At 46.3% G+C, this 57,671-nt stretch carries 48 protein-coding genes, 1 tRNA gene and 3 pseudogenes (2 of these 52 cut by a window edge); 35 read left to right on the top strand and 17 right to left on the bottom strand.

The window, feature by feature from the left end; genetic code table 11:
* From RH949_RS29040 to rpsT, 5 genes and pseudogenes are all read right to left on the bottom strand, one after another.
* Window positions 1-3,537 carry the 5' portion of a DNA-directed RNA polymerase subunit beta' gene (locus RH949_RS29040; protein WP_446358067.1) on the bottom strand. It extends 477 nt beyond the left edge of the window, so the window shows 3,537 of its 4,014 coding nt (coding positions 1-3,537); the start codon lies at window positions 3,535-3,537; the stop codon falls past the left edge of the window.
* Window positions 3,538-3,589: 52 nt separating this feature from the next.
* A complete protein-coding gene (locus RH949_RS29035) occupies window positions 3,590-5,473 on the bottom strand; it encodes a DNA-directed RNA polymerase subunit gamma (RefSeq protein ID WP_006099370.1) in 1,884 nt (627 codons plus the stop codon).
* 99 nt (window positions 5,474-5,572) lie between these two features.
* Window positions 5,573-8,923 (bottom strand): DNA-directed RNA polymerase subunit beta, encoded by a 3,351-nt coding sequence (gene rpoB, locus RH949_RS29030; RefSeq protein ID WP_446358065.1) that lies wholly within the window; start codon window positions 8,921-8,923, stop codon window positions 5,573-5,575.
* Between the two features lie 599 nt (window positions 8,924-9,522).
* Window positions 9,523-9,723: pseudogene (locus RH949_RS29025) on the bottom strand (TatD family hydrolase); the annotation flags it as partial.
* Entirely contained in the window at window positions 9,710-10,033 is a 324-nt protein-coding gene (gene rpsT, locus RH949_RS29020) for a 30S ribosomal protein S20 (protein WP_446358063.1), read from the bottom strand. The pseudogene RH949_RS29025 and the gene rpsT, both read right to left, overlap by 14 nt.
* Window positions 10,034-10,245: 212 nt before the next feature.
* Here rpsT and hisD point away from each other — a divergent pair, with 212 nt between their 5' ends.
* The 15 genes from hisD (at window position 10,246) to RH949_RS28945 (ending at window position 32,218) form a co-directional block, all read left to right on the top strand.
* A complete protein-coding gene (gene hisD / locus RH949_RS29015; protein ID WP_006099443.1) occupies window positions 10,246-11,556 on the top strand; it encodes a histidinol dehydrogenase in 1,311 nt (436 codons plus the stop codon).
* Window positions 11,557-11,821: 265 nt separating this feature from the next.
* Window positions 11,822-12,247, top strand: coding sequence for a universal stress protein (locus RH949_RS29010; protein WP_006099308.1), 426 nt, complete (start codon window positions 11,822-11,824; stop codon window positions 12,245-12,247).
* A gap of 327 nt (window positions 12,248-12,574) precedes the next feature.
* Complete coding sequence (locus tag RH949_RS29005; protein ID WP_446358060.1) at window positions 12,575-14,815, top strand: PAS domain-containing sensor histidine kinase; 2,241 nt, start codon at window positions 12,575-12,577, stop codon at window positions 14,813-14,815.
* Window positions 14,816-15,066: 251 nt separating this feature from the next.
* Window positions 15,067-15,148 (top strand) — tRNA-Leu (locus RH949_RS29000).
* On the top strand, window positions 15,122-15,469 hold the full coding sequence (locus RH949_RS28995) for a hypothetical protein (protein ID WP_446358058.1): 348 nt from the start codon (window positions 15,122-15,124) through the stop codon (window positions 15,467-15,469). The genes RH949_RS29000 and RH949_RS28995 overlap by 27 nt, the downstream gene beginning before the upstream one ends.
* 251 nt (window positions 15,470-15,720) lie before the next feature.
* Window positions 15,721-16,182, top strand: a complete 462-nt coding sequence (locus RH949_RS28990) for a hypothetical protein (protein WP_446358056.1) — start codon at window positions 15,721-15,723, stop codon at window positions 16,180-16,182.
* On the top strand, window positions 16,175-16,570 hold the full coding sequence (locus tag RH949_RS28985; protein ID WP_446358054.1) for a hypothetical protein: 396 nt from the start codon (window positions 16,175-16,177) through the stop codon (window positions 16,568-16,570). Before RH949_RS28990 ends, RH949_RS28985 begins: the two co-directional genes overlap by 8 nt.
* A gap of 73 nt (window positions 16,571-16,643) precedes the next feature.
* Complete coding sequence (locus RH949_RS28980; protein WP_446358052.1) at window positions 16,644-17,087, top strand: hypothetical protein; 444 nt, start codon at window positions 16,644-16,646, stop codon at window positions 17,085-17,087.
* Window positions 17,088-17,370: 283 nt separating this feature from the next.
* Window positions 17,371-23,454: a hypothetical protein gene (locus RH949_RS28975; RefSeq protein WP_446358050.1), complete on the top strand. Its 6,084-nt coding sequence runs from the start codon at window positions 17,371-17,373 to the stop codon at window positions 23,452-23,454.
* Window positions 23,455-23,487: 33 nt separating this feature from the next.
* Window positions 23,488-24,192 carry a pentapeptide repeat-containing protein gene (locus RH949_RS28970; RefSeq protein ID WP_006099171.1) on the top strand — a complete coding sequence of 235 codons (705 nt, stop codon included), beginning with the start codon at window positions 23,488-23,490 and terminating at the stop codon, window positions 24,190-24,192.
* 56 nt (window positions 24,193-24,248) lie between these two features.
* Window positions 24,249-24,509: a hypothetical protein gene (locus RH949_RS28965; RefSeq protein WP_006099518.1), complete on the top strand. Its 261-nt coding sequence runs from the start codon at window positions 24,249-24,251 to the stop codon at window positions 24,507-24,509.
* An 84-nt stretch (window positions 24,510-24,593) separates the two neighbouring features.
* Window positions 24,594-25,067, top strand: a complete 474-nt coding sequence (locus tag RH949_RS28960; RefSeq protein ID WP_006099355.1) for a YbjN domain-containing protein — start codon at window positions 24,594-24,596, stop codon at window positions 25,065-25,067.
* Between the two features lie 241 nt (window positions 25,068-25,308).
* Window positions 25,309-25,569: a DUF4926 domain-containing protein gene (locus RH949_RS28955; protein ID WP_446358047.1), complete on the top strand. Its 261-nt coding sequence runs from the start codon at window positions 25,309-25,311 to the stop codon at window positions 25,567-25,569.
* A gap of 377 nt (window positions 25,570-25,946) precedes the next feature.
* Window positions 25,947-26,207 carry a hypothetical protein gene (locus RH949_RS28950; protein ID WP_006099458.1) on the top strand — a complete coding sequence of 87 codons (261 nt, stop codon included), beginning with the start codon at window positions 25,947-25,949 and terminating at the stop codon, window positions 26,205-26,207.
* Between the two features lie 551 nt (window positions 26,208-26,758).
* Entirely contained in the window at window positions 26,759-32,218 is a 5,460-nt protein-coding gene (locus RH949_RS28945) for a CHAT domain-containing protein (protein WP_446358045.1), read from the top strand.
* A gap of 121 nt (window positions 32,219-32,339) precedes the next feature.
* On the opposite strand, the gene RH949_RS28940 is transcribed toward RH949_RS28945, so the two are convergent.
* Window positions 32,340-32,861: a hypothetical protein gene (locus RH949_RS28940; protein ID WP_446358043.1), complete on the bottom strand. Its 522-nt coding sequence runs from the start codon at window positions 32,859-32,861 to the stop codon at window positions 32,340-32,342.
* A 289-nt stretch (window positions 32,862-33,150) separates the two neighbouring features.
* Here RH949_RS28940 and RH949_RS28935 point away from each other — a divergent pair, with 289 nt between their 5' ends.
* From RH949_RS28935 to RH949_RS28910, 6 genes are all read left to right on the top strand, one after another.
* A complete protein-coding gene (locus RH949_RS28935) occupies window positions 33,151-33,615 on the top strand; it encodes a hypothetical protein (protein ID WP_446358041.1) in 465 nt (154 codons plus the stop codon).
* Between the two features lie 119 nt (window positions 33,616-33,734).
* Entirely contained in the window at window positions 33,735-34,760 is a 1,026-nt protein-coding gene (locus RH949_RS28930; protein WP_446358039.1) for a hypothetical protein, read from the top strand.
* Between the two features lie 64 nt (window positions 34,761-34,824).
* Window positions 34,825-35,055, top strand: a complete 231-nt coding sequence (locus RH949_RS28925) for a hypothetical protein (RefSeq protein ID WP_006099261.1) — start codon at window positions 34,825-34,827, stop codon at window positions 35,053-35,055.
* A gap of 187 nt (window positions 35,056-35,242) precedes the next feature.
* Window positions 35,243-36,835: a polyamine aminopropyltransferase gene (locus tag RH949_RS28920; RefSeq protein ID WP_446358036.1), complete on the top strand. Its 1,593-nt coding sequence runs from the start codon at window positions 35,243-35,245 to the stop codon at window positions 36,833-36,835.
* A gap of 225 nt (window positions 36,836-37,060) precedes the next feature.
* Complete coding sequence (locus tag RH949_RS28915) at window positions 37,061-37,651, top strand: DUF4178 domain-containing protein (protein ID WP_446358034.1); 591 nt, start codon at window positions 37,061-37,063, stop codon at window positions 37,649-37,651.
* A 148-nt stretch (window positions 37,652-37,799) separates the two neighbouring features.
* Complete coding sequence (locus RH949_RS28910; protein ID WP_006099179.1) at window positions 37,800-38,003, top strand: DUF2949 domain-containing protein; 204 nt, start codon at window positions 37,800-37,802, stop codon at window positions 38,001-38,003.
* 98 nt (window positions 38,004-38,101) lie between these two features.
* On the opposite strand, the gene RH949_RS28905 is transcribed toward RH949_RS28910, so the two are convergent.
* From RH949_RS28905 to RH949_RS28895, 3 genes and pseudogenes are all read right to left on the bottom strand, one after another.
* On the bottom strand, window positions 38,102-38,305 hold the full coding sequence (locus RH949_RS28905; protein WP_446358032.1) for a hypothetical protein: 204 nt from the start codon (window positions 38,303-38,305) through the stop codon (window positions 38,102-38,104).
* A gap of 2 nt (window positions 38,306-38,307) precedes the next feature.
* Window positions 38,308-38,707 (bottom strand): annotated as a pseudogene (locus RH949_RS28900) (Uma2 family endonuclease).
* Between the two features lie 36 nt (window positions 38,708-38,743).
* Complete coding sequence (locus RH949_RS28895; protein WP_446358030.1) at window positions 38,744-39,214, bottom strand: hypothetical protein; 471 nt, start codon at window positions 39,212-39,214, stop codon at window positions 38,744-38,746.
* Window positions 39,215-39,334: 120 nt separating this feature from the next.
* Here RH949_RS28895 and RH949_RS28890 point away from each other — a divergent pair, with 120 nt between their 5' ends.
* From RH949_RS28890 to RH949_RS28865, 6 genes and pseudogenes are all read left to right on the top strand, one after another.
* The gene (locus RH949_RS28890) at window positions 39,335-39,547 is read left to right on the top strand and encodes a helix-turn-helix domain-containing protein (protein WP_446340786.1); all 213 of its coding nucleotides are present in this window, start codon (window positions 39,335-39,337) and stop codon (window positions 39,545-39,547) included.
* A gap of 381 nt (window positions 39,548-39,928) precedes the next feature.
* Window positions 39,929-40,807, top strand: coding sequence for a serine/threonine protein kinase (locus RH949_RS28885; protein ID WP_446358028.1), 879 nt, complete (start codon window positions 39,929-39,931; stop codon window positions 40,805-40,807).
* Window positions 40,755-41,732 (top strand): serine/threonine protein kinase, encoded by a 978-nt coding sequence (locus RH949_RS28880; protein WP_446358026.1) that lies wholly within the window; start codon window positions 40,755-40,757, stop codon window positions 41,730-41,732. Before RH949_RS28885 ends, RH949_RS28880 begins: the two co-directional genes overlap by 53 nt.
* A 66-nt stretch (window positions 41,733-41,798) precedes the next feature.
* Window positions 41,799-42,023, top strand: a pseudogene (locus RH949_RS28875) (Uma2 family endonuclease); the annotation flags it as partial.
* Between the two features lie 634 nt (window positions 42,024-42,657).
* Window positions 42,658-43,107 (top strand): dual specificity protein phosphatase family protein, encoded by a 450-nt coding sequence (locus RH949_RS28870; protein WP_446358024.1) that lies wholly within the window; start codon window positions 42,658-42,660, stop codon window positions 43,105-43,107.
* Window positions 43,108-43,529: 422 nt separating this feature from the next.
* Window positions 43,530-44,624, top strand: coding sequence for a DUF362 domain-containing protein (locus RH949_RS28865; RefSeq protein WP_446358022.1), 1,095 nt, complete (start codon window positions 43,530-43,532; stop codon window positions 44,622-44,624).
* On the opposite strand, the gene tsaD is transcribed toward RH949_RS28865, so the two are convergent.
* Window positions 44,621-45,679: a tRNA (adenosine(37)-N6)-threonylcarbamoyltransferase complex transferase subunit TsaD gene (gene tsaD, locus RH949_RS28860; protein ID WP_446358108.1), complete on the bottom strand. Its 1,059-nt coding sequence runs from the start codon at window positions 45,677-45,679 to the stop codon at window positions 44,621-44,623. The two genes, RH949_RS28865 and tsaD, sit on opposite strands and share 4 nt — an antisense overlap.
* 431 nt (window positions 45,680-46,110) lie before the next feature.
* On the opposite strand from tsaD, the gene RH949_RS28855 reads away from it, so the two are divergent.
* From RH949_RS28855 to purH, 3 genes are all read left to right on the top strand, one after another.
* Complete coding sequence (locus RH949_RS28855; RefSeq protein ID WP_006099326.1) at window positions 46,111-46,605, top strand: photosystem I reaction center subunit III superfamily; 495 nt, start codon at window positions 46,111-46,113, stop codon at window positions 46,603-46,605.
* Window positions 46,606-46,659: 54 nt separating this feature from the next.
* Window positions 46,660-46,788, top strand: coding sequence for a photosystem I reaction center subunit IX (gene psaJ, locus RH949_RS28850; protein ID WP_006099310.1), 129 nt, complete (start codon window positions 46,660-46,662; stop codon window positions 46,786-46,788).
* A 322-nt stretch (window positions 46,789-47,110) separates the two neighbouring features.
* Window positions 47,111-48,664 carry a bifunctional phosphoribosylaminoimidazolecarboxamide formyltransferase/IMP cyclohydrolase gene (purH, locus tag RH949_RS28845; protein ID WP_446358020.1) on the top strand — a complete coding sequence of 518 codons (1,554 nt, stop codon included), beginning with the start codon at window positions 47,111-47,113 and terminating at the stop codon, window positions 48,662-48,664.
* Window positions 48,665-48,842: 178 nt separating this feature from the next.
* On the opposite strand, the gene RH949_RS28840 is transcribed toward purH, so the two are convergent.
* On the bottom strand, window positions 48,843-50,591 hold the full coding sequence (locus RH949_RS28840; RefSeq protein WP_446358018.1) for an AIPR family protein: 1,749 nt from the start codon (window positions 50,589-50,591) through the stop codon (window positions 48,843-48,845).
* Between the two features lie 192 nt (window positions 50,592-50,783).
* Between RH949_RS28840 and RH949_RS28835 the strand changes: the two genes are divergently transcribed.
* Together RH949_RS28835 and RH949_RS28830 are read left to right on the top strand one after the other, a co-directional pair.
* On the top strand, window positions 50,784-51,035 hold the full coding sequence (locus RH949_RS28835) for a hypothetical protein (protein WP_446358016.1): 252 nt from the start codon (window positions 50,784-50,786) through the stop codon (window positions 51,033-51,035).
* Window positions 51,036-51,043: 8 nt separating this feature from the next.
* Window positions 51,044-51,439 (top strand): type II toxin-antitoxin system VapC family toxin, encoded by a 396-nt coding sequence (locus RH949_RS28830; RefSeq protein WP_446358014.1) that lies wholly within the window; start codon window positions 51,044-51,046, stop codon window positions 51,437-51,439.
* A 219-nt stretch (window positions 51,440-51,658) separates the two neighbouring features.
* Here the strand turns inward: RH949_RS28830 and RH949_RS28825 are convergent, their stop codons facing one another.
* The 3 genes from RH949_RS28825 to psbN all read right to left on the bottom strand — a co-directional run bounded on the left by RH949_RS28825 (window position 51,659) and on the right by psbN (window position 52,926).
* A complete protein-coding gene (locus RH949_RS28825; protein ID WP_006099392.1) occupies window positions 51,659-52,291 on the bottom strand; it encodes a hypothetical protein in 633 nt (210 codons plus the stop codon).
* 130 nt (window positions 52,292-52,421) lie between these two features.
* Entirely contained in the window at window positions 52,422-52,652 is a 231-nt protein-coding gene (locus RH949_RS28820; protein ID WP_006099459.1) for a DNA-directed RNA polymerase subunit omega, read from the bottom strand.
* Window positions 52,653-52,794: 142 nt separating this feature from the next.
* Window positions 52,795-52,926 carry a photosystem II reaction center protein PsbN gene (gene psbN / locus RH949_RS28815; RefSeq protein ID WP_006099531.1) on the bottom strand — a complete coding sequence of 44 codons (132 nt, stop codon included), beginning with the start codon at window positions 52,924-52,926 and terminating at the stop codon, window positions 52,795-52,797.
* 85 nt (window positions 52,927-53,011) lie between these two features.
* On the opposite strand from psbN, the gene psbH reads away from it, so the two are divergent.
* Both psbH and RH949_RS28805 read left to right on the top strand, forming a co-directional pair.
* The gene (psbH, locus tag RH949_RS28810) at window positions 53,012-53,215 is read left to right on the top strand and encodes a photosystem II reaction center phosphoprotein PsbH (protein WP_193877901.1); all 204 of its coding nucleotides are present in this window, start codon (window positions 53,012-53,014) and stop codon (window positions 53,213-53,215) included.
* 192 nt (window positions 53,216-53,407) lie between these two features.
* Window positions 53,408-53,695, top strand: a complete 288-nt coding sequence (locus RH949_RS28805; protein WP_006099206.1) for a TatA/E family twin arginine-targeting protein translocase — start codon at window positions 53,408-53,410, stop codon at window positions 53,693-53,695.
* 319 nt (window positions 53,696-54,014) lie between these two features.
* On the opposite strand, the gene RH949_RS28800 is transcribed toward RH949_RS28805, so the two are convergent.
* Entirely contained in the window at window positions 54,015-54,743 is a 729-nt protein-coding gene (locus tag RH949_RS28800) for a response regulator transcription factor (protein WP_315897218.1), read from the bottom strand.
* Window positions 54,744-55,228: 485 nt separating this feature from the next.
* Here RH949_RS28800 and RH949_RS28795 point away from each other — a divergent pair, with 485 nt between their 5' ends.
* On the top strand, window positions 55,229-55,855 hold the full coding sequence (locus tag RH949_RS28795; RefSeq protein WP_006099494.1) for a CPP1-like family protein: 627 nt from the start codon (window positions 55,229-55,231) through the stop codon (window positions 55,853-55,855).
* Between the two features lie 210 nt (window positions 55,856-56,065).
* On the opposite strand, the gene RH949_RS28790 is transcribed toward RH949_RS28795, so the two are convergent.
* The gene (locus RH949_RS28790) at window positions 56,066-57,361 is read right to left on the bottom strand and encodes a 4-hydroxyphenylpyruvate dioxygenase family protein (protein ID WP_446358010.1); all 1,296 of its coding nucleotides are present in this window, start codon (window positions 57,359-57,361) and stop codon (window positions 56,066-56,068) included.
* 45 nt (window positions 57,362-57,406) lie between these two features.
* Window positions 57,407-57,671 carry the 3' portion of an RNA-guided endonuclease InsQ/TnpB family protein gene (locus tag RH949_RS28785; RefSeq protein WP_006099215.1) on the bottom strand. It continues 1,019 nt past the right edge of the window, so the window shows 265 of its 1,284 coding nt (coding positions 1,020-1,284); its start codon lies off the right edge, out of view — the gene reads right to left on this strand; the stop codon is at window positions 57,407-57,409.

The raw sequence follows: 57,671 nt of genomic DNA, 5'->3' as shown, positions 1-57,671 counted from the left end.
AATTGCCATGGCTTCATTCACGGTCTCAATTTGCCGTAACTCCACTAATTCTCCCGGTAGCATTGTGGTATCACCCCCATCATCGACCCGAACTTTTGAGGTCATCTGACGGACAATCACTTCGATATGCTTGTCCGAGATATCAATTCCCTGGGATTGATACACCGACTGGACTTCATTAACCAGAAATGCTTGTGCGGCTTGCAGTCCCGCTAAAGCACCTTCATAGATTCCCTTGTCTTCCACAGTGAAATTAAAGAAAATCTCCAGAATCTCGTGGGGATTTGCCGGTCCATCAGTTAACGGTTGACCTACCTTCACAAACTGAGCATCGGAAACCATCGCGTTTTGTCCCGGACTCACCGGATAATCTGTAATCACCCCTTCCGGTTCAATCACTTTGATATCAACGGTTTCATCTTCCTCATAAACCACCTGCGTCTCACCGGGACGTCGGGCTAATACACAGGCTTCTTTAGGTTTACGGGCTTCTAGGAGTTCTTCAATCCGGGGTAGCCCTTGAATAATATCCCCCGTCTTTGCCCGCTCAAACACTAGCAGCACCAGGTTGTCACCCCGTTGCACCAAGTCTCCATTATCAATTTGCAGCACCGCACCAGCGGACACCCGATAAGGACGTGCGAGTCGCAACGTTACTGAGTCTTCGTTAACTTTGACAACTTGTCCAGATTCGGAGGCTTGCACACTGGCGGCGAGGAAATCAGTCTCCACGACTAAATTTCCCACCTTCACCTGAGGTGTGCCACTAATGGGAACGGTAATCCGATCCGCATCCCGAACCACCAGTACCCGGCGAATGGCTTCCACCCCTTCGCGAATCCCTCGGACTTCACCGGATTCTTTACACTGAATTTCGGTGCGGGCGACGACGTCTTTGGGCGCAATTTTATCCCCATCGTTAACCAACAGCCGAGTTTGGGTACTTCCCCCTAAGGGATCAGCCGAGGTATCGCGCCGGATCACCAACGATTCCAGGATCACCAACTGCAACCGCATGTCCTCTGGATCATCTGACTCTTCGGTTGTGACTAATTCAATATCCGCTGAAAGCTGAGAGGCGGAATGATCGCCGTCGGACTCTTGAGTCATGTCCAAAACGAGTTGAGTTCGCAGCAACTCTAGTCCTTCAACGGACTTGATCCGCTCTCCGTCTTTATAGGGTAGCCGCTGAATCGTCCGTAACTCAATCCCGATCGCACTCTCACCATTCGACTCACCGCCCTCAGTAGAACCGTTGGCACTGTCGATGGAGGCTTGAGAGGGAACATCGGGTTCATCGGGGATGTTAAACTCTACCACAGGTCTGAGCAGTAATGCCATGCCCTCTGGCGTCTCGGCGACTTCCCCATACCGCAGTTCTGTCACGCTTAACCCCGGAACAGGTTCTGTACCCGGATGTACCAGCTGACCTTCAGAGGTAAAGCCCTCGGGAACGTCATCCACCAAATGCAAGTCTCCGGGCTTAATCACAATTTCCCGCAGAATGTCATTCTTCTGCACAACTTCGACAATCCCTCCCGATTGGCAGAAGATATCTTTCACCACTTCTGTCCCGGCTTCCACATATTGACCGTCTTCCACTAGCAGCAACGAGATATCTTTATTAACCTCGTGGCATTCTTCGGGAATCCACAGCAGGGTGCCGCCTTTGGTGATTTCGTATCCTTGCTTGGCTTTACCGCGCTTGGCGACTTCTACACCGCCATACTTAATAATCCCCCCAGTCTGGGTGCGATAGCGATCGTCAACCAACTCCGCTACCACTTGATTATTTAACACTTTTGTGCCTGGGGTTGCCTTGAGCAAGAAGCGCTGGTTATTGGCGGTGTGAATCACATACTGTTCACGACCCCCACTACTTTCCATCCGCACCGCTGCTTGGTCTAGGCGTACTGACGCGGTGATGATGTCAATTTCCCGCTTGCCCGGTGTCAGCCGCACTACACCACCGTTTTGGCTGACTAACTTGGTTTCTGCTAACACGGAACCGGGTTCCACGGCATCCCCGTTTCTGACCACAGGTTCAGCACCAGGGGGCAGGTTATACACCTCTCCTGATAACACCCACAACAAGCCACCCCGCTGGGCAATGCGGGTCGTATTCCCTTGGCGATCCGTTTTTTCTTCGGGAATCAAGTCGGCAAACAAAACTTCTCCCGCCAAATCCGAGGCGACGTCTTTCGCGGCTTTTTCCGTAGACAGGCGAGATTTGCCCAACGCCACTTCTGCTAAAAGCTGTTCTGCTTTTACCTCTTGCCCATCGCTAACCAGGAGGATGGAACCGGGCGTGACCGGAACCGTCTTGGCTTTCCCCTTATTGGTGGGTTCCAGAATCAGTTCACCAGCGACTTCCACCTGTTCCCGCTCTTCCCCATGGCGAGTACGCACACCTCGGGTACGCAGACGGCTAGAAAAGCGGACAACGCCATCAAACGCCGCTGAGACTTGGCGGGCGACTTCCCCGGTGAATACTCCCCCGGTGTGGAATGTCCGCATGGTTAGCTGAGTTCCGGGTTCACCAATGGACTGAGCCGCAATAATACCAACGGCTTCTCCCAAGTCCACCATGTGTCCATGGGCTAAACTCCAGCCGTAGCAATGCTGACAAACTGAGCGCGAGGCTTCACAGGTTAGGGGAGAGCGAACCATCAACTCTTCCACCTTCGCTTTGCCGATGACGTCGGCTAAATCGTCGCAGATAGCTTGGTTACGTTTGGCGATCACCTCTTTGGTTTTCGGGTGCAGCACATCAGCGGCTAGGACTCGTCCCAAGAGACGATCTTGCAGGGGAATCAGTACGCGATCGCCATCTGTCATCGCGGTTAACTGGATGCCTCGGGTTGTGCCACAATCGACTTCCCGGACAATCACATCCTGAGACACATCCACCAGACGTCGGGTCAGATACCCTGAGTCAGCCGTTCTCAGGGCGGTATCCACCAGTCCTTTCCGTGCCCCGTAACTGGAAATAATATATTCGGTAACCGTTAACCCTTCCCGGAAATTAGTCTTGATCGGCAGGTCAATAATTTCCCCTTGCGGATCAGCCATTAAACCCCGCATCCCGACCAATTGGCGCACCTGAGACAGGTTTCCTCTTGCCCCAGAAAACGCCATCATATAGACCGAATTCAAGGGATCAGTTGCCTTGAAATTGACCACCACTTCATCTTTCAGGGCTTCCGACGTACTATTCCAGGTATCAATTACTTTCTGGAATCGTTCAACTTCGGTGATTTCCCCCCGACTGTAACGGGCTTCCGTGGCGCGAATCTGGGCTTCTGCCGCTTCTAACATCTCACGCTTTTTCGGCGGCACAAGTAGGTCATCGACACTAATCGAAACCCCCGCTTTTGTGGCATAGCGGAATCCTAAATCTTTAAGTTGGTCAGCCATCTGAGCAGTCCGGGCGCTGCCATACTTAGTAAACGCCCAGGAAATCAGTTTTTTGAGCTGACCTTTATCAACGACTCGATTGTAGAAAATCGTTTCTTTTTGTCCTTTGTCATTCGTCATTTGTCATTCGTCCTTGGTGATTCGTCCTTGGTGATTCGTCCTGGGTTTTGGTTCAGGTAATCATCAGGGCATCTTGAATGGCTTTGTTGTAAATAATCCGACCTGGTGTCGTGCGAACGTACTGCGAAATTAGTTCTCCATCAGCCGTTTCTCGGACTCGGCGGTCTTTGTAGACTTTCGTCACCATCCCATCTGAGGAGGTTTCTGAGGAAATCACCTGCTCATCATCCGACTTACCATTCTGTACCGTGCCATCAAAACGCACCCAGACGTAAGCATGTAACTCGACCTGCTTTTGTTCAAAGGCTCGGATTGCATCATCGAGAGAGGCAAAATAGCGATCCGCGCCTTTTGTGGCGTGGGGATTTTCGGCGGTGAGGTAATAGCAACCCAGCACCATATCCTGACTCGGTGCGACAATCGGACGTCCCGTCGCTGGAGAGAGAATATTATTGGACGCCAACATTAACAATCGGGCTTCGGCTTGGGATTCCAAAGACAGAGGAACGTGAACCGCCATCTGGTCACCGTCGAAGTCCGCGTTAAAGGCGGGACAGACCAAGGGGTGCAGTTGAATGGCGCGACCTTCAACCAAAATCGGTTCAAAGGATTGAATCCCTAAGCGGTGCAGCGTTGGCGCTCGGTTGAGCAAGACGGGATGACCGGCAATCACTTCTTCTAGCACGTCCCAAACGCTGGCGTCACCGCGCTGAATCAGTTTTTTGGCGGCTTTAATGTTATTGACTAACCCCTGACTAATCAGGCGATGGATCACAAAGGGTTGAAACAGTTCAATCGCCATTTCGCGGGGTAAACCGCACTGGTGAATTTTCAGATTCGGACCGACAACGATTACCGAACGTCCAGAGTAATCGACCCGTTTCCCCAAGAGGTTTTGGCGGAATCGACCCTGTTTCCCTTCAATAATGTCCGACAATGACTTTAATGCCCGATTATTCGCACCAACCACCGTGCGACCTCGGCGTCCATTATCAATCAGCGCATCGACCGCTTCTTGCAGCATCCGCTTTTCGTTGCGGACAATAATTTCTGGGGCGAGGATTTCCTGGAGGCGTGCCAAGCGATTATTGCGGTTGATCACCCGGCGATACAAGTCATTCAAGTCTGAAGTCGCAAAGCGTCCACCATCGAGCTGAACCATGGGGCGCAAATCCGGCGGGATAACCGGAATCACCGTCAGCACCATCCAGTCGGGTTGTGATCCGGTGGCGATGAAGTTATCAATCACCCGCAGCCGCTTAATCAGCTTTGCCCGCTTTTGACCTTTGGCGTTGCTGATGTCTTCGCGCAGTTTTTCGGCTTCGTCGTCTAAGTTGACATCTTGCAAGAGTCGTTGTAGAGCTTCTGCACCAATGCCCACTTCTACGCCATTGAGTTCGGAGTCTTCGCTGTAAAGTTGCTCCTCAATTTCCAGCCATTGGTCTTCAGTCAATAGCTGTTTATAGCTGAGATTTTCAGCATTCCCTGGACTCAGAACAACATAAGCATTGAAATAAACAATCTGCTCGACATCCCGCAACGGCATATCCAAGAGAATACTCAGATAACTGGGAATTCCTTTGAGATACCAGACATGCGCCACAGGAGCCGCCAGTTTAATGAACCCCATGCGATGTCGTCGTACCCGCGACTCCGTGACTTCCACGCCGCAGCGTTCACAAACAATCCCGCGATGACGAACTCGTTTGTATTTGCCGCAGTGACATTCCCAGTCTTTCGCTGGACCAAAAATCCGCTCACAGAACAACCCGTCCATTTCGGGTTTGAGCGTGCGATAGTTAATCGTTTCTGGTTTCGTCACTTCCCCTACAACTTGACCATTCGGTAGGGTACGTTCTCCCCATATACGGATGCGCTCCGGAGAGGCAATTCCAATTTTTACGTAGTCAAAGCGCTGTTCTTGTTGCTGTTTCATCTTCCAGGGTTGCGAGTTTTGAGCGTACAGACGTGGCTACATCTGAGTTTTGAATGTAGAGACGTAGCCAGCTACGTCTCTACACTCAACACGGAGACCTTATAACTCTTCTTCTTCGAGTTCCTCACTGCGGAGGGATTCATAAGTGGGTCGGCTGGGGGTACGACGGCGATCGCCATCTGCCATCAAATCGACTTCTAAATCACGGCTGGAGCCATCATCATCGGTTTCTACTTTGTGAACGGCAATATCCAGTCCCAAGGATTGAAGTTCTCGCATCAACACCTTAAAGGATTCTGGTGTACCGGGTCGCGGAATTGCCTTACCTTTGACAATGGCGTTGAGGGCTTCGTTACGACCCTGCATATCGTCTGATTTCACGGTGAGTAACTCTTGCAGGGTATAAGCCGCGCCAAAAGCCTCCAATGCCCAAACTTCCATTTCACCAAATCGCTGACCGCCCTGCTGCGCCTTACCACCCAACGGTTGCTGAGTAACCAGCGAATAAGGTCCGGTGGAACGAGCATGAATCTTATCATCGACCAAGTGAACCAGTTTTAACATGTAGGCGATACCGATTGTCACCGGACGATCAAAGGCTTCGCCCGTGCGACCATCAAATACCTGGATTTTGCCCGGATTTTCTGGATCAAATACCCAATCTTGCTGAGTTTCTTCCCGCGCTTGCTGAAGTTTGCCGTGAACAGTCAGCCGGGATGCTTCTTCCCCATACATTTCATCAAAGGGAATCATTTTAAAGCGCAGGTCTAAGTTTTCACCCGCCCATCCCAGTAAACATTCAAAGACTTGACCAACATTCATCCGACTGGGAACGCCCAAGGGATTGAGAATAATGTCCAGGGGAGTGCCATCAGGGAGGTAGGGCATATCTTCCATCGGCAGAATCCGGGAGATAATCCCCTTATTGCCGTGACGACCTGCCATTTTATCACCCACCTGAATCTTGCGCTTCTGTGCCACATAGACGCGCACTACCATGTTGGCACCAGGGGGGAGTTCATCGCCTTGTTCACGGGTAAAGATGCGGACATCCACAACCCGACCTTTTTCACCGTTGGGAACGCGCAAGGAATTGTCCCGCACATCCCGGGCTTTTTCTCCGAAAATTGCCCGGAGTAGCTTTTCTTCGGGGGGTTGGTCGGATTCGCCTTTGGGTGTCACTTTACCGACGAGAATATCTCCGGCTTCTACCCACGCCCCTATCCGAATAATCCCTTGTTCGTCGAGTTGGCGCAGCGAATCTTCCCCCACGTTGGGAATTTCACGGGTGATTTCTTCGGGTCCCAGCTTAGTTTGTCGGGCTTCAATTTCGTATTTTTCAATGTGAATGCTGGTGTACACATCATCCAACACCAGTCGTTCACTAATCAGGATGGCGTCTTCGTAGTTGTAGCCTTCCCAGGGCATATACGCCACCAGAATGTTCTGTCCTAATGCCAGTTCTCCCCCTTCAGTGGCGGAACCGTCAGCTAGGATTTGACCCGCTTCTACGTCATCTCCGTAAAAAACTAACGGACGCTGATTTAAGCAGGTGTCTTGGTTAGACCGCTGATATTTCTGGATTTCGTATTCAATGATTTCTGGTTCGCTGGTTTGGGCTGTCTCTGCACTGTCTCCCGGTAAAGCGGGGGTGCTGGGAGCGGTTTGGACGCGAATTTTGGTGGCATCCACATAAACGACTTCGCCAGCTTTCCGGGCGACAACCACCATGCCGGAATCTCGTGCAGCTTGGGCTTCCAACCCTGTACCCACCAAGGGACGTTCTGGACGCAACAAGGGAACGGCTTGCCGTTGCATGTTTGAACCCATCAGGGCGCGGTTGGCGTCATCATGTTCCAGGAAGGGAATGAGTGAGGTTGCCACGGAGATGATTTGCACTGGAGATACCGCCACAAAGTCTACCTGATCAGGGGTGGTGGTGGTGAATTCTTGGCGATAGCGCACGGGAACGGATTCGCCCATGATATAGCCATTTTCATCCATGGGGATATCACCAGGAGCAACGCGCAAGTCGTCCTCTTCATCAGCGGTCATGTAAAGCGGCGCTTTGTCTTTGATCACCCGCCCGTTTTCTACGGGGTACGAGGGGGTTTCAATAAAGCCATAAGCGTTAACTCGTGCATGGGTTGCCAAGGAACCAATTAGACCGGCGTTGGGTCCTTCTGGCGTTTCGATGGGGCAAATTCGTCCATAGTGAGAGGGGTGAATATCTCGCACGGCAAACCCCGCTCGTTCACGGGTTAAGCCACCGGGTCCCAAGGCAGATAAACGACGTTTGTGGGTTAACTCAGCTAGGGGATTGGTCTGATCCATGAACTGGGATAGCTGAGATGAGCCAAAGAATTCTTTAATGGCGGCGACTAGGGGTTTGGGGTTGACCAAGGAGGCGGGGGTTAGGGTATCGGAATCAGAAACGGTCATTCGTTCCCGAATGATTCGCTCTAGGCGATTCAATCCCACCCGAACCTGGTTTTGCAGGAGTTCACCCACGGAACGAACCCGGCGGTTCCCCAAATGGTCGATATCGTCGGTGCTGCCAATATCAAATTCCAGGTTGATCAGGTAATCGATCGCGCCCATAATATCTTGGGGCGTCAGCACGCGGATTGTATCGGCAACATTTAAGCGCAATTTGCGGTTAATTTTGTAGCGACCGACGCGACCGAGATCGTAACGTTTGGCGTCGAAAAAGCGTGAGTCTAATAACTGCTGACCCCCGCTTACTGTCGGCGGTTCACCGGGACGGAGCTTGCGATATAGCTCCATCAGGGCTTCTTCTTCACTGGGATTGCCTTCTTTGTCTAAGGTCTTTTGATAATAATCGGGGTGACGCAGGGCATCGATAATTTCGTTGTCTGAGAGTCCCAGGGCTTTTAAGAGAACTTGGGCAGACAGTTTCCGGGTTTTGTCGATCCGAACCCAGACTAAATCATTTTTGTCGGTTTCAAATTTTAACCAAGCGCCTCGGTTGGGGATTAAAGATGCGGAGTAGGTACGGCGTCCGTTTTTGTCGATTTCCGACTTGTAGTATACGCCGGGACTGCGGACAATTTGATTGACAATGACCCGCTCGGCACCATTAATAATAAACGTACCGCGATCGGTCATCAGGGGCAGATCGCCAATAAAGACTTCTTGCTCCTTAATCTCACCTGTCTCTTTGTTAATCAGGCGAGTGGGTACATACATTTGCACGGCATAAGTGCTGTCTCGCCGCTTGGCTTCATCCACATCATATTTCGGACGCTTGAGCTTATAGTCTTTGCCGACAAAGTGGAGTTCCAGCTTACCTGTGTAGTCACTAATCGGTGAGAAGCTGTCGAGTTCTTCAATTAACCCTGCTTCAAGAAACCAGCGAAAACTGGCTCGCTGAATTTCAACTAAGTCTGGTAATAGATAGGTGGGAGTTGTATAGGTTTGAGTCGTCATGCTTTTCCTTCTGGAGAGGGTGAATCAGCGTCAGGATGGGCTTCACAGCCTAAGGTGGAGGCAGAATTTGCTCCTCTAGTCAGCAATCCTGAGCAATACAATAGTATGATTGGCTATATCTATCGGGGTAGATACCAGTCAGCGTCTAGCGCTGCCAAGCCGAGAATTTTTACCTCAAAGAAGTAATAAGAGAGTCTGAGGATAATAACGACTGTCTTAATAATCGGCGGGAGCGTTTTAATGATAATGATGATACAGGGCTTGATCTACAATGAGATAGAATCGGCGGCATCTTCTCCTCGTGGGCGGTTGGGCATCGATTAAGGATTGTTTCGGGGTAGGCAGTGATGGCGGGATAAAACTTGAGAAAATTTTATACATAGTAACTCTTCTTAATCAATTATGGCGCAAGCTGGCTGTTAAGGGGAGATGGGGAAGCTGGGGGAGCAATGTAGAGACGCGCCATGGCGCGTCTGGGAGCTGGGGGAGCTGGGGGAGCGATAGTGAAAAATTAATAGGTTGCCCTATTAATCCTCTTTTTGACCCCTTCGCTGAGCTGATCAAGTAGACTTTAACGGCTGGCGATCGCATTCCTATAGCTAGTTACTAGAGGCACTCGGCAGACTTAGATTAAATAGCCGACAGGCATTCTGGGTAGTTTCTTCTGCCAAGGTTTCCAGGGGAATGTGCCGCAGTTTGGCAACACAATCGGCAACATGGTACACGTTAGCGGGTTCATTGCGCTTCCCCCGTTTGGGTACGGGGGCGAGGAACGGACAATCTGTTTCAATCAGCCGTCGTTTCAGCCGCTGGGGGATTCAGTTGAGCTTGTACCTTCTTGAGCTGCTTTACCAGACGGGATTTCTTACGAGAACCATTGTTACTGTGCAGGACGCGCCGCTTCACCGCTTTGTCTATCTTAGAGTAAGCAGCAGACATACGATCTTTGACATCCTGCAACGATTCAGGACTTGGCTGGCGGGCGTAATCCTCGACAGCCTCAAAATATTTTTTCATCAGCGTTCTCACCGCTGATTTATAGCTTTTATTGCGAACTCGGTTTCGTTCAGCGATTTTGATACGTTTAAGAGCAGACTTACTATTAGCCACAGAAATCTTCCGGAAAACTAAGGTTTCAGATTCTAATTTACAAAATACCAGAACAACTACTATAACATCTATGTCAAAAGTGTCGCGAGTCCAGAAAAATCCAGGTAAGCTAGAGAAGAGAGTCTAGGGAAGGACGGACTCCCGGTCAGGGAACTCTCTGTTCCTATCCTAGTCTCCCACGGATAATACCTCATGATAGGCACTCCGACTCCATGCTGCGAATAATCACTCAGCAGGCTGAGGCAAAAAATGAACTGCGGCGGATCTGCGATCGCACCTCCCACGATGGAATCATGCACAAAGAGGCGACGGTGCGAGAAGTCTTGCAGACGGTAAAACGCCAAGGGGATAAAGCCCTCTTGCACTATACCGAAGAATTCGATCATCAACGTTTAACCCCTGACCAACTGCGTGTCAGTGGCTCAGAACTAGATGCTGCCTACCAGCAAGTATCCAAGGAACTCCTGGATGCGATTCAGTTGGCAGCACAGCAGATTGAAGCCTTTCACCGACAGCGCGTTCCCAAATCTTGGGTGCAGTTTGGCGATGATGAGGTGGTTCTGGGCAAACGCTACACGCCAGTGGATCGAGCCGGACTCTATGTTCCTGGCGGTCGAGCCGCTTACCCAAGTACGGTGTTAATGAATGCGATTCCGGCAAAAGTGGCAAAAGTGCCTCAAGTCGTGATGGTCACACCTCCGGGCTTGGAGCAAAAAATTAATCCAGCCGTCCTCGTCGCTGCCCAAGAAGCGGGTGTGAGCAACATTTACCGCGTCGGCGGTGCCCAAGCGATCGCGGCTTTAGCTTATGGCACCGAAACCATTCCCAAAGTGGATGTAATTACTGGTCCAGGAAATATCTACGTCACCCTGGCAAAGAAACTCATCTACGGGACTGTGGGCATTGATTCCCTTGCCGGTCCTTCTGAGGTACTAATTATTGCCGATAGTCACGCCAATCCTGTTTATGTAGCTGCCGATTTATTAGCACAGGCAGAACATGACCCCCTAGCCGCAGCAATTCTGATCACGACAGACTCGACATTGGCAAAAAATGTCCAAGCCGAAGTCAAACACCAACTACAGGATCATCCCCGACGCGAACTCACCGAAAAAGCGATCGCGCATTATGGCTTGATTGTCATCGTCGATTCCCTGGAAACAGCCGCCGAACTCTCTAATGAATTTGCCCCCGAACACTTAGAACTAGAAATTACGGAACCTTGGGACTTACTCAACCAAATCCGCCATGCGGGTGCCATCTTCCTGGGAACATCCACCCCAGAAGCCGTTGGTGATTATATCGCCGGACCCAATCACACCTTACCCACCTCTGGTGCTGCCCGCTACGCTTCGGCGTTAGGTGTAGAGACATTCATGAAGCACTCGAGTCTAATTCAATATTCCTCAACCGCTCTGAATAAAATGGCAGGAGCGATTCAGATATTGGCACAAGCCGAAGGATTACCTTCTCATGCCGATTCCGTGCGCTTACGCACCTTTGGCGAAAGGCATTCGGATTGAGACAGAGTAGGGGGAGCTGGGGGAGCTGGGGGAGTAGGGGAAGCTGGGGAAGCTGGGGGAGCTGGGGAAGCTGGGGGAGTTAACTCAAAACTCTACCTTACCTATTGCCCATTCCCGATTGCCTATTCCCTGTTCCCTAACAAATGACAAATGACCAAGGACAAAGGACAATTTGTCAAACCAGTAGACAAAACCTCTGATCAAGAGGGAAAATTCCTATTGCTGGGAGCCGATCGCTCGTAATCACTCATGAGGAGAAATTTTGGTGCTAAAGACGATTCTGGTAGCTCTGGACAGCTCAAAGCCAACCTATCGCTTAATTGAGACCCTAGATAACCTACAAATAACATCAGCCACCAAAATTATCTTGTGCCATGTCATGCCTCCTCAAGACCCTGACATGGACATCCCTGTTGATCGTCCACACCCTTCGGAGGAGTTCCTGTACCAAGAAACCGAACAGCAACTGCACCTGTATCAATCCAAACTCCCCTGTTCCAGTGAAATTCAAATTGTTAACGGTGATCCCGCCGCAGAAATTATTCGCCTTGCCCATATTCACCACGCGGATTTAATTGTGATTGGCACTCGTGGATTGACAGGCGTAAAGCGAATTTTGCAAGGTTCGGTGAGTAGTCAGGTGGTGGCTGACGCTCCTTGTTCGGTATTGGTGGTTAAGGGGGATGAATAGTTAGGGGTTGCTGAATAAGTCTTGTAGTGGGGTAGGGAGCAGGGGAAGCCGGGGAAGCCGGGGGAGCCGGGGGAGCCGGGGGAGCCGGGGAAGCCGGGGGAGCCGGGGGAGCCGGGGAAGCAGGGGAAGCCGGGGAAGCCGGGGGAGCCGGGGAAGCAGGGGAAGCCGGGGAAGCCGGGGGAGCCGGGGGAGCCGGGGGAGCAATGATACATTTTCCCTGATAGCGGTGCAAGGGTATGAAAGGGTTTTACCTTATGCTGAACACAAACTCCGGAACGATAGTAGAAAATATGGAGGTTAACAGGGTGCAGCTATTGTGTATAAAAGATGACCGCAGAAACCTTTGATCAACAAATTACCCTATCCCTCAGACGAGTCGAAACGCTGTGGCAACAGGCACACGAATCACTGAAATTACCAGTACAGGAGTCTTCTGGAACGGAAGACGTGCCAAACCAGCAGCAACATTTATTACTGGAGAGTTTGACCGAACTGTCCCATTCCCTGCAAGAACTACAATTTGCCGCCGGAGAACTACGCCAACAAAATGATAAATTAGTCCAAAGCCAGATTGCCTTGGAAGCGGAACGCCAGCGTTACCGGGAATTGTTTGAGTTTGCTCCCGATGGCTACCTGGTTACAAATCCCGACGCGATCATTGTTGAGGCAAATCAAGCCGCCGCCCATTCGCTAAACTTTTCTCCAGAACGTCTGGTGGGCAAATCCTTCGCTGTTTTTGTCGCGACTCAAGAACGACGGGACTTTTATTACAAGTTAAGTCAGTTAAAACAGGGGGAGTCGATCAATAATTGGCCCGTCCAGATTCAACCCCGTGGTGATACCTCATTCCTCGCTTCTCTAACCGTCGCGCCTGTGCAAAATCCATCGGGTCAGGTGATTGGATTGCGCTGGCGGTTACAAGATTTGACGATCGCACGCTATAAAGATTCTATGCAATCCCACGTTCATTCTCGGTTTGGTTCCATTGTGAATCGAACAGTTATTGGTCTAGGACTTCTAGATCATCAGGGGAACCTGATCGAATATAACCCCAAACTTCAGGCAATGCTCGGTTGTCCGGCTGAGGAATTAGCACCCACGTTGATGAGGTGGATGAATTTAGATAAGCCAGGAATGGAATCGGCAATGTTTCGCCAATTAATCGCGGGTGAACGTCATTCCTACCAATTGGAGAAGCCTTTCCATCATCCGGATAGCCCCATCGAATGGGGACGACTTACCGTGGCGCTGGTGCAGGAGACATCAGACGAACCTATTTCAGTCATTTGTATCTTGGAGGATATTAGTCAACAAAAACGTCTGAAAGCCGAACAACAAGAAGTAATTCGTCGTCAACAGGCGATTCAGCAGCAACAAGCGGTTAAACAACAAGCCAGTCAGCCAGAGAAAACGTCTCCTGTTCCCCCTCCTCCTGCAACTCCAGACACCTCAGTCGAACAACTGGGACAACTACTAAATACGATTCTCTCCAATTCTAGTGACTTTTTTCTGGTGTGCGATCGCACGGGCAGATATGTCTATGTGAATCAAGCCGCAGCTCAGGCGTGGGGACTTAGCCAAAAGGATTGTATTGGTAAAACCTGGCATGATCTGAAGGTATCCACTGAGCAGATGAAACAGTTGGATATTCAACGGGACATTGTTTTAACTACAGGACAATCTATCTCCGACGAAATTACTTTAACCACGGTTGAGGGGGTGAAGGATTACGAGTATACAATGACCCGTTTGGATAATCTTGAGGGGAACGGCGGTGCCGTTGTGATCACGTTTAAAGATTTGAGCGAACAAAAACAGGCGAGGGTAGCCGCTAGTGAAGCCATGGCAAAAGAAGCGGAATATCGGGCGCTCAAATCCCATGTTGACCGATTGGCTTCCGTGATTACCCAAGAACTCCGCCATCCTCTGAACACGATTTTTTCCCATGCGAAATACCTGGAAACTAATCCCGATTCCGACACGGAGAATAACACCCTTTACTATCTCCAGCGCATCCAAGGAAATGCTCAACGGATCAACCAAATCCTGAATGATCTGCTATTGATTAAAAAGATTGAAGCCAAGCAACTGCGTTTAAATCTCACGGAACTGGATTTAACTCCGTTGTGTCAAGAATTAATCACCCAATTACAGGAACGTACACCGTCGAAACCTCAGATTAGTTTTGTTGGTTCAGAATCCTGTTATGGCGTAGGTGATGAAAGATTGTTGCGTCGGATGTTGACAAATTTATTAATTAGTGCATGGCGATATGCACCAGAGGATAGTCCGATCAAGTTGGAATTGGTGTGTCAAGATGAAAAGGTGGTATTTCGTATACCCGATTTCGGCAGTGGGATGCCCGAATCTGAGCAAAACGTTCTCTTCAACGCCTTTTACCTAGATAGTCCTGTTGAAGCCGTAGCGGGGAGTGGTTTAGGGCTGATGCTGGTTAAATATTGTGTGGATGTACAAGGCGGTGCGATCGCGGTAGAGTCTCAAGCAGAAGCAGGAAGTACGGTGACGATTACCCTACCTTTACCACAACCTAGGCAGGATAACCCCTAGGCGATGACGATGGGGAATTGATATAGCAATCGCCATAGCGGTTAGGACACATCATTTACGTAGAGACGCGCCATGGCGCGTCTCTACAGTGTTTTGGAGGGGTATTCAACCTGAATTTGATATAAGCAGAGGCTTGACGCCCACTTGGAGGCTTTCAGGCGATAGCAACGGGAAAATAAGGCTTTCAGCGTTATGTCGAAGTCAGCTAACCAAATCGTCAAGTTTTTGCTATGATAGCTATCGAGTGAGTCGCGGACGTGGCGGAATTGGCAGACGCGCTAGATTTAGGTTCTAGTACCGTAAGGTGTGAAGGTTCAAGTCCTTTCGTCCGCATTTGAGAAGAACAAAGAAACTTCTGATCTTCCTGATCGAGAATTCAAAATATTAGATCAGGAGCAAAATATTTTGTATACATCAGATGAACAATTTGATATACGTCATACAACCTATTTCTTGTGGGGAGTAGATGACCGTGTTTGGGTATATTCTGGTGATACAGGGACTTTTTTCTGGGAAAATGAGCTGGACACAAAAGAATGGCAGCAGCACGTATATAAACGGTTGCACTTAGTTAAATCTGACTATGTAATGGTTGAAAAACTTAAGCTCATAGAATCCGGTTCCCCTTCTCCCCATGGAGGGAGAAGGGGTTAGGGGATGAGGGGGTAAATCTTGATATTCTGGCGCTGAATCATCCAGACACCCCGTTTGTGAGTGGGGGAAATCTCAGTTTAATCAGTGATGGGATTATTTGGGGGGATGTTAAGTTTTCCTAAAATGAGTGAAGTGCGATCGCCTGTTTAGGGGTATGCTTAAATATATTTTCTGCTACCCATCTCATAGAAGCGATCGCGCCTCCTGGGAGGGACAGAAAAGACCAGCGTCAATCAGGGGAACCTCTGGTCATGTCTTTCCGAGAACCCATCCGCAAACCCAATTTCTCACCTTTGAGTCGGAAGTCCGACACCAATCCGTTGCAGCGACGTCGTTTCAAAGTTCCGAAACCCAAAAAACCTGTGGTAAGACGCTCACCGGAGGAACAGAAGGCGTTTTTGCAACAGAAATTGGATCAGTCGGCTTTTGTCGGTTACAACGGTCTTAATGTCCCGGTTAATGTCCCTCAAACCCCACCCCCGCAACCTGTACAGGAACAGTCCACTGATGCAGGGTTAGAAGATAAGGCTCAACAGCCAGACGTTTCCGAGGCGGAAGCAACAGAGACTCAGGAAGAAGAGACGATTCAGCCAAAGGAAGGTTCAGAAGCAGAATTATCACAGAACCCCGAATCCCCGGATACAGAGGTAGAGGGAGTTGCTGTCACCCCTGCTCAACCCTCAGCAGCAGACACTACAGTCAAAAGTGCTTGAACTTGCTAAGACCATAGGAACAGGTTCCGGAAAAATTGCTGAAACGTTTCATGTAAGTATTGAGAATGGAGAGAGTATCGTTGGCTATCAGTATTTACATGGGACAAATGCCAACGTAGGAGACTTTCAAATTACAGGAACTTCATCAAGTGTTTTTGACGCAGGTGGCACAAGAACTATAACTTTAGCTCTTTCCTATACTTGGAATGATGTTATAGATCCTAATCCTCAGTATACAACGGACAATATCAAGAGTTTATTTGCCGAGAGAATTACTCTAGGAAGAGCAGAACCTTATACTATTCATATCACTTGGAGTTCCCAGTCTATTGTGGAAATTGATGCATCAGGAAATGTAATTTCTAGTGAAGGATGGCCCTTTAATTAAAATTAAAAATCATGATTCACCTGAAATAGAGTGCTTATAAAGCTTACTCGATAAGAATGAAGAGGCGTTGGTCATGAACAAAACAATAGTTTATTTAAAAAAGCTATTTTATAATTTATTGGTTTTACTAATCGTTTTAACAAGTTGCCAGGAAAAAGCTATGGTTTTACCAGCAGAAGTTGCAACAGTAGAAAAACCTGCTATTTCACCATCAGGAAAATATACTCTTGTTATAGAAAGTAATGAAAACCCTGATCTTCCTTATCGAAAATTTAAAATCTTAGATCAGGAGCAAAATATTTTATATACATTATCTGAACAATTTGATATACGTCATACAACCTATTTCTTGTGGGGAGTAGATGACCGTGTTTGGGTATATTCTGGTGATACAGGAACTTTTTTCTGGGAAAATGAGCCAGACAAAAAAAAATGGCAGCGTCATGTATATGCGCGTAGTGATGTGCCAGCACCTAGCTATTTAAAGGAGCAAAGACCTAGATTACATCAGCGTTGAACCCTTATTGTTTTCTGTTCCCTGCTTCCTGTTCTCAATACATGATCGCACATAGCAGAATTTACACCGTGAAAAGTCACATTTTACATTAGATTCGGTTGGGGAAGGCGTTGCACCCTCTTTGGTAACAACGGGGGATGTTAAGTTTTCCTAAAATGAGTGAAGTGCGATCGCCTGTTTGGGGGTATGCTTAAAGATATTTTCTGCTACCCATCTCATAGACGCGATCGCGCTTCCTGGGAGGGACAGAAAAGACCCGGGTCAATCAGGGGAACCTCTGGTCATGTCTTTCCGAGAACCCATCCGCAAAAAGAATTTCTCACCTTTGAGTCGGAAGTCCGACACCAATCCGTTGCAGCGACGCCGTTTCAAAGTTCCGAAACCCCAGAAACCTGTGGTGCGACGCTCACCGGAGGAACAGAGGGCGTTTTTGCAACAGAAATTGGATCAGTCGGCTTTTGTCGGCTATAACGGTCTTAATGTCCCGGTTAATGTCCCTCAAACCCCACCCCAGCAACCTGTACAGGAACAATCCGCTAATACAGCACGAGAAGATAACGCTCAACAGCCAGAGGTTTCGGAGGCGGAAGCAACAGAGACTCAGGAAGAAGAGACGATTCAGCCAAAGGAAGGTTCAGAAGCCGAATTATCACAGAATCCAGAATCCCCAGAGAAAGAAGTAGACGGAGTTGCTGTTACCCCGGCTCAACCCTCAGCAGCAGAGAGTGGAAACAACCCATCCCCAAAACCGAATTTACAAGCTCAAAAGGAAAGAATATCGCGTTTGAGTTCCAATTTGCTGACTGTTCCTGTTAACACTCAAGGGAAAGAGTCTTCTCCAGTGCAGAGGAATGGGCTTCAGGATGGGTTAGAACAGTATCACCCCAAAATAGAACAGAGAACTCATTCTGTCTTTAATGGGTTGAATCGGTTTAACGTTCAACCATCGAGTCAGCCAGAAACGGTTCAGCGCTCATGTTCCGCCTGTGAGCAGGAACAGAAAGAGGAAGAAGAGAAGCACACAGGAACCATCCAGGCGAAAGCTGACATAGCGGGTGCTACAGGTTTGAATAAAAACCCGTTATCGTTACAGGGAGATAACCTCACTCCTACGCTACAAGCTAAGACAATTGAGGAGCAGGAGTCTCTAACTACATCCAACAAAAATCCGTCTCCAATATCCGTAGATAAGAAAGTAGCACCACTTCCGGCTAAAGAACTTCCACCACCTAATGCTCAAACAACCACAAGCGCAGAATCTCAGCCAACGGAAACTTCACCAGATATTGCACAAACCAAGAAGCCGTTAGTCACAGAGACAGAGACTCAAGAAGTACAAAAACCTGCTCCGGCTGAACCCCAGTCTGTCAATCAACCCCAAGCAAAAATCGAGTCACCTGCTCAACCTGCACTCGCAAAAGACGCGAAACCGCAAGCACAAGGTAGTGAAACTCAACCGGAAGTTGCACCAGAACCCACGCCAGAAGCTAAATCCCAAGTACAAGATAGTCCAACTGAATCCCCAGCTACCCCAGCACCCACCACAGAAACCCAACCGGAAGCACAAGGGGGTACGAGTAAACCCGAAGTCGCGCCAGCACCGAAACCTGAAGCCAAATCCAAAGCACAAGATAATTCAACGGAATCCCCAGCACCCACAACAGAAGCTAAACCAGACACAGAAGGTACTGCACCTCAACCGGAAGCCGAATCCGCACCGACTGATACTGAAGGGAAAACTCAACCCCAGGAAAAAGCCACTGAAACTCCGGCTAATACGGAAACAGCCAATACGGGTGCTGGAGGTATCCAAACCCCTGATTTAACTCAAGCTAATCAGGGGACATCTTTAACGGCTATGTGGCAACAGCAACAGGATCAGATGGATAATACTGATCAAAATGTTGCTCAAACTATTGATCCGAGTCAGGAACCCAAAGCAGCTTTACAACAAGCCCTACAACAAGCTAAACAAAAATTTGCGGCGACTCCCCAATCGGGTAAAGATAGTCCCACCTCTGAACCTTTACCTAAACCGCAAGTTGAGCAAATTAACAAACCCGCTAAAGAAACTCCTCCGGCGACAGAAACTCCTCAAGTTACAGCAACTCCCGACATTAAAGAGGGTGCTACACAAACGCCTCAAATAGAAGACAAAGCAGCAGATGTTACTCCGGCTGAACCGAAACAAGACGCAACGCCTGAGCCTGCAACTGAAGCACAAGAACCAGCGGAACCGGAAAAACCCCAAGTACAATCAGAGGAGAAAGCACCGCCTGAAACTAAACCTCCATCTGACGCAGAGGTTAAGGAAACGCCTGAACCGAAAGCTAAAGACAGTGAACCTGCTGAAGTCGAGAAAAAAGCGGTAGAACCAAACGTTAAGGAAGAGGTTCCACCTGGGGAAGAAGCTGTAGCGGTAAAAGATGCTGAACGTCATGCATCCGTTAAGCCAGTTGATGAACAACACGTTAAATCCGGTCAAGTTGTTCAAAGAAATATCATTCAGGATGTTGGTAATGCTATTGGCGATGTAGCTGGAGAATCCCTTGATTGGGCAAAAGGGCTTTTAGATTCCCTTGAAGGGGAGGCTAATAGTAAGAAGGGTGATTTACAAGCGGAGTCTGAGGGTAAAAAGTCAGACGTTGATAAGGAAGCAAGAAATAAAGGAGACGAGTTAACTGCTGACGGTAAAACCAAGGCGAATGAGGTAACGTCTGAGAGTAAAACCAAGGGAGATGAATTAACCTCTGAGAGTAAAACTAAGGGAGACGAGTTAACCTCTGAGAGTAAAACTAAGGGCGATGAGCTAAACTCTGACGGTAAAACTAAGGGAGACGAGTTAACCTCTGAGAGTAAAACTAAGGGCGATAAGCTAAACTCTGAAAGCAAAACTAAGGGAGACGAGTTAACCTCTGAAAGCAAAACTAAGGGCGATGAGTTAACCTCTGAAAGCAAAACTAAGGGCGATGAGTTAACCTCTGAGAGTAAAACCAAAGGTGACGAGTTAACCTCTGAGAGTAAAACGAAGGGCGATGAGTTAACCTCTGAGAGTAAAACCAAAGGTGACGAGTTAACCGCTGAGAGTAAAACTAAGGGCGATGAACTGCAAGCTGAGACTCAAAGCACTACCCAAGGATTACAAACGGATGAAACCAGCCTGCAAAATGAAACAATTGCTGAACAAGAAAATCTAGAAAATCAAGTTAGTCAAGAAGTACAAGGGATTCAAGAGCAAGCCACGGATTCGGCGGGTGCAGTTGAACAAGGTTGGTCAAAATTAGAGAAAGATGCCAAAGACACGATATCCTCTTTAGATGGTGAAGCTGGGGAATTATGCGCTCGCTATCAAGGTAAAGCCCAAGAGTTTGTTAACAATCTTGACAATTTCCCAAGTAATGCAGCTAAACAATTAGGTCAAGCTTGGGAAAGCCTGAAACAAGAAGCACAGGAAGCATGGCTTGATTTCATGCTCAAGGCTAACCCGGTAATTAAGGTGGTTAGCGAAAAATGGGATCAATTTAGTAATTGGGTGCAGGAGGATGTTTGGAATCCGCTGACTCAAAAGATTGGCACAGCTACGCAATGGGTACAAGAAAAAGTCGGTGCAGTTGGTCAATGGGTTAACGAAAAATGGTCGGTTTTAAGTGGTAAAGCCAAGGAAGGCTGGAACTTTATCCAAGATAAAGCGGGTCAAGCTCAAGAGTTTGTCGCTGACAAGGTTAATTCGGCGCGTGAATGGATAGGTGGTAAAGCGGAAACGGCTTGGAATTGGGTTGATGAGAAGACAGCAGGTGCAAGGGCGTGGGTTGGTGAGAAGGTTGATGGCGCTAAGGCGTTCGTTGGTGAGAAGGTTGATGGTGCTAAGGCGTTCGTTGGTGAGAAGGTTGATGGCGCTAAGGCGTTTGTTGGTGAGAAAGTTGATGGTGCTAAGGCGTTCGTTGGTGAAAAGGTTGATAGTGCCCAAGCCTGGGTTGGTGAGAAAGTTGATGGTGCTAAAGCCTGGGTTGGTGAGAAGGTTGATGGCGCTAAGGCGTTCGTTGGTGAAAAGGTTGATAGTGCCCAAGCCTGGGTTGGCGAGAAAGTTGATGGTGCTAAAGCCTGGGTCGGTGAAAATGTAACCCCTGCGGTTAATTGGTTAACGGATAAAGGCAGTGCTTTCTTATCCTCTGTCCAGGAAAAAGGTCAGGCGTTTGCATCAAGTGTTCGTGAAAAAGGAAGTGCCATTTTAGAATGGTTTTCCGGAAAAGTCAATTCGACTATCTCTGGTTTGGAACAAGCTAAAGATTCCGCCGTCTCTGGTTTACGGAGTGAAGTTGATAATAGCTCACAATGGTTGGAGCAAAAGAGTAGTAGTGTTGCCACTTTTGTGGAAGAGAAAGGAAACAGTGCGGCAGACTTGATAAATGAGGGAAGCACTCATGTTTCTAACTTTATTGAAGACAAAGGAAACCAGACAGCCACATTTATAGACGAGAATAGTAGCGATGTTGCCAACTGGTTAGAGGATAAAAATAGTACAGCGGCTAATCTTGTCGAAACGGCGGGTAATAATACAGCAACATTTATAGATGACAAGAGTAGCGGTGCGTCTAACTTGGTTGAGGAGAAAGGAAATGGTGCAGCAACGTTTATAGATGACAAGAGTAGCGATGCATCTACCTTTATTGAAGACAATGGAAACAAAGCGTCTGAATTCGTAGACAACTATGGACATAAAGCCGTTGATGTCGTAGATACCGCAGGAACTTACGCGATTGATTTTATCAAGAATCCTAAACAAGAAGGAGAAAAACTCCTTAACCAAGCGGGTGAAGGGATTCAAGCTGGATGGGAATGGTCTAAGGAAAAAGCAGGTCAAGCGGCTGATTGGTCAAACAATCAAGTCGATTGGGTAGCTGGAAAGGTTGATGAGAATGTTATTCAACCTGTTTCTGGTTTTGTACAGGAACAATGGGGTAGGCTTCAAGGTTGGATGGAATCTACTTTTCCGGGTTTAACTCGTTGTTGGAAAGTCTTCCAAGAATATAGCACCGTCTTTAGCGGGTATCTGCAACAAAAAGCTGAGAAGGTTGTTAAATGGTGGAACGAAACCTATCCAGCAATTAGTGCTTGGGGGCATGGTATTTTAGACGTTGTCGGAATGGTTGGAGATGTATTCCCAGGAGTAGGAAATATTGTAGCTGCTGTAGCTGATATTCTCAATACGATTTGGTATGCCGCAGAAGGTGACTGGGTTAATGCTGGATTATCCGCGATCGCGATTATTCCTTATATTGGTACGGCGGCTAAAGGCGGTAAGTATGTTAATAAAGGTCTGAAGTATGTAGATGACATTATTGGATTGGTGCGTAAATATGGCGATGATGTCATAAACTTGTTTAGGAAGTATGGCAGTAAGATTGCTGAGTTATTTCTTAAATATGGTGATGAAGTTATCCAGGTATTTGCCAAGTATGGTGACAATGCTCTGAAGTGGTTAAGTCAACAAGGAGATAATGCTTTCAAAGGAGGTAAAGAGGTTGTAGAATGGCTGGGTAAACAAGGCAAAAAAGGTCTTGATGCCGGAGCCGACTTTATTAAGAAGGGTAAAAGTAAAGCAGACGATTTTTTAGGAAAAAATCAAAAATCAATACCTGAAGATAGACTCCGTAATTTCCAACGGGTAGAAAACCTACCTGATGGTCATCAATTAAAGTATTTAGAAGACGGAAGAGTATTTTTGTGTTCGCCATACTGTACTGACGTTACAGAGTTTGCGAATACTTACGTGGAGGTATTAGAGCAGACTCCTATCCTTAAAAATAAATTGGCTGAAATTGCGAACATCAGCGATGAAGCTGAAAGGTTGTCTGCTTTGAAGAAGTTGGAGGATTTAGCGAGAAAGAAAAGAGTTAAGTTGGATCAGGCTCGCATCGATAAACTCGATGAAGGTATTGCTAAATTGGATCAAGAAATAGCTGACGGTAAAATTCCCATAGACCCAGCAGATCTGGCTTGGTTAAATAAAAACCATCGTCATAAAGAGCTAGCGTTTGATTTCGCGACGAAGCGTTATAAAATTAAAGAGGCAAAGGTTGCTTTAGCAGCCGAAGGCTCAGGTGTCATTAAAGGACCAGCAAGACGACCAGCTGATATAGATCCAGATATTATAGATGGAAATGGTTTTGGTTGGGATATTAAAAGTTATGAGCCAGGTAAAAATCCTCAAGAGATTGCAAATGATTTACTCACCTATGCTAAAGGAGAGGATATCCTTGCCGATTTGACTGGATTGAGTGCAGCCGAGCGAACAATGGTGGAAAATTTGGTAAAATCTGGTCTAACGCCAGATCATAAGCAGATCAAGTTTGCTTTTATACCTTGAACATATAGATAAAAGGACGTATTTATCAAGAAAATGAAAAAAGTTTCACAATTAGAATTAGATGCCATTCTAAGCAAAAAAAAACAAGCTTATGAAAAGGGAGATTTTGAAGCTAGTCGTTTGATATTTCAAGACTTAAATCTCTCTGGTCTTAATTTTCGAGAGTTTAAAACGGTAAAAGCTGACTTGATTAATCTTGATCTCTCAGGTGCAAATTTAAGCAAAGTTTTTTGGGAACAATCTAAATTTATTTCAGTTAATTTTACTGAAGCGATTTTTCAAGAAGCAAGTTTAGATCAAAGTCAGATTTCTGATTGTAATTTATCGTCTTGTAAACTATGGCAGGCCAACTTAAACTCTGTGCAAGCCTATAGATCTTCGTTTGTTAGTGTAGATGGATTGTGTGTATCTTTGATTAAAGCTGATTTCCACGACTGCAATTTTAAGAATGCGAATTTTGAAGAATCAACCGCAGCTAAATCGAGCTTTATTCGTTCATTTATGCAAAGGTGTAGATTGGCTAAAGCCGACTTGCGAAGAGCAAGATTTATTAACTCTGATTTGCGTTTTTTGAATATTGCTAACGCGAATATATCAAAAAGCAAATTTATTGAGTGTATGCTATTTGGTATTGATATCAAGGGAGCTATTACCACAGATTCAGTTGGAAAGAATATTGATATGAGTCCGGAAGGAGATAGTTCAAATATAATTAATGAATTATATTTTGAAACTTAATATAGCCATACTGTAGAAAGTTATAATTGAGAAAAAGTTGGTAACAAGTGAAGGTAATGGAAAATATAAATTTACCAAACCAAGACAACCAAAACCTAACCCCCACTCCCTCTAAAACCTTACAACAAGAATACCAAGAAGCCTTGTTAAAATCTGGCATTCAAGCCGCTAAACTACTCAATGAGTTGATCGAGTTAAAGTTAATGCCAGACCCCCGCGCTAAAGAAATGGTGGATGTTGCCTTGGAGGTGATAAAAATAATTCATTCAGCACCTGAAGAAATTGTCAATTTTAAAGAAAACCATGAGCAGCCTTAAGGATTATCTGTAAATTAAGTAAATTGGCAATCCGTCAATCCTTGTATTAGTCTTTGGCAATACGATGACAGGAAAACTCCCAATGTGACACCTGAAGACATTCCCTCAACACAACCCATTTTTGCCGCCATCGTCAATTTCTTCACAGAAGACAATTGGCACTATGCCCAGCTAGAAAAACAGTCAACTTTACGCCTAGCGTTTAAGGGCAAAAATGACCAATACGACTGTTATGCCCAAGCGCTAGAATCACAGCAGCAGTTTATCTTCTACTGCTTATGCCCGATTAAAATTCCCAAATCTAAGCGTAGAGCTGTAGGAGAGTTTCTATCGAGAGCCAACTATGGCATAATTATCGGCAATTTTGAGTTAAATTTCGATGATGGGGAGATTCGTTACAAGACTAGCACGGCTGTCAAAAATCACTTGCTTGATTCAGACACCATCAAACAGTTAGTTTACACCAATGTGAAAATGATGGATGAATACCTCCCTGGTATCATCGCTGTCACGAAGGGGGGAGTGTCGCCAGCCGATGCGATTCACGATTTGCCATAGTTGACGAGATCAGGTAACACTCCGAACTATTTGGGAAATCACAGCTAATACCAAGTTGCGTTCTATCATGTCATTCTGAGCGAAGCGAAGAATCTGGACAGATGCTTCGCGTCACTCCGTTTCACGGAGCTTGCCCTCGAACGAAGTGAAGGGTTCTGCTCAGCATGACAGATTCTACCTTAGACTGCAACTTGGTATAAAAACCAACAGCCACGTTTAATATCTGCATTTATCAAGTGATATGGAAAATCTGAATTTGCTGGATACAATTGCAACGTTAAAACCGATTCCCTTGAAGCGGTTGCATTTAGTTGAATCTGACTATGTAAGGGTTGAAAACTTGCCAGTCGGACAGGTGGGTACAGTTGTCAATATTTATGATCAGCAGGAAGAACCTCACTATTTAGTTGAGTTTGCTGATTTACAGGGGCGGGAATATGCAATGGCTACATTGAAACGAGACGAAGTTTTGATACTGCACTATGAACTTTCAGTGGCTTAACAATAGCCGGATTTACGACTCTCTTGATTCAGAGACAATTAAACAGTTGGTTTACACCAAAATGTCAAAAATGGCTCTCATCTTTGTAGTGTGAGCATCTTGCTCGCTACCCATTCCCAATTTAAATGCATGATAGCTGAAGACAAATGGCACTGACTTTAGAGTTTGTAGTAAGTGCTGTCTTCACTTCTGGCACTAAAGTGCCTACTACGAACCCAGCTTAAGATGGGTGGGTAATGCCCACCCTACGGTATATCAAAGGTTTCGGTGATCCAAAAATGCTTATTTCACCACCATTGAATCTAAGATATGTCAATATCGCTCTTGAGTTACTTTCAACTAGACTAGAACTGTATTGAACCTCTCAAACAAGCAATATGTCTCTCAGCGAACTTTTACCTACTGTTAGTCAACTCTCTCATCAAGATAAACTTCGACTTATCCATTTTCTGCTTCTTGCCGTTGCTAAAGAGGAAGGATGCAGCCTAGAACCTGCGGGCAATAGTGATTCAGCTAATGCACTGTTGAATCAATTGGCATCAACAGAAGCCGTTGTCTGGTCTCCTCAAGCAGATCAAGCAAGTGTTCAAGCCTTGTCGGATCTTTTGGTGGCGGCGCGGAGAGAAACTAATGCTTAATGGTCAACGATTCCCGTTCATGTTCCGTTTTCGCCTGTCTTATTGGCATTTGCTTGGACTCAATCAAGAGATGCGCCTGTAATCCTGGGACATACAAACTTTTTGGCGGAATTTAATGTGTGTTTTTATCGCCATGAGTTAGCTTTTGAGGTTTGTCCAATAGACAAATGAACACAACAGATGTTCAAGCTTTGGGGCGCAAGGCTTCATCCGTGTCAACTACAGGCGAGAAAACCAATGCTGGCAATGTTTTAAACTGTGTCTATCTACTCCTCAACATTTCCCCCTCATCCCCTAACCCCTTCTCCCACCGTGGGGAGAAGGGGGATCGGATGCTCTTGCTCCTCTCTTGCTCCCCTCTCCCAAGCTTGGGAGAGGGGCTGGGGGTGAGGGCTGGCGTGGGAGAGAGGTTTTAAAAGTAAGACCACTAACGGGTTAGACTGTTGGGTTTCGACTTCGCTCAACCCAACCTACGGTGAAAAGGCGCACCCTATTTACAGCCGCTAATTATTTATGCTTAAATAATTTTAGATATACATCTGCTATGCCCCATGAATATTTTCACTCAAGGACAGGGGCGGCTGTTGGCAGGATTGGCATTAACCTTTACTATTGCTCAATCCCCTGCTTACTCCCAACCCATTACCCCCGCCGCCGATGGTACAGGAACCACGGTTACTTCTGAGGGAAACCGCTACGATATCCAAGGGGGTAAAGTTTCCGGGGATGGGGTGAATCTGTTTCATAGTTTTGAGCAGTTTGGACTCGATACAAACCAAATTGCGAACTTTTTGTCTAATCCAGCGATTCAAAATATCCTGGGGCGGGTGATGAATGGTGAACCGTCGCTGATTAATGGGTTGATTCAGGTAACAGGGGGACAATCTAACCTATTTTTAATGAATCCGGCGGGGATTATTTTTGGTGAAAATGCTCGGCTGAATGTTACAGGTGATTTTACTGCAACCACGGCGACGGGGATTGGTTTTCAGGGGGGATGGTTTGAGGCGTTTGGTAGCAATAGTTACAGCAATTTAGTCGGGAATCCCAATGGATTTAAGTTTGAGACAGTGCAGCCCGGAGCGATTATTAATGCGGGTGATTTAGAGGTATCAGAAGGACAGAATCTTGCGCTGATTGGTGGTGGGGTGCTGAGTACGGGGAATTTGACAGCACCAGACGGTAATATTTCGGTGATGACAGTACCGGGAACGAGTCGGGTACGGTTGACTCAAAAGGGACAGCTTCTGAGTTTGGAGGTTGAATTACCGACAGATAATCAGGGGAATTTGTTGGCGATTGAACCGTTAATGTTACCGGAATTGTTGACGAATGGCGGTGTGGTTGAAGCGACGGGAATCACGGCGGCGGATGTGGAAGCAGAAGCGGGAGATATTGTTGTTAATCGGGTAACAGGATACACAGCAACGTTATCGGCTGAAGGGGATATAACCTTAGTTCCGGTTGGGGAAGGCGTTGCGCCCTCTTTGGTAACAACCGGGGATTTAAATCTATTGGCGAAGGATACGGTATTGGTAAGAGATAACCAAACCAGTCCTTTTTTAGCCCAAGCGGGGGGGAATCTTTATATTCAGGGGAATAATGAAATTGATATTCTGGCGCTGAACCATCCAGACACCCCGTTTGTGAGTGGGGGAAATCTGAGTTTAGTCAGTGATGGAATTATTTCTGGCGATGCTCACTTTGCTAGTGGGGGTGGCTTTTCAATACTTAATTTAGCTGGAGAACCTGGAACGTTTAGAAGTATCAATGACCCAATTATTAGTGCTAATGGAGATGTGGAATTCGGGGATTACACCGGAGCTTCTATTAAGATAGAAGCAACTGGAAGTATCATTGGGGGTGAGATAATAATCAATAATCCAGATATCGGGTTAGCTCCAAATCCTAATGATCCAGATGTTGAAATTTTACGAAATAGTCCAGCGCTTATTTTAAGAGCTGGATTAGATACCTTACTTTATGCTCCCAATGTACCAACATCAGCAGAAGGAACAACTTTTGACCCACCGGGAAATCCATCATCCCTACCTCCAGAAAGCATTCAGATAGGTGATGTTAATAATTCAGAGCAAGATAGGAATGGTGTTACAGTCATTTTAAATGCTACAGGCAACATTCAGACAGGAAGGCTGACAACAGACAACTTGGTTGGTGATGGGGGTTTCGTAAATTTAGAGGCTGGAGGTAACATTTCCACAGGTGGGATTTCTACTATAGCAGGCAACATGAATGGTGATGGTGGTGAAATTAGCCTAACCGCAGGTGGTAGCATTACTTTAACAGGAGACGTTCTCAGGTCTTGGTCTCCCCAAAATGGTAGTGATATTACTTTCACGGCTACAGGCGATATTTCAATTAATTGTACAAACACAGCATTTTGCGTAGAGACTTTTTCTGGAGGAATACCAGGAGTAGAATCTAGGGGCAATAGTGGTAACGTTACATTTATCAGTGAGGAGGGATCAATTAATGCTGGTGAAGCCTTGATCAATGCTACTAATGGTACTAATAATCCTGGAAATGTTACTATCAGTGCCAAAGGTAACATTTCTCTTCGAGATATTGCGACAAGACTTGGAGCAAACGCCAATACTGGAGTTGACGGTGGTTCGATTACTATAATCAGTGAAACTGGCTCTATTAATATTGCTGCTAATGTGAATTCCGCTAACTCCAGCGCTACTAATGGTAACGGTGGTAATATTACTCTGGAAGCAGATGGAAATATTGAAGTAATTGATATCTTTGCCAATTCCAACGGTGGGAATGGTGGCAATATCACTATTCAGGCTGGTGGAAATCTCAAATCAGATGATATACATTCGTTTGGCGCTTTAGATGGTGGGGATGTCAATCTTACTATTGGTGGTACATTTGACGCCTCTGATAATGATCCTGCTGACAACACTATAGGTGGAATACTGTCTTGCTCCGGCTTAAATGATCAGTGTGAGCAAGGGAATGGCACGGGAGGTACTATTACCGTTAACGCTACTGATAATATCATCATCGGTTTTGCTGATGCATCGGGTCAATTAGGCGGTGGAGATATTAACTTGACTAGCACAGAGGGAAGTATCGAAATTGAGTTTGACGTTGGTTCAGAATCTAGCAATGGAAATGGTGGCAACATAACTCTAGAAGCGGGTGAAAATATTCAGTTCACTGATGCTAGCTCAACGGCTAATAGTGGAAATGGTGGCACGATCAAGATTCAGGCGGGTGGCGACCTAACATTTGATGATATAGGAACATTGGGTTTTGTCAATGGTGGTGATATCAATCTCACAGTTGGCGGTACAGTTGATAATAGTCAAAAAGATCCCTTTAACGATACTATAGGTGGAATACTTTCCTGTTCTAGCCCAGATGATCAGTGTACTCCCGGCAATGGTACAGGAGGTTCTATTACCCTCAATGTTGATGGCGATATCCTGATGGGGAAGATTAATTCCTCCGGTATATTGGCAGGTGGTGAGATTAATTTGACTAGCCGCGATGGAAGTATTGATACTAGCGCCGGAACCCTGAACTCATCCTCAGAAAATGGCGCGAGTGGCGCGATACTTCTTGACGCGGATGACGAGATTAACGCCAGTGAAATTGATTCGAGTTCCACGAATGGGAGTGGCGGTAAAATTGACCTCTCGGCTGGAAATCAAATCACGATTAGCGACGCAATACGATTCGGTTCAACTGACAAAGGTGGCGATAGTCTAACCCTGAATACTCCCGGAGAAATTACCCTCCCCGAAACCCTTTCTATCGGCGGTGCGGATATTATCGCGGGAAATACCAATCCCCTGAGTAATCTTGTTTTCTCCTCAGATGAGAGTCTCAACACCGAGGGAGGAAATCTTTCCCTCACCTTCGCCGATGGTTTCAGCGTAAATAACCCCATCTCCACCACAGGCGGGAATTTCAGCCTAACCGGAGGAGGCGCGATCGCACTCCAATCTCCCATCGATACGGATGGCGGTACGATTACTATAACCGGAAATACCATCGACGCGATCGCAGCCACTCTGGATTCCTCTTCCACCACTGGCGCAGGCGGTAATATTTCCCTGATAGCGGAGAATAACCTATTGGCGGGAACCCTCGACACTTCAAGCACCACGAGTGTTGGCGGTGATATTAGCCTGGAAAGTCAAACAGGTGCAGTCGAAAGCGGCGACTTAATCGCGACGGGAGAAACTGGGGGTGGAGACGTTACCGTTACAGCACGCGATCGCATTATTACCCAAGAAATCAATACCAGTTCAATATCAGGAAATGGCGGAACTGTCAAGTTAGACCCCGAAAATGGGATTCAAGTTACCCTAATTGACGCCCAAGGGGGTGCAGAAGGAACAGGCGGAACCGTTGATATTACCACCGAACAATTCTTCCAAGCCACTGGCACATTTAGCGACCAAAATAACATCATTGCCAGCATTTCTACGGCGGGGGGCGCTGGTGAAGGGACAATTACAATTCGCCACGATGGTGGAGCCAGAGGAATATCCTTTGATGTCGGTGATGCTACGATAAACGGTACGGCGGGAGCCTTAACAACCAGCGCCAACAATTCAATCTTACCCTTTCAATCCTTTCCGGGTCCCTACAGCCAAGGTGCTATTTCAATTATTACCACACCCCAACCCTTACCAACCCAACCCGAACCCCAATTCGGTATCCAATTAGCACCCCCCCAAGCTGATCCTCCCGAATCTCTAACCGTTACACTGAACCGTCGCGGTTTCCCCTTAGAAGAATTATTTACCCGCGAATTTGAACAATATCTAGGAATCTTCAATCCTTCCATTAGCAATTTAAGTCAAATTCGGATAACATTGAGCAAGATTGAATCCGCCACAGGTCAAAAACCTGCCCTGGTTTATACTGTCTTTTACCCCACCCGAATTACACCAAACTCCGGTTCTTTAACTAATCCCATTCCCCAAGATAATGACTTACTCCAACTGGTTGTAGTTACACCAACCGGGGAACCGATTTTTATGCCCATTCCCGGTGCAACTCGCGCTACTGTTCTAGCGGAAGCCCAGAAATTACGCCGTGCAATTACTAATCCGATTACCCGCAGTACCAACCGTTATTTAGCCCCAGCCCAACAACTGTATCAATGGATAATTGCCCCAATTGAAGACCAATTACAAACCCAAGGAATTCAGAATCTCAGCTTTATCATGGATGGAGGATTGCGTTCCATTCCCTTACTGGCTCTCCACGATGGCGAACAATTCCTGATTGAAAAATACAGTGCAGGTTTAATGCCCAGTATCAGCTTAACCGATACCCGCTATCGCGATATTAATGACTTCCAAGTTTTGGCAATGGGAGCCTCTGAATTTACCGACGCCAACCCCTTAAAAGCTGTCCCAGTTGAACTAGCCGCGATTACCCAAGAACTATGGCAAGGAGAATCCTTCCTCAATCAAGAGTTTACCCTGGAAAACCTAAAAACCCAACGTCAATTACAACCCTTTGGGATTGTCCACTTAGCCACTCATGGCGAATTTAAATCAGGACGCCCAGAAAACTCTTATATTCAGCTATGGGATACCAAACTACGCCTTGATCAACTGCGTGAGTTAAAGTTGTATGAACCCACAGTAGAATTGTTAGTCCTAAGTGCTTGTCGCACCGCCGTGGGGGATGAAGAAGCCGAGTTAGGCTTTGCCGGGTTAGCGGTACAAGCCGGGGTCAAATCGGCGCTGGGAAGTCTCTGGTATGTCAGCGATGAAGCGACATTGGGATTAATGACTGAATTTTATCGTCAGTTAGAGACAGCACCGATTAAATCAGAAGCGCTGCGACAGGCGCAACTAGCGATGATTCGGGGAGAAGTGCGGTTAGAAAACGGACAATTATTGGGGAGTGGGGAGAGTATTTCGTTACCTCCAGAATTAGCCGAAATTGGAGATAAAGACTTATCTCATCCCTATTTTTGGTCAGCGTTTACGATGATAGGTAGTCCATGGTAAATAAGTAGGGTCTGCTGAATAAGTCTTGTGGGAGGGTAGGGAGCTGGGGAAGCAGGGGAAGCTGGGGAAGCAATGTAGAGACGTGCCATGGCACGTCTGGGAGCAGGGAACAGTTTTAAGGTTAAATTCTCCACCATAAGAGTCCACCCACTAATGCAGCAATAAAAACCAGAGCCACCCAGATAAATTGATTATCTTTGGTATTAACCGTACTCAGATCGATCGCCTCCGGTTCAATTTGCTTTTTCAAACTGGGATTGCTTCTAGTCACCCCACTACCCCGGCGATCTCTAGGATCACTTTCAGAAATAGCACCTAAATCGGGAATCTTGGTCATCCATTCCTCGGGTCGCTTGAGTTGGGGGGCTTGGAGGATGTAGAGTAAGCTAGTAGACTGTTTGCGAATATCCAGGTCAGGATGCTTTGTCAGTTGCTGACCGAGGGCGATCGCTTCCGTTTGTTGTCCGGCGGCTTCATAAGCTGTAACTAGCCACATTTGCGCCTCTCCCCCGACGCGAGAATTGCGGTTGATCAAGGTGCAGGCTTTTTCGAGATGCTTCACCGCAGCGCGATAGTCACCCCGCTCAAAGGTAGCTTTTCCGGCTTGGTATTCGACGCGGAACTGTTCTTTGTCATTGGTCATTGGTCATTGGTCAAAAACTTGACATCATTATCGAGACACTAAGTTAGTGCCATTGGATGAAGTTGTATCTGGCTTTTGGGTTGTATATTGAAATTACATGAAAACCTGCCAGAATTAAAGCGCTAAGGAACTAAGGGGGTCAACCTGATATTCGCGTAAGGTTGGACTGACAACCGTATTCAGCTTGGATAGGTACACTGATAAGGAAATAGAATTGCCGGATAAGGGATCAAATTTTGCGCTTCACTAAATCGCTGACTCGCTATATAACCTATTTTGAGGTGAAATAATGCTGAAATTTTCTCTCCTGCAACACCGTTGGCTGAACATTATGCTCACGCCTTTAACCGTGGGAGTGGTTTGGATGATAGTAGGGGATAGCGCTGTAGAGGCTAGACCGATTCAGTCGTCGCGCTGTTCTTCAGTGATTTACGGTAGCCCAATTCCAGCGCCAGTGCCAGTTAATCCAGTCACCGGACGACCTTGTACTTTTTCCTCTGGGGGTTCATCCTATCGCAATTATCGCGATCGCGACGATTATCGATATAAAGAGCCGATTCGGGGAACCATTCGTGATTCTACACTAATTAACCCCACGATTATCGATTCGACTATTTCCGATTCTGTCCTGGTTGATCCTGTAATTATTGATACACCCCGGTCTACCAGACGCCGAGTTCGGTCAGGTAGAGTCCGCATCCGAGGCTCAGAGGTGATTGATCGTTCTTCGGGAATCCGGATTCGGGTTCGGTAATCATTTATAACGATAAAATTGTACTAATACTGTTTAATTCGATAGACAGTTTCTCGAATTGAACAGAATTAGAGCGATGGTACTGAGACGATGTGTTTCAGTTACCGAGAAGATTTAATTTGAACTTCAAGCCAATGCCAGTCACTATCCACACTCAGCGAACCAGTCGTTTTATCGATCCCTGGTCTTATATAGCTTTGGGAGCATCAGGGTTGGTGCTACTGGCATTGATGGGGTCTCAGTTCTTCTATAGAAAGCTGGTATCGGAGACGGTATCCGTTGAACCAGAGGAATCGGTGCAACTGGAATCGACTCAACTCGAACCTCAACTTATTGGCGCGTTGCGGATTGATGTGAGAGCATTGCTGCCAAGCAATACCTGGGTGATCTACGAAATTCAAATTCTTGATCAAAATGGAGACGTGATCGCCTCTGCGATGAAGGAAGCCTGGAGTGAGTCGGGGACGTGGTACGAGGATGGAGAGTCAGGGAGTTGGTCGGAATCGGATTTGCAGGGAGGACTCGACGTTCAGGCAAAGAAAAATGAGAACATAACCGTGGCAATTGCCGTGTTGGAGTATGGTAACACCTCTGGACAAGAACTCCAACAACCCGTGGAATTTAAGGTGACGGTGGAAAATGGAGTTGTAGATACCCGCTATTTGTGGTCTGGTTTAATCGGTTCAACAATTCTGGGACTTATCGCCATTCTTGCCACACCCGTGTCAGGGAAAACCGCGATCGCGAAAACTATTCAAGATAGTGATCCCAGTGGACGCGCTACGGTGGGAGGGGCTGATCAGCTCGTGCGGGTCAAGATCAATGTTAAAGCTGACGAAACCTCACCGCGACAGCTAAACGCACGTCTGGTGATTAATGATTCCTATGGGGAGCAAATTTATGCCCATACTTTACCTATGCATTTCATCTTGGGAACAGAAGATACCAAGAGGCATCAACTCCAATGTTTTTTCATCTTAGATCCTCGCAGTTCCTACGGGTTTCATGTGGATGTGATACCAGATGCACCCGTGGATCAGACCAAACTGACTGTACGCGATCGCAACCGTACTCTGGTTCCCGTCGAGGTTGTCCACATTCGCCCATCTCCTTTATCGGATCATCCCCAAGATAAACACCCCTGATCAAGCACTCGTTCATTGTCTGAGTAGAGAACTCAAAACTCTGTTCATCCTAGGAGTTTAACCGATGTTAACTAAAATTTTTGCCGGGGCTGCGATCGCGATCGCCCTCTTGACAATTACAGCCGGATATACACAGCGTTCTGCCCTCGTCCTACGATCCGAGAAACAGGATAACTATTGGCCCCGACATGGAACAGGATTATCGGGCGGTTATCGCGGCGGAACATGGATTCTTTTACCCAATCGGTCGTCTTATGGCGGATTTCGTGGCGGCGGTCCGAGTGCAGGAAAATAGGGATTGGGGACGTTTTTTAGTCTATAGACATGCCATAACACTTCTGTAGGGGCGGGTTTAGGGAATGTTGTGGCGCTGTTGACGATAACCTTTGTTCAAAACCCGCCCTCCCTTATCCCCCCTGTTCTATACCCCCTGTTCCTTGACAAATAAGGACACATTCATAACGAAAACTCACTAAAAATTCATGGCACATCAGGGAGTCTCAACAGACAACTCGAATGTTGAACCCGTCACTCAACCCCCGGTTTCATCATTAAATCGGCTGCAACGTCGGCTACTTTTAGCGGCGGCGGCGGTTTCCTCTAGCTGTGGATTAGCGGTTGAACTTTTACTGGGAACCCTAGCTAGCTATTTAGTGGGGAATCAAGCGCTGTCTTTTGGAGTAGCTATCGGGGGCTTTTTAGCCGCCATGGGGATTGGCTCTTACTTAAGTCAGTTTATTGCGTCCAAGTCCCCTCCTTGGCTCCAACAACGCCAACTCCTGGTGGCATTTGTTCAGGTTGAACTGCTAATGGCTCCCCTGACGGCATTATTACCCTTAGCACTATTTGCTCTATTTGTGGTTAATGGTTTCCTCTGGTTGGGATTATTCCTGGTCACTATATTACTGGGCATTTTGGCGGGTTTAGAAGTCCCCCTGCTGACGCGAGTGCTGGAATTGGAGGAGGGAGTGCGGGAGGCGCTGGCTGGGGTTTTAGCGCTGGATTATGTCGGGGCGTTGTTGGGTTCGTTGCTGTTTCCCGTATTGCTATTACCGTTAATCGGCTTATTTCCCGCCGCTTTTGTACTGGGCGCATTACCCGCCTTTATGGTGTTTGCTATTGGACAGCAGTTTCCTCGGTTGCGCCGTTGGGGATATCTGGGCTTAAGTTTAGGCATTATTCTGACATTATCCGCACCTGCGGCGATTCCCATCAGTAATCGCCTGGAAAATACCTTGTATCAAGCCCCCGTAATTACCCGGATTCAATCCCCCTATCAACGGATTGTCTTGACGCGCCGGGGACAAGATTTGCGATTGTTCTTGGATGGGGATTTACAACTCTCTACCTTGGATGAATACCGCTACCATGAAGCATTAGTACATCCGGCAATGAGTGCGAGTCAGAACAGGCGTCATGTGCTAGTTATGGGTGCAGGAGATGGGATGGCGCTGCGGGAAGTGCTAAAGTGGCGAGATGTGGAACAAGTGGTGCTGATTGAGTTAGATGCGGAAGTTGTCAAGTTAGCCCAGTCTCATCCCCAGTTGGTGCGGTTAAATGAAGGGGCGTTAACTGATCCGCGTGTTCAGGTGATTAACGCCGATGCTTTTGTTACAGCACCCGCCTTAAATGACACTTTTGATGTAATTATCGCCGATTTTCCTGATCCTGACCGAGAAGTGCTTGCCAAGCTGTATGCAGAAGGGTTTTACCAGCGTCTGTTACCGCGATTGGCAGAGAATGGCGTTTTTGTCACTCAAGCCTCGAGTCCTTTTTTTGCCCCAGATGTTCTAAGCTGTATTGTGGCAACCCTATCGGATGTGGGATTATCAACTCATCCTTATGTGGTGGACGTTCCCAGTTTTGGACCCTGGGGTTTTGTTTTAGCGTCGCGGCAATCGATTCAAGCGGATAGGCTGACATTATCGGTGTCAACGCGCTATCTGACTGAACCGATTTTGCATCATTTATTTGAGTTGCCTGGGGATGTCCAATTAGGAAATGTGGAGGTAAATCGCCTCTCTCATCCCGTGATTGTGCGGTATCAATCTGACCCCCGCTGGACAGCCTATTAATCATTAGTCAATTGTAGGGGCGGGTTTAGGAACTACAGTTGGCTATTGGTGAAATAACTGAACAATGAAACCCGCCCTAGCGAACTATTGCCCATTGCCCATTGCCTATTGCCTATTGCCTAGCGCGTAGCGCTATAACTGAACAACTTGCACCCGCCCTAACTAACCGATAACGGTTCAACAAAACCTGCCCTTCTCCATAAGTAGTCAGTCATAAGTTAGCTAATGGTATTTGTTTGGATTGGAATTATTGTAATTATTACTACGGCTGTTGTTTTGCTCGTTCTTCAGCAACGGGGACAGTTATCAGGACTCGGTGAACGTGGGCGTTTACCCCTAGAAGAACGTACCGTTTTTACCCTGGAAGTGGGTGATATTGTCCAGTACATGGGGACAGATTGGGTAGTGGAGGGAAAACTGACTTACAATGTTGGCGACTATGCTTGGTACGAGTATTTACTGCAAGATGGAGAGCGTATTTGTTGGCTTTCTGTGGATGAAGATGACCGAGTAGAAGTGGCATTATTAGAGCCAACGCAGCAGTTAGAGATGAGTGGAGAACCTCCCAAGCAGCTAACCTTTGGCGGTGAAATCTATCGCTGTGTGGAATCTGGTGTGGCGGACATGACGCGCACAGGAACAACGTTGCACCGCACAGCAGAACGTTGTCGCTATTTTGATTATGAAGGAGCCAATAATAAGGTTCTCTCGATTGAGGAATGGGATGGTGATATTGAAGTCACTGTGGGAGAGCGTATTAATCCGAGAATGCTGACACTTCTACCGGGAACGGGTGAACGGTTGTATGGAAGTTAAGGCAATGGTATTGACTTAAGACTGGTGGGTAATGCCCACTCTACGGTACTATCATGCGGCACTAGAATAACTCTAATGGGTGAGGTTTTTTGATCCCCGTTAAGTGTACCTTACTACTAACCATCTCCAGTATCCCACACCCAAGACAATGAAATCCGCAGCACTTGACAAGTTTATTCACTTTTTACGAGAGGATTTGGCGATTCCATCGTCAGCGATTTCCTTAGCCTTACGCCATCAGGAAGAGAGTCCTAATTTATTACCAATGACTTTGTGGCAATATGGACTCATTTCATTGGAGCAATTAGACCGAATTTTTGATTGGCTGGAAACGGCACAGCTTACTCTGTAAGTCCCCTTTAGATTTTAACCTGCCTTGATACTGCTATGTTAAGGATTGATTGGTGCGTTATGCTTCGCTAACGCACCCTAAAATTTGGCTGTAAATACTTATAACTGGGGATTGGGTTTTTTTAATGGTTTTGGCAATGGCACGTCGGGAGAATGCTGCGCTTGATCGAGCTTATAGCCTTCAACTTGAAGTTGTTGCACGAATTGGGTTGACTCAAAGTGGGTTGGTTGTGTTGACGTTGGTGACTGTTCTTGTCCTTGACTTTGGCGTCGAAGTTGTTTGAGTTTCGCTTTTCGTCCCATGATTACTCCCTCGATAAGGACTCAACAAACATCTGATGTTCTGCTGTGGCTATTCCCTGTTGGACGATCTCCAATACCTTGGCTAAATCTCCAGCGAGTAAGGCGGATTGTTTTAACCACAAGCCAGGAAAGGTTTCACTACAAATAATACCATTTTCATTGGGTTTTAGCTGGATATACTCACCCTCTTGTAATCTAAACCAATCGAATTGCTGATCGTACACTCGCCACACTAAATACTCTTGTACCTGATTACGGCGGTAAACGTTAAGTTTGTTATGTAAATTTTTTCACCTGGGGCATAGCATGGTAGCGGCGCTCAAATTCGATGCGGGTGAGTTTATCGCCGTTTTCCAGGGGAGGAATGGTTAAAGTTGACGCGATCGCAGATTGATCTATCATGGTTGGGTTCTCTTTAAGTTGAGCCAGCTTCAGCCGTCAAAAGTGACGCCACCAATATTGTTCTAACTGATACCGTTGGCGCAGGTGTTGCAAGGCGGCTGTTGATAGCAATCCTTTGACAGTAGCCACGAATTGTCCCCACGCTAGCAACTGGGATTCACTCGTTGCTCGGTTGAATTGGTATCCATAGAAGGTTGTCCAAAATTCTGGGGCAATTGGAGATTTCCAGCGCTTGTGCCAACGCACCATATCTTGAGGGGTGGGGGGTTCGGCTTCCAGGATTGGTGGAAAGTCGGCGTAGCTGACGAATCGGCTCAACCCTTTACCGTGAACATAAACAATATGCTGCCAGCATTCGATGCGATAAATCTCGTCGGGAGACAGGTTAAACAGCAAGGCGACTGTCTCGACGGTGACGAATCGTGCCAAGGGGTGACGGGTGGAGGACTTGTAATTTAGTTTTGAGGCTTCAAAGGTGGGCGTTTTTGTGGTATGTGTTGATAACATAGAAATTACTTCCCATTTAATGGGACATTGGTGCGATCGCTCTTAAGTTTGCGAGACAGAAAGAGCGATCGCTTTTTCAGGTTCTCTCATTAAACGATGCAACTGCATCATTTGTCAAGGATGGGGTTAGTTAGGCTAAAGATTCGAGAACTTGCACAAGAGAAGGGATGGACGTTGAAGGAAGTGTCCGACCGTTCTGGTGTAATTTACAGTACGGTGAGAAGTTATGCCCGTCGTCCTGGAATGTCAATGGTCGATTATACTGCCCTCTATAAGTTAGCTCGCACGTTTGATGTGATGATTGAGGATTTGGTTGAGATTTTAGAGGAGTAGAATCAAGCAAATCGTAATCATTTCTAATATCACTGAATAGCTGACTGAAATCTTGCACTGAACCTTTAATCGTTCTCGACACCTTTATGTTTTCGGGTTTCAGTGGTGTTTGAGGTAGTGAGCAAGATGCTCACACTACAAGAGGGGGGAGGACAGAGGATGCTTCGCTTTTGTTGCACGGGAGAAGGGGAACCGGATTCTCTTGCTCCCCTCTTGCTCCCCTCTTGCTCCCCTCTTGCTCCCCTCTCCCAAGCTTGGGAGAGGGGCTGGGGGTGAGGGCTGGCGTGGGTGAGGGATTGAGCTTAAGTTGCACGTCGGTGCGCCCCTACAGTCTCAGACATACTGTGTCAAAATTAACCTAAGTTTTGAGAATGGCACACCATGGTTTGGGCGACAGGGGATGCGCTTTATAACGGTAAGTACATCTTAGAGAGACAACTGGGACAAGGGCGTTTGGGGATTACCTATCTGGTAAAGGATGGAGATGATTGTCGCTGGGTGATCAAAACCTTGAATGATGCACTCCTCAATTCCCTCACCCCACAAGAACAAAACCGACTAGAAACTAAGTTTTGCCAGGAAGCCGTCAAACTCAGAGGGTGTAATCATCCTCATATTGTCAAAGTCCGAGATCTTTTTAAAGAGGGGAAACGGTGGTGCATTGTCATGGATTATGTGGATGGGGTGAGTTTAGCTTACCGCGCCCAGAAAATGCTCCCCGAAGCCGAAGCCCTCAATTATATTCAGCAAATTGGTGAGGCGCTGATTGAGGTGCATGGGAATGGTTTGATTCATCGGGATGTGAAACCGGGTAATATTATTCTCCATGTTCGTGACGGAAAAGCGGAAGCCGTTTTAATTGATTTCGATTTAGCGCTGGAGTTTGACTGCGAGGTGACTTCAGTGCGGACAAAAGAAGCCTCAGACGGGTTTGCGCCAATGGAACTCTATTCCCGACTGGCTGAGAAACCGGGAGAATATACGGATGTTTATTCGTTGGCGGCGACATTGTATGAACTGTTAACCGGACACAAACCTGTGAGTGCGATTAAGCGGAAGCTAGATCGAGAGCGTTTAGTCCCACCGAAAGAGTATAACGATCAGATTAGCGATCGCACAAATCGGCTGATTCTCCAGGGTATGGGGTTAGAACCGAAGCAGCGCCCCCAGTCGATGCGAGAATGGTTAGATTCGCTGGGGTTGAGCAGTGAAGCCTCTCCCCCTGCACCTACACCACCGCCTGCTAAGAGAGTTAGTTAGGCGCAGGGGAGCGATACCCGAAACTGAAGCGGTGAGATATATTCGCCAAATTGGGGAAGCTTTAACTCTAGTGCATCAGGTAGGGTTGACTCATCGAGATGCTCATCCAGGAAATATTCTATTGCGGCAAAATGGCAAAGCGGTTTTAATTGATTTTGGTATTGCTAAAGAACTGGTTCCCTCGACATACACGTCAACAGGAGCATTTGGTAATGAGGGATTTGCACCTTATGAACAGTTACTCCGGGGAAGTCGGGAGCCAAATGTCGATGTTCATTGTTTAGCGGCAACGCTGTATTATACACTGACAGGTCAATGTCCTACTAAGGGATTGGATCGCAAGCTTTATCAGCAACCTTTGATTGAACCTCGGCGAATTGTTCCAGGGATTAGTAAACAGGTGAATCGGGCAATTCTCAAAGGGATGGCGTTGGAACCAAAAAAGCGTCCCCAGTCGATGCAGGCTTGGTTAAAGTTACTAGAAGAGCCAAGAGTAGTAACTCCGCCTCCAATTGTTCTGAAAATAAAAATTGTTCCCTGGTTTGACCTAACAGGAACAGCGTTATCTTCCCTATTAATGGGCTCATCATTAGTTGAGATTGGAGTTTGGGGTGTGGTTGTGGCTGCGGCTGTGGCTGGGGTTGTGGCTGTGCCTGGGGTTGTGCCTGTGGTTGTGCCTGGGGATTGGACTTGGCCTGGGGCTGGGGCTATAGCTTATCTTGTTGCGGCTGGGGTTGCGGCTTGGCTTGGGGCTTCGGCTGCGGCTGGGGTTGCGGTTGGGGTTGCGTTTTTGGCTGCGTTTTTCGTTGTGGTTTCGGCTGCGGCGGGGAAGAAGTTACAAGAATCCTTCAGCAAGTTTCACACCTTTCTAATTTTGCTGGGAACGTCTTGGTTAGGACTTGGATTAGGATGGCTTTTGGGTTAAATATTCTAGTGAGAGACTCAGCCGTTAAGACTAAGATACAGTTAGAGCTGTTATCCCCAGATTCCGATGACTTCTACAGCCAACCCACCAACCTTTCCCAAAACCCTACCTGACCATACTCAATTACCGGAATCTGATGGCACATTTGGGAACAACTTTCAGGAGCATCCCCAAAGCATTCTTTTAACCGATTCCATCACATCCGTACTGCAACGATATCATCCAGATGGGCAATATTGTATTGGTCAAGATTGCGGGATTTACTGGCGTTTGACTGACCCACCTAAAAAATCATGAACAAGCCCAACAGGTTCAATCTCAGTTATAACAGGAAGGACACGGCAATGCTCATCCGTGTTAATAAAATGAGAACTGATGCTGGCAAGTATTTCACCCTCATCCCCTAACCCCAACTCCGGACCCCCTCGTTCCCCCCTACAAGAGGGGGGATGACAGAGGATGCTTCGCTTTTGTTTCATGGGAGAAGGGGAACCGGAGTAATTAATGATAAAAAATGTAGTCAGATAAACCTTTGATATACAGCGTCTTTTACAGCGCTTTTCACGTTGATGAAATACAAAATTGTATCGGCTTGCTTTTGGGCGCAATCATTGTCTGTATGTAGTCTATAGGACTTACGCAAAGACTCTATGTGTAGGGTGTGTTAGCGAAGCGTAACGCACCTTTGCCCCTGTAAGTTCGTAAGTTACAGTATTTTTCCCTAATTAATTAGTATCATTATGTAGGTGTACTTCATTTACCTGCAATCTGCTGTAACACCTTTCTTGCTCCCCTCTCCCCTGAGTGGGAGAGGGGCTGGGGGAGAGGGGTTTCAGCCTTAAATTGATACCAATAAGCATTGCAGTGTCCCTACAATACATGGATTAAACTAGATCCATCGTTTAAATTCCAAGACAAGAAGAAAATGTATTATATTAGACCGTGGTTATACATAGGCAACTATAGAGACAGTCTAAATTATGACTTACTCCAGCATCACCAAATTGGTGCGATGTTACACCTGGCTGAAGATGTACAACAGCCTAATATTGTCTCCCGTTATATTCCCGTTGAAGATGGTCAACCACTACCTTTTGAACAGCTAAAATCAGGTGTTGAGTTTGTTCGCCAGGAAAAAGCAAAGAGTCAAACTGTGCTAATTGTTTGTGGTGCAGGGATAAGTCGTTCCAGTTTATTTGCTGTAGCCACCTTAAAAGAAGAAGAAAATCTGAGTTTGCTGAATGCATTTCAACAAGTCCAGATTAAACACCCACAGGCAAATCCCCATCCAAACTTGTGGAAATCCTTATGTGAGTATTACAATGAAAATGTTTCATACAAGACCATTTTGAAACTGATTTTGCAAGCCAAGTAAAACCTAACCCCTCTCCCGTCCCCCTATTAGATCCCCCTTCCGTCCCCCTTCAAAAGGGGGAGACCAAAGGATGCTTCGCTTTTTGTTCCATGGGAGAAGCCAAAGGATGCTTCGCTTTTTTTGCACGGGAGAATGGGAACCGGAGTAATTAATGATAAAAAATGTAGCCAGATAAACCTTGGATATACAGCATCTTGTAAGTTCGTGAGTTACAGTATTTTTCCCTAATCAATTAGTATCACTATGTAGGTGTACTTCATTTACCTGCAATTTGCTGTAACACCTTTCTTGCTCCCCTCTCCCCTGAGTGGGAGAGGGGCTGGGGGTGAGGGGTTTACTGGTTTAAAATGGTACAAGATATTAACAGGTTTTAGCACTGAGCCAATTTAATTCAGAACTGTTGTTTTTGAACTCAAGCCACCATGCAACCCAATCACTCCACTCGCAAATACAAACGACGCCGCGTTTTGCGTTTAGCCGCACTCGCTGCGGGAACATCGATTCTACCTGCGGCTTGCAGAAGCGGGAATTCCACCTCGCCAACACCTGATGCAGCCGTTGATGCAACCGTTCCCACCACCACACCCACCCCCATCGCCCAGTCTCCATCCGGTAATGTGAGTAAAGTGGTTCTGGTGCGTACTGATGACCGAGTAGCAGGAACTCAAAAAGCACTGGATTTGCTACAACCCGAAGGACTTTCCGATCGCACCCTATTCCTTAAGCCCAACTATAACACCGGAGATCCCGCCCCAGCCGCTACAGATACTCAACTCCTAGAGGCGTTGGTGCAAGAGTTACAGACTGCTGGAAGCCAAGGAATTACCATCGGCGATCGCTCTGGGATGGCAAATACTCGTCAAGCCATGGAACAAAAACAGGTGTTTCAATTGGCTGATCGCTATGGCTTGGAAACGATTGTTTTTGATGAGATGGATGCGGATCAATGGCAGTATATTTCCGCCGATGGAACCCATTGGCAAAAAGGGTTTGCCTTTGCTCGTCCGATTTTAGATGCAGGCGCAATTGTTAATACCTGTTGCTTGAAAACTCATCGTTTTGGCGGTCATTTTACCCTATCGCTGAAGAATTCAGTGGGAATGGTTGCCAAATATGTTCCGGGAGATTCGTTTAATTATATGCAGGATTTACATTCCTCCCCTCACCAACGAATAATGATTGCTGAAATTAACCAAGCCTACAAACCAGCGCTGATTCTATTAGATGGGGTAGACGCTTTTGTCAATGGTGGACCCGCCTCTGGAAAGAAGGTAAAAGCTGGGGTAATGCTGGCGGGAACCGATCGCGTAGCCGTTGATGCTGTCGCCATTGCCATCTTGCGATCGCTTGGCACCACGGACGCTGTTTCTGAGGGTTCAATTTGGCAGTTAGAGCAGATTCAACGAGCCGTAGAATTAGGATTAGGTGCTAGCAGCGCCGAACAAATCGAACTGGTAACGGCGGATAGCGCGAGCCAAACCATGGCAGATCAAATTCGTCAACTCTTAACGATTTAGCGATCGCCTGTTGACTGTGGGTACAATTCCATCACCTTGGTAATCGGTAGCCGTGACTGTACGCCAATGGTTAAGGGAGAGGTATGTCCCCGATTCAGATGATCCGCCGCCGCACAACCAATCATGGCAGCATTATCGGTACAATATTTAATCGGTGGAAAAAGAACGCGCAAATTGTGAGATGACGCCGCCGCTTGTAGGTGCTGTCTCAAGCCACTATTTGCCGCAACACCACCCCCGACAGCAATTGTGGTTAACCCATAATCGATCGCGCAATTCACCGCCCGTTTGGTGAGCGATCGCGCGACGGTTTCCTGGAACGAAGCCGCCAGATCAGCCACTGGTAATTCATCCCCTTCTTGCTCTAATTTTTGCACTAACCGTAAGACAGCCGTCTTCAACCCACTAAAACTGGAATCATAAGGATGATATCCGCCACTGGGACGCGATACCCTTCCTTCTGGTAACTTAAAGGCGTGAGGATTTCCTTCCTTGGCTAACCGATCAATCGCAGGTCCTCCAGGATAACCCAGGTGTAACAATCGCGCTACCTTATCAAAAGCCTCACCCGCCGCATCATCACGAGTTGAACCCAACATTTCATAGACGCCACAGTCCTTAACATAAATTAAACTGGTATGACCCCCAGACACCAACAAACACAAAAATGGGGGTGCGAGTTCGGGTTCAATCAGATAGGTGGCGTAAATATGCCCTTCTAAGTGATGCACTCCCAGAAACGGCTTATTATGAACCATAGCCAGCGTTTTCGCCGCCGTTAACCCCATCAACAGGGAACCCACCAAACCGGGCGCACAAGTTGCCGCGATGCCATCAATCGCCTCCCAACCCAGATTCGCTTCGGTTAAAGCTTGAGCGATCGCGGTATTGATCATCTCCAAATGCGATCGCGACGCCACTTCCGGCACAATCCCGCCATAAGGCTGATGCACCGGAATCTGAGATGCCACAACATTACTGCAACAAGTGCGATCGTGCACCACCGCCACGGCGGTTTCGTCACAACTGGTTTCTATGGCTAAAACACAAGCCATCCGCCCATCACCTGAAATACTCAAGTTACATCTTAACTTGTTCAGTAAGATGGTAAAATCCTTTGAAAGGATTCCCGTATAGAAAATAACAGCGAAAACCAAGCTGGCTAGGGTCGGGAATCTGAACACTTTTGTGTAAACAAAAAGTTTTTCTGCCTTGGGAATCAGGGCAACTGCGCGGGTTCTCCCACTTGTCGGAGATAAAGGTTGGATTTCAACCAGAGACGCTGAGTAAGACCAATACATCTTGAGGGTGTGGCGGCATCGGCGAATGAGACGCGAAGCCAACATCATAATCTTTGATTTGATGTTGGTAGTTCACATAAACTTTACTCGGTTCAACCTCTCAGAGTAATATGGCTGGAGTGTACAAACCGTTTCTGTGTTTCGTACATAAAGCTTTAGATTTCGTAACAAAAGGAAACAATTCTATGCGACGATTGTTGGCTCTACTTTTCGCCGTTACCCTCTGGTTTAGCTTTGTCACCCCAGCCTTGGCTGATTTTGACCATCTCACCCCCTGTAGTGAGTCCCCCGCATTTCAGCAACGAGCGCAGAACGCCCGTCCAACCACCGACGACCCCGATTCCGGCAAAAAACGCTTTGAGCGTTATTCCGAAGCCCTCTGTGGTGATGACGGACTGCCCCACTTGATTGCCGATGGTCGCTGGAGTCGAGCGGGTGACTTTCTCATTCCTAGCATTCTCTGGCTATATATGGCTGGCTGGATTGGTTGGGTTGGTCGCGCCTATTTACAAGCGATTCAAAGCGAAAAGAATCCCGAAGAAAAAGAAATTATCATCGACGTGCCTTTGGCAATTAATAAAATGCTCTTTGGTTTTATTTGGCCCCTAGCAGCCGTACAAGAAGCCCTTTCTGGCAAATTGTATGCCAAGGCGGATGAAATTCCCGTATCCCCTCGCTAATCTAGAGATTGGCTTGATTGACTTACCTTACCTATTACGTTCAGGAGAAGTGTGATGCAGTATTTTCTCAAGTATCTGTCCTTAGCCCCGGTGTTAATTGCTGTTTGGCTAACCATTACCGCCGGAATTTTGATTGAGTTTAACCGCTTTTTCCCGGATCTCCTTTTCCATCCGATGCCTTAGGATTAGTTGTAGCCGGAAAACTCGCTATTGCTTCATCGTAATTTTGAGTTTCCCAAAAATAATCCCGTCCCCCTAATTGGCGAGGACGGGATTTTTGATGAAGGAGTTATCAGTTATTAGTTATCAGTTATCAGTTATCAGGAGATGAGGAAGATGGGGGAAATTGTGTAGGGGCGGGTTTCACAACTATCTTTGCGGTTACACCCAGATGTAACTAAACCCGCCCCGACTTAACGCATGACCAATGACGAATGACGAATGACCAATGACGAAACTTCCCCAATCCCAGATATCCTAAAGAAGATTGTAATCGAGAAGAGTTATGGCACGTTTAGCCCTGCTGAGTGTATCCGATAAAACTGGACTGGTGGAATTTGCCCGTCAGTTAGTTACAGAATTTGACTTTGCCTTAATGAGTAGTGGGGGAACCGCAAAAGCCCTACAAGAGGCGGACTTACCTGTAACTAAAGTATCTGACTATACAGAATTTCCCGAAATTTTAGGCGGTAGAGTGAAAACCCTGCATCCCCGGATTCATGGTGGTATTCTGGGACGGCGTGATGTGGCGGAAGATGTGGAACAAATGGTAGCCCATCAGATTCTACCCATTGATTTGGTGGTGGTGAACTTATATCCCTTTGCAGAAACGATCGCGAAACCGGATGTGACATTATCAGAGGCGATCGAGAATATTGATATTGGTGGACCCGCCATGTTACGGGCGTCAGCCAAAAACTTTGCCCATCTCACAGTTTTGTGTAACCCCAGTCAATATGACACCTATCTCGAACAATTACGCCAGCATGAGCATCACCCGTCTCTAGAATTCCGCCAATCTTGTGCGATAGAAGCATTTTCTCATACAGGTGATTACGATCGCGCGATCACCTCCTACCTCAGCCAAACCCAGGAAACCTCATCCACCTCATCCTCTACCCAAGAAGATTTTGTCCTCTCTGGAAAGCAACTGCAATCCCTACGCTACGGAGAAAATCCCCATCAATCCGCCACCTGGTATCAAACCGGAACCTCTCCCACGGGATGGACAGCCGCAACCAAACTGCAAGGAAAAGAACTCAGTTACAATAACCTAGTGGATTTAGAAGCCGCACGGCGGATTATTACTGAATTTACTGATTTACCAGCGGCGGCTGTTCTGAAACATACCAATCCCTGTGGTGTGGCGTTAGGAGGTACGCTTTTTGAAGCTTACGAAAAAGCATTACAGGCTGATCCCGTTTCTGCCTTTGGCGGTATTGTCGCCTTAAACCATCCGATTGACATGTCTACAGCCGGGGCGTTAACCCAAACCTTCTTGGAATGTGTCGTCGCGCCAGAGTGTGAACCCGACGCCAAAGAGATTCTGGCGAAAAAATCGAAGTTAAGAGTATTACTTTTACCAGACTTACAACAAGGTCCCAAGCAAACTGTAAAAGCTATTGCTGGCGGGTTACTGGTACAAGCCTCAGATGATGTAGTCGATAACCCCGACGACTGGCAAATTGTCACCGACAAGCAACCGACAACCGATCAATTAGAAGAGTTATTATTTGCCTGGAAGGTTTGTAAACACGTTAAATCCAACGCCATTGTCGTCACCCGCGATCGCGCCACATTAGGAATTGGTGCAGGTCAAATGAATCGCGTCGGTGCGGTGAAAATTGCCTTGGAACAAGCTGGGGAAAAAGCGACAGGGGGTATTCTCGCCAGTGATGGATTCTTCCCCTTTGATGACTCAGTACGCACAGCGGCTGATGCTGGAATAAGTGCGATCGTACAACCTGGTGGAAGTTTACGGGATAAGGATTCGATTCAGGCGGCGAATGAATTGGGTTTAGTTATGGTGCTGACAGGTAGGCGTCACTTTTTGCATTAACCAACAGGCTATAAATTTAAAGCGGGACATACTGGTTGAGATAAGGTTTTAGGTTTTAGGTTTTTGAGCCTCTCGTAATACTTAACACCTTCTCACAGATCAATGTCCTGCTTTGAGCTACTTAGTCTAAACTCCAGCGCAGTTCAGAGTAAGTGAGTATAAATCTTCTAATAGCAGACTATATTTGTACGTTCTCAACAAGAAAATTAGTAAATTCAGATCGTTTAGCTACTGTATTAATTGAAAGAGTAGGTGCTGTTTGTAAATAACGATTAGTTAATTCAGTAATTTCTAGAATTGTATTACAAAGCAAGCCCTGCTGATTCTCATCAAATTCAATTTGGAGGAGTGAGCGTACATCACCTTGTGTATAATTAACTTTACGAAGTAGTTTAATAATAAAAAGCATTGCGAGATGAAATATTAAAATCCGAATTGTTCCAGAACGTAATAAATTATTGGGATTATTTTCTGTTAATGCTGAAAAATCGGTAGCTCTTATATAAGATTCAATATTCTTCATAGATTTTGCACAAAATAGATAAACTTCCATTGGAATCGAAGAATTAAAAACTCTACTGTAATTTGTATCACCTTTAATAATTGACGTTGGTCGTGCTCTAGCTGTATGTGGTTCGCGATGAACAATTGAAGTCACTGCTTGAGCTAAATAAGGTATACTAATTATTCTATTAGAAGTTTTTCCAATATTCTTGTAATAATTCTTGCGACGGTCATAGAACCAGTCATTATGTAAAAAGTAATCTTCTATATCACGCTGAATAGGTTCAGTAGCTCTTAAAGAAGCAGCAGGAACTGGAGTTTGGAAATTAGTTGCTTTGATGATTCTATCTCTCGCTTCTAGTTTGTTTGCCACTATTATCTTTACAAGGATAGCTCTCTCATCATGAATCTCTTGAAGAGTCTTCATATACTCATAGATTGTGTTAGTGGTTTGTAACCCATTCACAATTTGTACATCATCGAGTGTAATGGTTTTACCTGCAATGGTGGCTTTTGAAGCTAATAGGGTTATTCCATTGTTTAACCACCAGAAATCTATATCAGTATCTTTTGAAGCAAGGGTTATTTTAATATCTCTATTGACTTCTACATTACCTTGATAATCTCTAACATTTGACTCAAATAAATATTTACGTAAATAACCCTTATCATCAGTTACAAATTCATAGTATTCATCTAGTCTTGTTAAGACAACATAATTATCTTCATCTCTAGAAATATAGTTCTCCAGAAATTTTAATTTTAAAGAGTAACTTTTTTCTTGCCTTGCACTCTCTAGTAGTTCTCTAGCTCCTACAAATTCAAATTTTACCTCAGAACCTATGAAAAAATTTTGGGTTCTAGTGCAAAGGTTATCCGTTTTATTTTTGACCTTAATATGAATACTTTGAGTATCACCTTTACTAGCATATACATAAGTAATTTTCACTTGAGGATGTTTAATTGCTAAGTCAAGGTATGTATTTCTAAGCAATTCTACTTTTTCTATTACCTGTGCATTATAAAATTGTTTAATATCGGAAATATGCTTGTCTAAATAAAATATATCTTCTATAGTAGCCATGAGCGTTTCTATGGCTTTTTCTCCAAACGAAGATGAAGTTTTGGCTTGAATTAAATATACTTCTATTAACGGATTCTTTTTTATAGCTTCCAAATCCAGTTCTTCATTAAGAGCTTCATTATTAATAAACATAAAAAATCCATCGATTCCTCCATCATCTTTACCATCGACCTGATTAGACAATAATTCATCATATGAAAGGTCGTAGTCTTTTAAAACTTGGTCAAAAGCAAATATCTCAAAATACTCATCTTGTGATAAGTTATTCGCTGAGTTTTGTCTTTTTGTATCGAGAATACTATTGAGAATTATGACATCATTATTGTTATTGTTAGACATTAATATTTATCCTTTAATAAGTTCTACTGTATTAGATTACTAAGCCACTAATGGTTCCGTAAACTCAATCAACTCATCCACCTGCTTTTCTCCAACCTATCTAATGGTGCCTCATACAAATCCGCCACCTCCAACCGCCGATTCTTCAAAAACACATTCTGCACCGCCCGTAAAAACCGAATCTGATTCCCCATGAAAGTTAAAGGAATTATACGCGGCAAAACTATAGAGCTATTTCAAGAACTTCCCGTTCCTAATGGCATGGAAATTTTTATTGAGATTCCTGATACTACTTTATCGAACCCTGACCCAAATTGGCAACAGCTACAAGCCATTATTGGTGCATGGAAGGATGATCAAGAAATCGGAGACATTTTTGCTCAGATTGATAGAGAACGCCATGCTGACTTGGGTGAACCGATAGATTTTGATAAGTTCAACTAACTATTCCGATGTACTTGCTCGATACAAATATCTGTATAGCGATTATTCAGGGAAACCCATCTGCTATCGCTCATTTTCAGCAAAAATACCAGGACTGTTATCTGGTGACTCTAGTTCTTGGGGAACTCTATAAAGGCGTCTATTGTTCGAGTCGAGTTCAGCAAAATCTGCTGATTCTTGGACAATTTGCCAATCAACTGCCTAAAATTAACTTCGATGAGAATGCCGCTATCGAATTTGGAAAAATTCAAGGTGAACTCAGACAAATCGGTAGACCAACTGGACAAATTGATGCACTCATTGCCGCCGTTGATCGTGCTCGGTCTGATCATTTAGTAACTGATAATATGCGTCACTTTGTCAATATCCAAAATTTACACCTTGAGAATTGGTTAGTTCCTTAAACCGCAAAAGGCAGAATATCGGGTGGGCAAGACTGATAAAGCTGGAAACGCTTCTATTATCAGTTGATGGCTCTGGATTACCCCCTAGAGGCTAAAGTCACCACCTAACCTTGGTCGAAGGATGGTATAATCCGACAGACTATAGAGGGAGCGATCGCATACACTCTCCTCTATTCCCCAACCTGGCGCTAACGGCTCAACAAGTGCTAAATGGTAATGTCAAAAATTGATGTTCAGTAAATCAGCATCCCCAGGTTGAGGTAATCGGGGATTAGATGGGCGAGTCGGAGTAGAAGGCGGCGACGGCTGCGGGTTGGGTGTTGACATTTGGGGATCGGGGCGATTGGGATTATAAATGCTAACCAAAACCTCAATCAACTCCTCTCGCTGCTGGCGCGTCAGCTTTTCTATCGCGGCGCGATCGCCTGCCATCGGATTTTCCGTTAATGTGTTACTACCAGGATACTCAGATTCATTGATATACTCATTCGCCCCCAGATAGTCAGCCAGCGTCAACTTCCAATCAAACCGATAATTAGGAAGACGTCTTTTCTCATACAGGTGATAACGAATCAGACGACTTACCAATGTACTCTCTAAATTGACTTCGCCCGTTTCATTGGTGACATACTGGTTTTCTTTGGGAAAATCGGGCAACTGTTCATAAACTTGACGCCAAGTATCCTGCGATCGCATTAATTGGGCGCTGGCGGGTTGGGAACTTATAATTGACAAAACGGGGATAGTCCTAATCCCCGCTTTACCCCAGCCCAAGCTGATACTCGTCAGAATGGCAAGGGTGAACAGCATAACTAAGCGCGTCGCCTTACCCTTCCGTTTCAGTTGGATCATAGTGAATAGGATGATATAGCTGTCGCCATAAAGATTACTCCCTCTCTGGTAGAAGATTACCTATTTTCCTCTTCCCCAGCTCCTAGACGTAGCATGCTACGTCTCTACATTGCTCCCCTAGCGCCCACCTTTAATCCCCAATAATTTCCGGTTGTGTCAATTCGTCAGACATCTCAATGATTGCCCGCAGTACTGGCTTCATCATTGGATCATCCAGATTTTCAAAATCTTCATAGCGACGGCGCTTTGCCCGATTTGCCACTTGCACCGTAATCCGATAGCGGTTAGAAGCAGCGGTGACTAGCTCCTCAGCCCGGTGCATAATTTGACTCGAATCAAACTGGTAACGCCGATGCAGCATAGATTTTTAGTTCCTAAAGTAGCAAGTTATCAGTCTAGCATTTTTGACCAATAACTCCTTGTGTTAGCGCCGTGGAGCAAAGCTCACAAATAAAGCGAAGCTCAGAAATAACTCCCCTCCCTTCAGACCGGAAAGTCAGAGCTTAGTCCTCATGGTCTTCAAATGGATCACTCAATTCAGCCGAAGGCGGACCAAACGCTGTGTAGATAGAAAAGCCAGTGACGGCGATTAGAATCACAGCGACTGAAATGCTAAGAACTATTGCAGGTTCCATTGTGGATATTATATAAATGAGTCTTCTTCCTCTATAATATTACAGAACATTACAAAACGTGATCGAAATTAATCATAGGTGACCCATGGCACAACAGACGCGGTTAGGAGATATTCTCAAACCCCTGAACTCTGAATATGGTAAAGTAGCTCCCGGTTGGGGAACAACGCCCTTAATGGCAGTGTTCATGCTCTTATTCTTCGTTTTCTTGCTAATTATCTTGCAGCTATACAACTCCTCGCTGTTGCTGGAGAACATCAATGTGGATTGGAGAAGCCTAGGTCAATAGGTCTCTAGGTTTTGAGCGTTCATGGTTCATCGTTCATGGTTCATAGCCATAAACTTTTCTCTAATCAGGCATGAACCATGAATATCCTCTCCCTGTCTGCTTGTCAGTGGGGAGATAATTGTCAATGAAAAGTTAGACTTTCACATTGGATACACAATAGAAACAGCTATTAGTACATCAGGAGATTATGAAATGAACGTTTTTGGTATTGGTTTACCGGAAATGGCGCTGATTTTAATCGTGGCGTTATTAGTATTTGGACCGAAAAAGTTACCAGAGATTGGTCAGAGTCTAGGGAAAGCTATTCGTGGTTTTCAAGATGCCTCGAGAGAATTTGAAACGGAATTTAAGCGGGAGGCTCAACAATTAGAACAAGCGGCGAAAACACCTGCCCTGTCTGAAACTCAGCAGCAAGCTACTTCTGAAGGTGATTCAACAGATAGCAATAACCATGCCGCTACTCCGTCTCAAGCTAGCTAAAAACATAGTTTTTAGCGAACGTGAAGACAAAGAATTGGTAGATACTAACTGATTTTTCCCTAGCTGTTCTCATTTCTCAGTGCTTAAACTTCCACAAAACGCCAGGATATTGATGTCCTAAGGATGGCACTCACTCACTAAGAATGAAAAAGTAACCAACATCAGATTGGTAAGGGGGGAATCAAAATTCTATCGGTCTTGGGAATCCGGGCGGCTGCTGATAGACAGGATGTAAGACTTAATCGTAGGCAGTCTATGATGAAGTAATTCGTGATGAACTCAAAAACTGACACCATGACATAAGCTTGGTGTCAGTTGTTCATAAAGACCGTTGCCCATTATTTTGCTCAGTGTTGGGTGCTTCAAACTTGTAGCCAACCCCCCGAATTGTTTGGATTAACTTCGGGTCACTCGCATCGATTTCGATCTTTTTGCGAATTTGTCCAATATGAACGTCAACAACTCGTTGGTCTCCAACATAGTCGTATTCCCAAACTTCCTGAATCAATTCAGAACGGCGCAGGACTTGACCCGGGTGAGATGCTAAGAAATGTAACAAATCGAACTCTAGAGCGGTCAAGGGGACAAGTTGGTCGTGAAGGGTCACCTCCCGACGGGTGGGATCAATCGTCAAGTGATTGTAAACGAGACGTTGTTGGTCAGACGGCGTAATTTCTCGCTTACGTCTCAAAATCGCCCCAACTCGGTTTTCGAGTTCCATTAAATCGAAGGGCTTGGTGAGATAATCATCACCACCCTGTTTGAACCCTTGATTTTTGTCATCGGGTTGATCGCGAGACGTGAGGAAGAGGACAAAAACATCATTCATGCTTTGCATTTCCCGGCAAAGGTTGTAGCCAAGGGCATCTGGCAAATTCACATCCAGAATTACTAAGTCTGGGTTGAATTGCTTAAATGTGGCTAGAGCCGTCTTACCATCCTGCGCCGACTCCATTTGATAGTTCTTTGTGCTCAAAAAGCGAATTATTAAATTGCGGATTGCCGGATCGTCGTCCACGACAAGAATTTTGGCGGAGACCATGGTCATAAATTTCCACGGAGAACTAATTTCAGGGATTGATACAAGATGCACACCTATTCACCACTAGGATGTATTGAGCATTTTAGTCAATACTCTTATAGCGTAGCTGGATCAGGAATCAGGATATAGATTTTTGTGACATCAATGGCGTAATCAGCATTTAAGTCAATTATCGCCAGAGAATGCAGGGATGCCAATAGCGGCTAGCATCATTACCCAAGTGGGAAAATAGGGCAGCCGCCCAATAGCATAACCGCTTTTGGCAGATCTGGCATCACTTGGGCTTGCCTCAACGAATTTTTCTGCCAAGAGGACTTGTTTGCAAAGAACAGGCTACACTAGCTTGCAAGGGAGTTAGCATGGCACTCGGTACATAAACTAGGCTGTTACCCATTGGGTGCAGCAGGGTTTAGAAAATCGATGTCTATCATAATAACCAGTGTAGAGTCTTACATATACCAGTGAAAAAAGGGATGTCTAGGAGGTTTTGAATGAGCGATCAAAATCCCTACGAAAAACTTGGGGTTACAGAAGATGCTTCCTTTGATGAAATTCAGGATGCTAAAGGGCGCTTGATGCAGCAGCATCGCGGCGAACCTAAGCTTGTCGAGTCAGTAGAGGCGGCTTATGATGCGATTATTATGGATCGCCTCAGAATGCGCCAAGAAGGAAAAATCAAGGTTCCAGAACGCATTCGTTTTCCAGAACGGGAAAAAGTGCCACAAACCCCTTTGGGTTTTAGCTCTCCCTCAGCCAATTCCTCTCCGGCTTGGTTGCAAGGACTGTTAGATACCCCGACGAGGAGTGATCTAGTTGCCCCCACGGTTGTGTTCTTGGTCTTGATTGGTCTGACTCTGTTTTATCCAGAAGCGTCAATTCTTACCTTTACTGTCGCCTTGGGGTTTGGCGGTACGATTTATTTCCTCAATCGCAAAGAACAACAATTTGGTCGGGCTGTATTGCTCACCCTCGTTGGTTTACTGCTAGGTGTAGCGTTGGGAACCGTTCTGGGAGGAGCATTAGAGTCACTGCTTATCGACATGGGTTTGACCGTTGAGAAATTTGCCTCCTTGGTCACCTTTGTCTTGTTCTGGCTGATTAGCAGCTTCCTGCGATGAAAGGGGGGAAGAGGAGAAGACAAGAGGGTAAATTCCATTGGGATAAATCTCTGCCCATCCTTCACTTCTCCTTCACTTCTTCACTTCGGAAAGAGGACATGGTTTGAGGACATAATTTTGGGTAACAATGGGTAGAGATGTTCAGCTTTTTTTCCTGTAGCTACCTACCTTCTCTGTTGCCTGTTCCCTCTTTTCCCTAAAAAATACGGATCAACTCTTTTCCATCGGCAAACAACCGCGTTTCATCTGCTCCCGCTCGATCGCCTCAAACAAAGCCTGGAAATTCCCCTCACCAAAGCCTTTGGCTCCCCATCGCCGTTCGATGAACTCAAAAAAGAAGGTGGGTTCGGCGAAAATGGGTTGGGTAAAGGTTTGCAGCAGCAACGCTTGCGGGGATTGAGCTTGCCAATCCACTAGAATTTGCTGCTGCGCGATCGCATCCCATGCCGCCGTCGAGAAATTATAACCCGGATAGCGATCGCGCAGTTGACTGTAATAACTGGGGGGAACGTTGATGAAGGACATACCCTGACGACGCCGTTGCGCGATCGTACCCACAATATTTCTCGTGGCTATAGCAATATGCTGGACTCCGGCTCCTCCGTTCACATCCAGAAATTCCTGAATTTGAGAATTCGCCGATGTCGGTTCATTAATGGGCAATTGTGTCCCGGTTACCGGATGCACCATCACCTGAGAGCATAAGCCAGATTTCTCAGTCTGGATGGTAAACACCTGCTGCGGTTGGAAGTCCAACACCTGCTGATACCACTGAACCGCTTTCGCTAAATCCCCAGCCGCCACATTCAGGACAATGTGATCGATATGGGTAAACGCTTCAGTTGGGGATTGGGGAAGTGTTGAATGTAGAGACGCGCCATGGTGCGTCTGAGGGGTGAATGTTGACCCTTCACTTCGCTCAAGGACAGGATTTGTAGGGGCGGGTTTAGGGATTTTCTTGTCGCTATCGATGGTAACGTTTGTACACAACCCGCCCTGACCGAGTTTTGAGTCAAATCCCCCATCTCCCTTGTCCTTTTGACTGACTCCGTTTGACCCCAACTTAGTTTCACTCAGCCAGTCTACCTGTACCGGAAAGCAGAGGATGGGATTAAAGCTATGACGTTCGACCAAAGTATGAGTCATATCGCCCCATGCAGCGACTTTAGCCCACTTTATGCATCCATCCTCATAAACTTGGGTTTGAAGAGGTTGTAAGACCTTAGCGCCGCGTTGGAGAAGTTTTTCCAGGCTCCATTCCAGATCGGCAACCTTAAAGGCAATATCAGCAACACCTGGAGGATGCTGGCGCAGAAACTGGGCAACGGGACTATTCGGCGCGATCGCAGACGACAGGACAAAATAAATAGCACCATTCTTAACTACTGTAGTGCATGTGTGACAACTCGCCCCCGATGCCACAAAATCAAAACCCATCTGCTGAACAAACCAATCGCGGCAGGTTAGCGCATCTTTAACATAAAAGTGAATGTGATCGATTCTCATCGCTTATCCGATCCGGCAGCTTACTTGGTTTTGACACTCTCCACCCTACAAGGACGAAGATTCTTCGTTCACCGATCCGGCTTGCCTTGACAGGATTTCTCCAATCAAAGTAGAGGTCGGGTCTCCCGAAGCGTTCAGATTTAATCCTTCGACTTCGCTCAGGATTAACACCGAGCAAAGTCGAGGTGTTAAAATCCAAGTTCCGACATGCCCTGCCGTACTTAAGGCTATTTTCAGAATATTGATTGCAGCATTCCAGTCTCGATCCAAAACGCATCCACATCGACAAATGTGAGTTCTAGTGGACAAA

It is taken from the genome of Coleofasciculus sp. A1-SPW-01, from assembly GCF_040217205.1.
GTDB lineage: Bacteria > Cyanobacteriota > Cyanobacteriia > Cyanobacteriales > Coleofasciculaceae > Coleofasciculus > Coleofasciculus chthonoplastes_A.
The sequence above is the reverse complement of the archived record's forward strand: the minus strand, read 5'-3'. Positions and strand labels throughout refer to the sequence as shown.

Coding starts and splice junctions, on each gene's coding strand:
- RH949_RS29035 (WP_006099370.1), bottom strand. CDS start 5,473: ATGAAACAGCAACAAGAACAGCGCTTTGACTACGTAAAAATTGGAATT.
- rpoB (WP_446358065.1), bottom strand. CDS start 8,923: ATGACGACTCAAACCTATACAACTCCCACCTATCTATTACCAGACTTA.
- hisD (WP_006099443.1), top strand. CDS start 10,246: ATGCTGCGAATAATCACTCAGCAGGCTGAGGCAAAAAATGAACTGCGG.
- RH949_RS29005 (WP_446358060.1), top strand. CDS start 12,575: ATGACCGCAGAAACCTTTGATCAACAAATTACCCTATCCCTCAGACGA.
- RH949_RS28990 (WP_446358056.1), top strand. CDS start 15,721: ATGTCTTTCCGAGAACCCATCCGCAAACCCAATTTCTCACCTTTGAGT.
- RH949_RS28980 (WP_446358052.1), top strand. CDS start 16,644: ATGAACAAAACAATAGTTTATTTAAAAAAGCTATTTTATAATTTATTG.
- RH949_RS28975 (WP_446358050.1), top strand. CDS start 17,371: ATGTCTTTCCGAGAACCCATCCGCAAAAAGAATTTCTCACCTTTGAGT.
- RH949_RS28970 (WP_006099171.1), top strand. CDS start 23,488: ATGAAAAAAGTTTCACAATTAGAATTAGATGCCATTCTAAGCAAAAAA.
- RH949_RS28965 (WP_006099518.1), top strand. CDS start 24,249: ATGGAAAATATAAATTTACCAAACCAAGACAACCAAAACCTAACCCCC.
- RH949_RS28955 (WP_446358047.1), top strand. CDS start 25,309: ATGGAAAATCTGAATTTGCTGGATACAATTGCAACGTTAAAACCGATT.
- RH949_RS28950 (WP_006099458.1), top strand. CDS start 25,947: ATGTCTCTCAGCGAACTTTTACCTACTGTTAGTCAACTCTCTCATCAA.
- RH949_RS28945 (WP_446358045.1), top strand. CDS start 26,759: ATGAATATTTTCACTCAAGGACAGGGGCGGCTGTTGGCAGGATTGGCA.
- RH949_RS28940 (WP_446358043.1), bottom strand. CDS start 32,861: ATGACCAATGACAAAGAACAGTTCCGCGTCGAATACCAAGCCGGAAAA.
- RH949_RS28935 (WP_446358041.1), top strand. CDS start 33,151: ATGCTGAAATTTTCTCTCCTGCAACACCGTTGGCTGAACATTATGCTC.
- RH949_RS28925 (WP_006099261.1), top strand. CDS start 34,825: ATGTTAACTAAAATTTTTGCCGGGGCTGCGATCGCGATCGCCCTCTTG.
- RH949_RS28920 (WP_446358036.1), top strand. CDS start 35,243: ATGGCACATCAGGGAGTCTCAACAGACAACTCGAATGTTGAACCCGTC.
- RH949_RS28915 (WP_446358034.1), top strand. CDS start 37,061: ATGGTATTTGTTTGGATTGGAATTATTGTAATTATTACTACGGCTGTT.
- RH949_RS28910 (WP_006099179.1), top strand. CDS start 37,800: ATGAAATCCGCAGCACTTGACAAGTTTATTCACTTTTTACGAGAGGAT.
- RH949_RS28905 (WP_446358032.1), bottom strand. CDS start 38,305: ATGGGACGAAAAGCGAAACTCAAACAACTTCGACGCCAAAGTCAAGGA.
- RH949_RS28895 (WP_446358030.1), bottom strand. CDS start 39,214: ATGTTATCAACACATACCACAAAAACGCCCACCTTTGAAGCCTCAAAA.
- RH949_RS28890 (WP_446340786.1), top strand. CDS start 39,335: ATGGGGTTAGTTAGGCTAAAGATTCGAGAACTTGCACAAGAGAAGGGA.
- RH949_RS28885 (WP_446358028.1), top strand. CDS start 39,929: ATGGTTTGGGCGACAGGGGATGCGCTTTATAACGGTAAGTACATCTTA.
- RH949_RS28870 (WP_446358024.1), top strand. CDS start 42,658: ATGTATTATATTAGACCGTGGTTATACATAGGCAACTATAGAGACAGT.
- RH949_RS28865 (WP_446358022.1), top strand. CDS start 43,530: ATGCAACCCAATCACTCCACTCGCAAATACAAACGACGCCGCGTTTTG.
- tsaD (WP_446358108.1), bottom strand. CDS start 45,679: ATGGCTTGTGTTTTAGCCATAGAAACCAGTTGTGACGAAACCGCCGTG.
- RH949_RS28855 (WP_006099326.1), top strand. CDS start 46,111: ATGCGACGATTGTTGGCTCTACTTTTCGCCGTTACCCTCTGGTTTAGC.
- psaJ (WP_006099310.1), top strand. CDS start 46,660: ATGCAGTATTTTCTCAAGTATCTGTCCTTAGCCCCGGTGTTAATTGCT.
- purH (WP_446358020.1), top strand. CDS start 47,111: ATGGCACGTTTAGCCCTGCTGAGTGTATCCGATAAAACTGGACTGGTG.
- RH949_RS28840 (WP_446358018.1), bottom strand. CDS start 50,591: ATGTCTAACAATAACAATAATGATGTCATAATTCTCAATAGTATTCTC.
- RH949_RS28835 (WP_446358016.1), top strand. CDS start 50,784: ATGAAAGTTAAAGGAATTATACGCGGCAAAACTATAGAGCTATTTCAA.
- RH949_RS28830 (WP_446358014.1), top strand. CDS start 51,044: ATGTACTTGCTCGATACAAATATCTGTATAGCGATTATTCAGGGAAAC.
- RH949_RS28825 (WP_006099392.1), bottom strand. CDS start 52,291: ATGATCCAACTGAAACGGAAGGGTAAGGCGACGCGCTTAGTTATGCTG.
- RH949_RS28820 (WP_006099459.1), bottom strand. CDS start 52,652: ATGCTGCATCGGCGTTACCAGTTTGATTCGAGTCAAATTATGCACCGG.
- psbN (WP_006099531.1), bottom strand. CDS start 52,926: ATGGAACCTGCAATAGTTCTTAGCATTTCAGTCGCTGTGATTCTAATC.
- psbH (WP_193877901.1), top strand. CDS start 53,012: ATGGCACAACAGACGCGGTTAGGAGATATTCTCAAACCCCTGAACTCT.
- RH949_RS28805 (WP_006099206.1), top strand. CDS start 53,408: ATGAACGTTTTTGGTATTGGTTTACCGGAAATGGCGCTGATTTTAATC.
- RH949_RS28800 (WP_315897218.1), bottom strand. CDS start 54,743: ATGACCATGGTCTCCGCCAAAATTCTTGTCGTGGACGACGATCCGGCA.
- RH949_RS28795 (WP_006099494.1), top strand. CDS start 55,229: ATGAGCGATCAAAATCCCTACGAAAAACTTGGGGTTACAGAAGATGCT.
- RH949_RS28790 (WP_446358010.1), bottom strand. CDS start 57,361: ATGAGAATCGATCACATTCACTTTTATGTTAAAGATGCGCTAACCTGC.